This is a genomic window from Sphingobacterium sp. FBM7-1 (genome assembly GCF_020687765.1).
In the GTDB taxonomy this organism is placed as follows: Bacteria; Bacteroidota; Bacteroidia; order Sphingobacteriales; family Sphingobacteriaceae; genus Sphingobacterium.
Genome location: NZ_JAJEWJ010000005.1, coordinates 230685 through 280102, shown reverse-complemented (window position 1 = coordinate 280102; position 49418 = coordinate 230685). Strand labels below are relative to the sequence as shown.

The window sequence follows — 49418 nt, the reverse complement described above, 5'->3', positions numbered from 1 at the left end:
AAATAGACAGCATCACTGCACACTGTACACATTTACCGTTTTTCATACCGTTAATTTATTTAAGTTATTATAATATGTTACTATCCACAAAAGCAAAGAAATCGGGAAACGCCTGCCGGCTGCCCTTCGGCAAGGTCAGGTTCTCCTGCCCCCCTTCCTTCAGGGCCGTCAGCACGACTGCGCCCTCTACCACACCTTTGTAAAAATTGATATTGAATACCACACTCTTCGCACATTCCATAAACCACTTACTGGGGAGCAGCTCCATGATCCGGCCGAAAGTCGAGTTCGTCTCCAAACTTGTCCCGTCCTGCAAATGCAGATACAATTTACCGTTTTGCATATCCGCATACACCAGATCTTTAAACCACACCATCTGCCGCTGGAAACGCACCGGACCCTTGACCTGAAAAAAATCATAATATAGCTCCAGCGGATAGTCCGTCACGGGTAGTAAGGCCTTTAGGTCCTTGTCCAGCCGCCTGAGTGCACCCAATAGCCGGCTCCTACTCACCGGCTTTAACAACACATCCACAAAAGCACGGTCATAGCCTTCGTCTTCATACTTATCGTAGGCCGTGTACAGGATGGTCGGAATCTTTGGGTTCGATAGACTGGCCAGAAAACGGAACGCATTGGTATTCTCCAATTCCACGTCCAGGATCATGAAATCCACCGGGTTAATGTGTAAAAACTGTGCTCCGGCTTTAGGGTTTGTGAAGGTTCCGATGATTTCCACAAAAGGCAGGTCTTTGACTTCCTCCATAATGTGATCAATAGCCGACTGCTGGTCGTCTATGATAACGCCTCTCCATTTGTTCATAAGCTGATTGTTTAAAAGATTAGAAATTAATATTGATGGTTACTTTAAATACGGTTTCCTTTTCCTCGATCGCTAGGGCAGCCCGATCGCCGTACACGATTTCCAGACGCCGCCGCAAGTTTCGCAGCCCATACCCGTGCGATGCCAGGGCTGCCTCGCTGCGTTTCTGATTTTTTACCGTCACCGATAACTGGTTGTTCGTTACCTCCACGCATATTTCCAGGGGATATCGCTGATCCTGCAGATCACCATGTTTAAAGGCATTTTTAACCAGCGATAGCAAGCTGGTCGGCGGAATAGCGTACCCGAATAAATTACCCGCTTTGGTGATATTAATATAGACCGGTTGCGTCCGCGTTTCGCGCTGTATTTCGATGAAGCGCTCTACCGCCGTTATTTCATCCTGCAGCAGCACCGTCATGGGCCCGTCCGGCTCCTGTGCTTTTATATAGAATGTCATCAGTTGATAGGTCTCGGCCACCTGCCGGGCCATTTCAGGCATTTTCGCGCGCAACTTATGGCTCCAGCTATGGAAGATGTTGGCCAAAAGGTGCGGTGACACCTGGCTCGCCAAGGCACTGTACTCGTATTGCCGCCGTTCTTGCTCCACCTGGAGGCGGCGTTCCGCTTCCGCTAGCTTCTCCTCCACCGCCCGTACCTTGCCCACGTGCAGATAATACAACACCGCGCCGATCGTAAACAGCAAGTGTATTTCGCGCATCGAATTCAGAAATCCACTCCACTGAAAGGAACCCGTCAGCAGATAGCGTTCATACACACCATAGGGATCGAAACCGCCATGCAACACCACATACACCAAGGTTCCCGAAACCGTATAAAAGAGCAATAAAAGCAGGGTACCCAGCAGGTATCTTCCACGCCCGAAATACCTTTCCAGCAGATAATAGACGCTGTAAAAAACGAAAGCAAAGTAAGGGACTGTGAGCAAGACGAGCCAGAGACTCATCGCTACGTTCTGCCACCAATTGATTACGACATAATATACCGCGTAAAAAAGCCAATACAGGCTGTGCCGTTTCCACTTTTTATTCATCATGTTATTTATAATTAGGTTTATAATATTACCTACGCCATGTGCCGATGGTAGTATCGGACCGCTGTTAAACAAAGATTCAGGAAATTACGAACAAATCCAAATAGTCAGGGCTATCTTGGGGTTTAATTGGGCGAAGTTGGGGGATTGCGCCCAGAAAGGGAAGCAAAACGCATTTGAGCGGAGGCAAAGCAAGATCAGAAGAGAGGGTTCGAGAGATGCGAGAAAGGTTTTAAAACAATAAGGTATACATGAAACTTCGCAACAAAAACAATTATTTATACGGTATACATGAAACTTTGTGTATTTTTGAGCTAAATATACGGTACAAATGAAGTTAATAGAACGCCCTAGATATACCAACCGCATCATTCCCTTTATAGATAAACCAGTCATCAAAGTACTGACTGGACAACGGCGAGTCGGAAAAAGTTACGTTATGTTGCAGCTGATGGACCACATCCGAAACACGGTCACCGGAGCCAATATTATTTATATTAACATGGAGTTGGAGGATTTTATCCACATTAAAAGCAATATCGAACTAAACGCCTATTTAGAAGACAAGTGGATAAACGGACAGCCCAACTATCTTTTTATTGATGAGGTACAAGAAGTTTCCTCATTCGAACGCACACTCCGTAGCTTGTTGGCAAAGCGTACTTGCGATATATATTGTACCGGTAGCAATGCAAACATGTTATCCGGAGAACTGGCGACACATCTTTCAGGCCGATACCTCTCCTTTCATATCCATAGTTTAAACTATCAAGAATTCCTACAATTTCACCAGCTCAAAAATTCGACCGAAAGCATCCTAAAATATATGAAATATGGAGGGATGCCGTTCTTAGCTAATATCGGGTTACAAGATGATATTCCCTTCGAATACCTACGAAATGTATATTCAACCATTCTACTAAAAGATGTTGTTGCACGAGAAAACATCCGCAATGTTTCTTTTTTGGAAAACTTAGTTGCTTATCTATCCGATAATATAGGATCACTTTTTTCAGCCAGTAACATCAGTAGGTATCTCAAATCGCAGCGTGTAGATATTTCAACGCAATTAACCATCAATTATCTAAAAGCATTATCTAGTGCTTATTTCGTTCACAAAGTAGTCCGCTCCGAAGTAGGGGGACTCAAAATATTCGAGATTGGGGAAAAATACTATTTTGAAGATGTAGGTCTACGAAATGCCATTATTGGGTTCAATCAACGAGCCGATCTGCATAAATTATTAGAAAATGTCGTATATCTGCACCTCCTCCATCAAGGCTATAACGTATATGTAGGAAAATTAGGCCATAAAGAAATTGATTTCATGGGGGAGCGAAATGGAGCCAAAATCTATGTGCAGGTCTGTTTAACGCTATTGCAAGAAGACACTATAGCTCGTGAGTTCGGAGACCTCGAGCAGATCGACGATAATTATCCTAAATATGTAGTCACATTTAACGACCCGTTCGTAGGCGATAACTACAAGGGCATACTACAAAAAAACTTAATCGACTTTTTAACGCTGGATCTATAAATAAACGTTTAAGAAATATGCACTACTTGGCTGCACTGCTCCGTCAATAACGAGTCATGGGTTACAAAAACCAATATCCTATCTTTCCCGGCCGTCAGTAAACGATCGGTTAATTCCACCGCGGTTGAAGGATCAAGGGCAGAGGTCACTTCGTCAAACAGCCAAATGGCACAGTCCCGCAAGAGTGCCCTCGCCACGGCTATCCGTTGCGCCTGTCCTTCAGAAAGTCCATAACCGGATTCGCCCACCAAGGTATCCAAGCCGTCGGGCAGATCATGCACAAACGTAGCACAAGCTGTTACCAACACCTCCCGAATACGTTCGTCGGAAACCGGCTGATTATTCACTTGTAAATTTTCACGTATTGTCCCGCTAAAAAGTTTATCGCCCTGCGGCACGTAGGCAAAGTTTGTACGATGTGCGCTGCTTAATGGTATCTCGAGCCCATCTGTATGGAGGTGTAGAACACCACTATTGGGCTGGAGCAGGCAGAGCAACAAACGAATAAGGGTTGTCTTTCCCTTTCCACTTGCACCGACTACCGCTGTCGGTTTGCCGCGAACAAAATCTGCATCAAACTGGTGGAATACTCCCTTATCTTCGTAACGGAACCCCACACCGCGTAAGCGTACCTGTTGTATGTTGGGCAGATATTCTGCTTTCACTTCTTCCTCTTTCTCCGATTGCAGCATTTCATCCACGCGTTCCAATGCCGCGCGGAACCGGATAAACGTAGGAACAAATCCCATTAATGTCAGAACAGGCCCTTGGATACGCCCCACCAATTGTAAAAAGGCCGACATCGTACCAAACGTTATCTCTCCAACATGCAATCGCAAAATTCCCCAGATAAACGTGAGCAGAAAACCGGCATTGACGGTAAAGCGCAAAATGCCTTTTGAAACTGTAGAGAAATTCAAGACGCGCATTTTCATGGCATAAATCGTTTCCTGACTTCCCGTTACCTTATCCCAACGGATCCGTTGCAATCCTAAAGCACGAATTACCAAGCGAAACCGCATGTTTTCCTGGACGACATTTCCCAGGTTACTTTCTGCACGTTTCAGTTCCTGATTCATTTTTTTAAGCCGTTTAAAGTATAACTTGGAAAACACAACCAAAGGAGATATACAAAGTATCACTACCGCTAACATTGGATCCATGATCCACAAGAAACCAAAGGCCGAGAGTAATCGGAAGATCGTGACAATCGCGTCCACTGCTGTTGTGCCGATCATCTGTACTACCTCTTGGCAATCCGTATTGACACGCACCATAACATCTCCTGTATGCCAATTTTTCACCAATGCCCATGTTGTTCGCATTTGCGCATCCACCACATCCTGTTGCAAACCTACCAACATCCGGGAACGCATACGGTCGTTTACCCATGAAGCATATAAACTGGCTCCTTGACCGCCTACTACACTCCATACCGCCAACCACAACGATTGTTTCATGCTGGCTGTATCGCCGGCAATCGCATAATCAATCGCATGCTTCGAATAATAAACAAATAACAGGGATAAACTTAGGGCAATCAGCTCCGCCAAAAAATAAAGGAGCAAAGCACCCCGATAAGGCTTCGAAAAAGCCCATGCCCATTTTATTTGATACGTTAGTTTATGCTCCAATTTTCTACTTCCAAATCCTCCGTCTAATCGCCGCGACTACACGTCGAGGCCAACGCAAATAATACCATACTATAGCTAAGTTTTTGTTAAAGGTATTGCAAACCGCCACTGGCCGTTCCGCTCGACGCACTTCCACAACCGCCGCTATCAAATCTGCGGTAGGAATTTTTTCTATCTGTACGAGGTTATTGTCGCCCACAAGCCATAACTCATTTGCTTCCTTTCGTACTACACGGTGTAGCAAATGTCGTTGCGCCCATCTTGCCAACACCATATCGCCTATAGCGATATCCGCTATTTCTACCCTTTTTAAAAGCACCCGATCTCCTTCCCGCAGGAAAGGCTCCATACTTTTCCCCCGCACGGGAATCCATACTTGATCACCTTGTTCGAGCTGTTGCTCTACCCAGGTAAAAAATGTTTCGTTTTCTACCCTGACAGCCCGCGTATAATTCGTCTCCATTTTTTAACCGTTAATGCGAAACCACATTCACCAAATAACGTAAGGTCACATCCAGCGGTGCATCTTTCAATAACACTACGTTCGATTCATCTAATAAAAAGATGGTCGGATAGGCCCGTATATTATACAGACCATCGTTGATAACACGACCTTTTTCATCCCAGCCGTTGACCCAATTATCGGGTATACGTTTTTGATACGACGTCCAACGCGCTTTATCCGGATGCAAACTTACCGATACGATTTCTAAAAATCCATTTTCTATGCAATTGTATACGGCAGGTGTGTATCCGAGATCCTTCATTATCGCTTCACATTGCGCACAGGTTGGATCGTAAAACACGAGCATTTTATACGGTTTAGCCCCTTCGTGCATCCTTCGGTATTTCCCGTCTTTCGCTAAAAATTCAAAATCAGTCGCCAATGTTCCGACCTGATTCTTTCTTACAAGCTCCAACAGTAGGGCATGTTTAGTCCTTTCATCCTGCGGCAATTTTTCATCCGCGGCAAGATAAGTTAAAACCGGCTCATAATATTCATCATTTCGCATCGGCGAATTGGGATCGTACAAGTAATGGTTATATTTATCTAAAAAAAAAGTTAGGTTCTGCGGTTCTACGGATGCTTTTTTCAGCATGTCATGCACAGCGATCTGCATAACGGTATCCGGGACAGTGGGGAACAGCCCCATAAAATCCACCAATTTCTGCTCTACCGCATCGGGATTGCCTGCCTGTATCTTTGCCTTAAAGTTAAACCCATCCCAATACTTAAGCAGGCGCTTAGCAGGAAGCGAGTCGCTTTGCACAGATTGCCCTTCTCGCGGGCTGCCACAGGAAATAAAGATCAAGAAGATAGCTATTGCCCAATACAGCTTTCCCTTATGTAGCGATACAAAATCCATAATGTGGTAATTTTTCGATCAATTTAGGTTTTTCCGCGTAATTACGCAAGTTACGGTTGACATTGATAAGCAGTGAAAAAGGCTGTCCCTACGAACAGCCTTTCTATTATAAAATTATCGCTATAAATAAGTACTATTATTGTGATTTAGTTTGCACGTACACAACGTACGTTCTTCAGTGAAATGTCGGCTACATCAATGCCTAATAAATCCACATTACCCAAAAGCTCTGCAGTAGTTGTTGCTCTAGCAAACCGTCCACCCACCAACGCTGTACCTGTGTAAGCAAGGTAGCCTTGTGAACCTACACTTGTACCTAAATCAGTAAGTAAAGAACCTTCAAGAAGACGTGTATTTGTCCATAGACCTGCAGATAAACCAAAGCTATTCCCTAGAATTGGAATATTAGTCTCCAAAACCTGTAAATTAGCAAGTTCCAAAGATAGATCTGAAAGCCCCACACCTACCAAACCATCTTCGCCTAAAGCGGTAAGAACCGCAGCGTTAGTGATTTGTCCGTTATAATAGAAACGTATTTAATTAAACTAAGGTGAGTATTAATCATTTTCTTACTTGCTAACCAAACAGATATAAATGTAAACTAACGGCCGGAGTGTCTTCATAATCATAAAAATAGCCCGCTACTTCATGAAAAAGCATCGCCTTCGAGGCGGGTATTTTGGTATAGTTTTTCATACATCTGGTAGTTAATTAAAAATAAATTTTGTAGGTTTTAGGCTACAAAGTCCGTAGAATTACACAATAACACTTGTACAAACAAACAATTAAAGCGTTTTCTTTTCATCTCCAATTAAGTTTATGTACCTATCACTAGATTTATAGAAATACAACAAACAATATGTTTATATTGTTTTAAAAAAAATTCTTCTTCGTCACTAGATGTTACGATAGTCGAATAATAAGAAGTAAGAAGAGATAAAGGAAGGTGCGCCTGTTACCGGCGGGAGAAAAGAGCCGTCAAACGCGCGAAGGCACGTCGTATTGGGAAAAATATAACTTCTTGGGGAGCATATCTAAAATATAAACGCACATTTATCCATAATCGGCGAGCGCCATCCGGATGGACAGAGACAAACGAGACCTTCCCATCTAGGTAACGTTCATCATAAAAACCAAAATTACCTGAATTCCAAACTTCTTCCATCATCCAATCCGACGCTAGGTTGTCCGGATAAGGAAAAGGCAGATCTTCCTTGGGCAAACCTATGTATTTAACGAGTACCGCATGCAACACATGCACCCATTTCAAAATACCGGCATTTTTATACATCAGCCGAAGCTGCTCGGAATCGATTACCTTGCTATAAGCATGGTACAATATGGCGGCATCACAGATCTGGCGTAAACCAATACCAAAAGAGAGTAGATGCTTTAAAATATGGATATTCACTTGCAATATCTGCAATTCCGGAGCCAGCAAAGAAACGGCTTGACCTTCTATTAAAACCGACTGCTTTTTGTCACGATAAGTGTCCTCTAGTTTTTTCAGGTATGCCACCTTGAAAAGACTTCGGATGTCAAATAGACGCCGATGGTGCTCTATATGTATCCCTTGCCAATTATAACCCAGACTATGACCAAGCGGGGAATCAGCAAGAATATTCCGTTTTCGAAGGTATTCACGAGCCTTATCGTATCCATCGTCTTCGAAATACCAATCGATATCCCCGGATATGCGATGCAAGGGATTTGGATAACAACTAGCCACCCCCTGCCCCTTCAACAGAATAGGCTTGGTGCCTAGTTGCACAAAACCCTTAAATTGTTCTGCGGTAACTCTCCCCATCTGCATACTGTAGCGCTCAATCTGATCGACACGTACCGTCCATTTCATGCGCAATGCTCGAGGGGGTAACTGCTCTTCTGACAATAAAGAAAAACTATCGAAAATAATCCCTTCCACCGTATGGTTTAAAGCATATTGATAAAGGACAGCCCAGTCTTCGTCAGACAATGGTTCGGCAACAGAAAGTTTGCCCTTGCCCCAAAGCCCCATGCGCAGTAGCTCGAAAAAAGTCTCTTTTAGTTTATCCTTCATTGTGTTTTAAACATAGCTAAAAATACTATGTTTTTTATTACAATTATTCAAAAAAAGTGGATTGGTTACCAAAAACAGCGGCAGACGATAAATAGGCAGCTTCTGCATCAGGAAGACATTCCAACTTTCCGACCATCACGTTGTCAACGATACGCGAAAGCGTATCGGTCATTGCCTGGAACAATACCTTATTCCAACGGATAGCTGTGCAGCTAGGAAGCACCGCGATCAAGCTATGTATATTCTCTTGCTTCGTAAATTTATTGTATGGGGCCTGTTCCAGTCGCACAAATGCCTTCAATTCGACCTTCTTGTTTTTATAACAGGGCGTTTTTCCGCTCCATGGCGTACCGTATATAAACACTCTCCCATTATCTTCTATACGAATAGCCGGGTTATCATCATTGAGTAACTCCGTTTCAGGGACGTGTTGTAGCCAAAGTCGACTATGCGTACTTTTTCCAGTACCGCTTTTTCCCAAAAAAGCCACACCCTCCTTTTCACGGTGTGCAATGACCGAAGCATGGATCAATATGCGTTGATATTGTAACCCTACCTGCCCGAAGACCACCATTAATAGCCAACTGAGCAACTCCCCTGTGCGCGGATCGCTAGCATTACCATAAATAACAGATTCCTTAAAATCACGTGTACTCACCATCAACCATTCCCGCTCCCTGACATGATGTTTAATTTGGGTGGCAAAAGTATTTTCACGTTCGTAGAAGCGAAAATTATCGCCCCAAACAAGGGAAATGTCGCTCCTGAGGATACCCATTTCACCATCCTCACGAATTTCTCCTTCTGTTAAAGTCACGACCGCAACTGAGATCTCGCTGTCGGCATTCCTTTTACGAAAACCCGTGAATGAGGGTAAGAGCATATCCGTATCCAATTCTGGATCGCATCGCAATTCGAACTGCAATCCAGCGACTTCGTAAAAATGGCTCTTTACCGTACCCATATGCTAGGTTGCAAATAGGCCGGCAGCTTCAAATTCCTGAATCAGGGCAATCGCATCGGAAGTTGCCTTTTCCGGCATAACTTCATAATGTTCACACAAGAGGTCGGCGACCCGTTCCACAGTAACATCCTTTCCGGCCAGATTCTCCCAGAGCCACGCGGCAGTCTCGTTCAGCGTGTGAACTTTAGAAAGATCTACCATCCCTTGCCCAGGATCCACCATGATATAATCATCTCCGACCTTTCGAAGTACTAAATCTTGTCTTAACGTCCTCATAGCGTAAAAATAAAAAAGTTACGGATGCTTTCCATATATCAGGATTCTTAATTAGCCCCTAATCTTCGGCTTATTGCTTTTGCCTTTGATGGCGTTCCAAATGCGTTTGCGCAAAGAAACCTCCTGCATGTCGCCATAGCCGTAACCATAACCGTAGCCATAACCGTAACCGCGTTTAAAGTCCACATCGTTGACCACAACTGCCATATTCTTCAATTTGCCCTCTTCATAGAGTTCCTTCGGAATATTCAATAGACGTCTGTCTAGGTAATTTGCGCGTGTCACGTAGATCGTCATATCGGCATGCTCGGCAATTAGCAAGGTGTCCGTTACCATACTGACCGGTGCCGTATCCACGATCACATAATCGTACTGCATCCGTCCGTAAGCAATCAAATCCGCGAAGTGACCGTTCATCAGCAATTCCGCCGGGTTAGGCGCAATATACCCCGAATAGATAATATCGAAGTTATACGGTGCTGGCTTCTCAATAACAATATTCGATACCGACATCTCTGGATTTACCAGATACTGAGTGATACCAATACTGGTGTGCTGCAAATGAGAAAGCCCCAAATAATCCAATACCTTAGGCGAACGAATATCCGCACCCAATAATAATACCTTCTTACCCGACATGGATAAAATCCTCGCCAAGTTGGTGGCAATAAAAGACTTTCCTTCACCCGAGGTGGTAGACGTTACATACAGTACCGCAGATTCGTTCTTTTTCCCGGCCCCTAACATAAAGGTAATGTTTGTACGCAAGATCCGGATAGCCTCCGCCAAGGATGAACGATCGTTCTCCTCGATAATCGGATGCTCGGAGGCAGGAACTTCTCCTAAGATCGGCGCGCCGAGCGCTTCCTCGATGTCTTTCCGGGAATGTACTTTGTTGTCGAGTAAGAATCTAATATACAGGATACCAAATGGAATCAAGAAGCCCAAGATCAAGGCACCAAGCATAATGATCGCTTTTCGTGGTGCGACTGGCGCCCATGAACCGTAAGCTGCGTCCACCACTTTTAAATTTGCCGGCGTAGCGGCAGCCTTAATCTCTGTCTCTTCTCGCTTCTGCAACAAGAACAGATATAAGGTTTCCACAATCTGCTGTTGGCGGGAAATATCCTTAAAACCACGTTCTTGGTTTGGCAACTGATTCAACTTGCCTTCAAACTTACCCTTCTGGCCCTGTAACGCGTCTACATTCCCTTGCAATACTTTCCTGTAGTTGTCCAAGGAAATCTGCAAGTTCTTATTGATCTGCGCGATATTATTATTCAGCTGTTGTACCACGGGGTTATCCGGCGTAGCCGATTTCAATAAATCATCCCGCTCTAGCACCAACTCATTGTAACTGTTAATATTCGCTTGAATCGAAGGATCTGTGAGACCAATGTTGGACGGCAGTAGATTATATTCTGTCGTTGTGGTAGCTTCCCGCATCATGTCTGCCAAGCTCAATTGTGTCTGGTATTCCACCAGTTTTTGTTCATTGGCTGTTGCATTCTGCATATACAAACGTGCTTCCTCCTGCATATCCATTAAGCTATTCCGATCCTTAAAGTCGGCAACTTTAGAGTCCGCTTCTGCCAGATCCTGGGAGATCAATTCCAAACGGGAAGTAATAAACTTGGACGTTGCTCTTGTCACCTGCGCTTTATCATAAGTTACATCCTCATTGTATTGCTCAATAAGCGAGTTCAAAATCAATTCGGACTTCGCAATCAACGGATAGTCCATCGAGAAATTAACCAAGAATGATTGTGCTTCTTTATTCGGTGTAATCTGTACCGCATTTCGTAATATATCGACGGTGATATCCGACGGAATATAGCTAATCTGCAAATCCCCTTCCCAAAGCTTATTGTTTTCCTGCGGCACTAAACTGATCGGGCCGATGGGTGTCTCTAGTTTGCTTCCTAGTACATACTCCCTTGTTCCTTCCAGTTCATCCTTTATTTTATAACTGTTGCCTTTCTTGCTTACGGTGAAAGCATACCCTACGGAATCCAGACGTGCATGGTCTGGTTCGAGCAACATCATTTTCAGCGGCGATTGACTTTCCAACACCTCGGCAGACTTAATATTCCCCTTCATATGATAGGAAATATACAGCCGATTCGTATCGACCACTTTCCGCATGAGACGACGGGAGCGCAGAACCTCCATCTGATCGTTCACAAAGGCTGCAGACGAACTTCCCATGCCCGTCATCGTCGCTAACTCGGCCAGTCCGGCCATATCGCCCGATGCCTGTTTTTCATCCTGCAGGAGAATTTTGGCACTGGTGTTATAGATTTTTTGCGCGTACCGTAAATAGACGAACGCAGCAAAAAGGCAGACGGTCACAGAAACAACAAACCATTTCCAATAAAAGGCATATTGTTCAAAAATCTGCTTGAGATTTAGCTCCTGGTCGTCCGATTCTTTTATCTGGGGATAAGCGTTATTCTTCATAAATGCTCTCGATTCTTCTCTTCGATTAATATAGTTAGCGGGTCACAACAGATATTACAGTAACGATCAAACCTACAACAGAAACAAAAATAGATGTCGTGGCAGTATATTTTGAATTCTGAATACGTGCACCATTCGGCTCGACGTATACCACATCGTTCTGCGTTAAATAATAAGCCGGCGAATTCATTGCTTCCCGTTTTCTTAAATCCAACCTAAACTCTTCCTTCTTACCATCCTGTTCTCGGATAACCAATACATTATTACGTTCCCCATATATTGTCATATCACCCGCCAAACCCAACGCCTCCAATATCGTCAACCGGTCATTTTCGATCGTAAAAGTTCCTGGACGGGCCACTTCGCCCAATACGGTCACCCGGAAATTCCGAACCACCATCGAGATTCCTGGATCGACGATAAATTTTGCCACTTCTCCTCGTAAGAAATCCATAGCCTGCGTACGCGTTTTTCCAGCTAGTTTAATCTTGCCGACTTTGGGGAAATCAATCTCGCCATTCGCATCAATGGCATACGTTGGTAAAAATGGATTATTAGGTTGCAACATCCCCCCTTGACCCTGATATTGCGACACTTGGTTAAACGGAATAGTAGCTCTCGGATCATCTGCCGTCACCGATATGGCAAGGATATCTCCTGGTTGTAATCTTGGGGCATTTAATTCATACATGGTATTCAATTCCACAGAATCGGGTTGGAAATACACCATATTCTTTTTGGTCGCACAGGAAGTACAAAACAATACGATTATGGTGAACAATGAAAGGAGTACACCGAAGATACGTTTAGACATAGATTTTTTATTTCGTTGAACTTGCATAAGCAAAAATCTTTCCACAATATGTTCAAATTTGCACAAAAGTAGTATTTTTTTCGCTAACTCCTATGCTTAAAATAATCTATTGGCCATGTATAATCATCCTTTCTAGCATTCTCGATGCCGTAATCCGCGAATACCAATAATTCGCTTTCCGGTTCCAATGCCTGAAATGCCGTACCATATCCTACCGGTACATGTAGCACCTGTTGTTCTTCCGCAGTTAATATACGCTTTTCGACAGGCAATTCTGGTGACGCGTTTGCCCAATCATCTATCTGTATCAAGTCGACTGCAAACGAGCCAGATAGCACATAAAACCAACGTTGCTCTATACGGTGCGCCCTCCAGCCGCGAACTAACTCCGTATCTGTATTCTTGATAATATAAAAGCGTTTGACCTGTGCCATATCAAAATCGTTGACAAATCGAATCTGCCCCCGGTGGTCTTTGGCAATTCCTCCTATGATGGATTTGATGCTCGTTTCTTCCATGCTTATACTTTTGACACTTGTTTTTCGATTTGCAAATATTTACGGATCACCCACGTTTTGATAACCAGATACAATATACTCAACCCACCTAATAGCACCAGCGCAAATATCCATTGCGCGCTGATGTCCTGATCAGCGAAGTGTATCACCGCTAAACCAATCAGAAACTGGATAGCTCCATATAAAAACGAGATCAGTAGTTTATTGACTCCCGCTTCGTTACCCAAGAATTGATACAGGTGGGAGCGGTGTGCTTCAAAGATATTTTCTCGTAGGTATAAGCGACGGATGATAGTCCATACTGCATCGATACCGTATACGGTTAGGAAAAGAAAATAAAGTAGATTCCCGGTTTTGATAATGAGTGCCCCTAAAGCGAAAAGCAAGATGTAGGCGATGGCGACCGAGCCCACATCGCCGGCAAAGCATTTCGCTTTGGTTCGGAAATTGAAAAAGGTGAATACCAACACGCCCAACATTGTATAGGCCAATAAATCCTGCGCGACAAAGCCTACTTCGCTGTTCACCAGCATCAATAAACCTCCGACCGCCAGACTGTAGGAGGCCGTAATGCCGTTAATGCCATCCATAAAATTATAGGCATTGATTACACCCACGACGACGACAAAGGTGATCAACAGAAAATACCAAGGCATTTCAAAAACATCTAACTGATAAGCCATCAGTAATACGGAAGAGAAGTGTATCAACAAACGTATCTTGTTGGAGAGCGTGAAGATATCGTCCATAAAAGAAACAACGGTCATCAGCGTCAGACCAAGGAAGAACCAGGGATATTGAAACCCCGATAGAAAAAAGTAAACTAGGGCTCCCAAATAAAAAATTATACCGCCCCCACGCAAGGTGATCGTTGTATGGGATGAACGTTCGTTGGGTTTATCAATGATATTAAAGCGATCGGCCACTTTAAAATACAGCAGTTCCAGAATAAACAAGGCAAGGAGTACAAGTATATAGATCATGATTCGTTACTAACTTCTATCTTTTCGTTATCTAATGCTGCAAAAATAGAGTTTTGTGATTTAAATTCGGGTACAATTTCCTTCATTAAAGAGACCAATTGTTGTTTTTGTTCCTGTGGATGCACCTGTTTTACCAATACACAAAGCATTTCGATCTTTTTCCTCTTATCGATCACATCTGCGGTATTCACTTTTGCAATCATGATTTTCTCATGATGGGTTTTCGCTGTATTCTCATCGTTCGCCAGCAGTTCCTCAAATATTTTCTCTCCCGGCCGTAATCCCACAATCTTGATGTCTATATCGGTAGGGTATTCCAAACCCTTCAATCGGATCATCTGCTTAGCCAGATCCATAATCTTAACCGGTTTGCCCATATCGAATACGAATACCTCTCCGCCCGTACCCATAGCACCCGCCTCCTGCACCAATTGGCAAGCCTCCGGAATGGTCATAAAATAGCGTGTAATATCGGGGTGTGTCAACGTCAAGGGGCCTCCCGCCTTAATCTGTCTTTCAAACAACGGGATCACCGAACCATTCGAGCCCAACACATTTCCAAAACGGGTCACAATATAATTCGTTTTGGAAATCTTATTAAGCGCACTCACCGAAACCTCTGCTATACGTTTCGTAGCTCCCATCACATTGGTGGGATTGACAGCCTTATCAGTCGAAACCATCACAAACTTCTCTACGTTGTGTTTACTCGCCAACGACGCCACATTATAGGATCCCCACACGTTCGTAAGAATAGCCTCGTAGGGATTCGCCTCCATCAACGGAACGTGCTTGTAGGCCGCGGCATGAAAGACCAACTGTGGCTTATATTGTTGGAAAACGGATTCCATAAACGTCTCGTCACGCACATTGCCAACAATAAACTCGAAGCGCTCGAAGCCACCATAAGGCTTCAGCTCCTGTTGCACATCGTATAGTGCCGATTCGGCCTGGTCTAGTACCACCAACTGCTTACAAGCCGAACGGCCGATCTGACGGACCAACTCGGATCCTATCGATCCTGCACCACCGGTAACGAGGATAACCTTATTTTTCAATTCCTGTGCAACCGTAGCGTTATTTAATTCGATTGGTTTACGCCCCAGTAAATCTTCTACTTTTAGCGTCCGTATCTGCCGCGTAGCTACCTCGCCGGCAAGCATACGTGCGGAGTTTGGAATGATCTTCACCTTTAGGGGTAAAGATTCCGCTTGTTTAAAAACAGTTTGTAGACGCTCGGGACGATGGTCATCAATGGCGATGATCAGCTCACGCGGCATACCATGCTTCTCCATAAAGTCTACATCCAACGCGCTTATGTGCTGTACTTTGAGCCCTTGTATACGTTTGCCTATACGCGAAGGATCATCATCCATTAAAGCCACTACCCGGTATTTGTTACGCGTACTAGCACGCAGAAAATGAAACGTCGTATTCCCCATATTACCCGCTCCGAAAAGAATAACCGGAATAGCATTCCCCTTATTATTCCAAAAAAGCGCATGGTAAAGTGACCGGTAGATAATCCGCATAAAGCAGAGAAAAAAGCCGGTCATGAAAGCGTGTAGCAGCAATTGTGTATGGGAGAACGTTCCAAAAATGGGAGAAAGGGAATTACGTAACGGCGCTAGCTCAAACAACCAACCTATCATGGCCAAGATGACAAACGCACACGACACTGTACTGGCGATACGCTGCAGATCACGCAGCCCGGTACGGTGTATAACACTCTTGTAAGGTTGAAAAACTAAGAAGAAAACGAAATAGACAATGGTCGCGGTTATTAGTTGGGCCGACAATGGTTCCCAAACAATATCGCCTCGTTGCTTGAACACCAGATAGTAGCAAAATACGTAGGTACTCCACACCACCCACATATCAATCAATAGAATGAGCCATCGTGGCTTATCGGCTCTCAGTTTCTCTTTAAGCATTTATTTTTTTCAAAGGGTAGACAACTTTTGAAAGCTCCGAATTGTTTTTACCAAACCTTCTTTTGCTGTCAGTGGTAATTTATCAATTCCTAAAGCTTGTTTGATCTTAGCGTTGGAAACCACATACGATTCCGTTAACTTTTTTAGTCGTTCGGAATTTAAGGGTAAGGGTAACACATCCCCTACTTTCACCACACCTTTGATCAATCCTTCGGATATGAACCAGAGTTTGGCTTTCTTACCCAACGTTTCGGAAATCAACGCCACTAACTCATTCGTAGACAAGGCGTCGTCATCGGCAAAGTTGTACACCCCGGATTGTACTTCGGCCTGCACCAGCATTTGTTCCACAAGGTAGCTCAGGTTATCAATGCTCAAAAATGACCGACGATTTTCAAATGAGGCTAAAGGCCAAGGGACTCCTTTTTCTACGACCTTATACAGTAAGTTTAAGTTCCCCTTATTACCTGGACCGTGGATCATACATGGCCGAATAATAAAAAGACGTTTACCTTCCGGCAATGCTTGTGCAAGTAGATACTGCTCCGCTTCGAGTTTGGATTTACCGTAGGGGGTGTACGGTTTACCTTCAACATTTTCTGCCAAAACGCCTTTTACGGTATCGGCGACAGCCTTGACCGAGCTGAAATAAAAAAAATCTCGAATGTTGGACTTCAAAAACAGGTCAAACAATTCGATCGTTAGATCACGGTTAATTTTAAAATATTCCGCATCGGCAGATGTATTGGCAGTATCGTGTGCTTTGCCAGCGAGGTGGATAATAGCAGTTGAACCTGTATCAACGTGGTTTGGCCAATTTTCGTTACGAAGGGAGAGCTTTTTAATTTCAAATCGCTTCTCCTTTAGATATTGCTCCAAGTTTTGTCCTACAAAGCCAGAGGCACCGGTGATGGTAATTTTCATTCAATATTCGTTTATTGCGTAACCAGTATCCCCGCTTTAGTTCTTCCGCCTTTAATATCAATATTAAGAGCTTCTTTACCATGTCCTTTCGATACAAAATTCTTAATTTCAACATTCTGGAAAGTTGCATTTTCGACAGCACTTAATCCATAATCCATTCTCGATTGACGTCCGTTATTGATCGCTTCGCAATCGATAAATGTTGAGTTCCCTAAAACTTTCTTTTTTCTTTTATCGAAATTAGAAATCCGAAATGCTGCATACTGTCCTAGGCGATCTGTAGTCGTTTTTCCTACGTGACTGTTAGTTGCAATACATCGAATATATTCTTTAGCAGCGCCAGATGCTGCACAGGAGCCTTCCCAAAACCCCGCTTCTTCCGAGTTTTCGGATATACAGTCAATAAATCTAACAATCCCTTTTGATTCTTCACTAAAATATCGATTGGAAAAACCGACATTATTATCAATCGCTCTACAGTTTTCAAATGTAATGTCTACTGGATCGGTACTAGCATCATTTTTTATTAAAATTACGGAAAAACCTCTTCCTTTGTTGCCCTTCGCAACACAATCTTTAAATCGTATTTTACTCAATACAGCGGTCGGCAACCCTGGCTCTACGTCTACTCCAGCTTCTGGCAGGGTACCGCTAGTATATGAAAACTCACAATTTTCCGCATAAAAATTCACTGCCGAAGTAATACTTAACCCTTGCCGCCTGTTATATCGAGAAACACAATTTAATATTCTGATATCTTTAGAGAACAGTTGTTTAGTCCGCACCGCCCCTATATAAAAACCGTCCCCTCCGGAGTTTTCCGCTACAATATTTTTGAGAACTATATTGGTAGCCCCATTCACCATAAATAAATGATTAAATTCCTTATTATAAAATTTTTTGTTCATATAGAATTTTGCACCATTTCCATCAAAAGAAACATTACGAGAACCTTCAAACCTAAAAAGGACCTCGAACCGTCTAAAATCTTGATTTAAATCGTCAGTTGCTTTAAACACAACTCCCTTATCGCATATGATATTAATATTGCTTGGTACAATCAATTGACGAGAAAGATAATAGGAACCCGTTTGTTTGGGTATATATAATGTTTTACCTACAGCAGCATTTAACGCCCGTTGAATCTGTGTTGTTTCATCTTTTCCTGAACCAATCGCCCCGAAATCATTAATATTTACCCTATCTTTAGTCAGGCCAATTGAGACTCGGTTTTCTTGATTAACTTCAGGTTTATCATTTGAGGCCCTCAATTCTGCCTGCGTTGTTTTTTGTGTACCATCAAGTAAATCGTCATCATATTTTTCCGGTACTGTTACAATATTATTATTCGGAGACTTTATATATGAATTGCTCCTTTCATATGCTGATCTTCCCTGACATGACATATGTATACTCATACATGTACATAATAAAGCTAAATAACACAACCTTCTCATACGCAAATATTTTTATTTTTTCAATAAACTATTATATAGGCTTAGCTGAGCCTCCCATATTATATCATTTCTAAAAAACTCATTTGCATAAACAATTCCATTTTGACCATGCTCACGAGCCTCCTCAGGGTTATTTATGTAGAATTCAAATGCGTCTGCAAGTTCATCATCGTCAATAGGCGCAATTAGTTTGCCAGTTTTTCCGTCAATTACTGCGTCCTGACAACCCGCACCTTTCGTAACGATAATCGGAATTCCGCAAGCAGAAGCTTCCATAGCCACATTACCGAATCCCTCTCGAAAATTATGGGACGGGAGTGTAAATACATTCATTACATGATAACAATATTCTACATCGCTCCGCTTTCCTGCCATTATTATATCCTCGTCTGTATTCATTTTTTCTAACACACGTTCATCAACCGAATCACTCGTTAGCTCGACCGGTCCGACAAATAATAATTTGATTCTCTTATATTTTTTCTTAATTGTTTGGAAAGCACGAAAGATCTCCTCAACGCCTTTCGATTTCACAACTCTTCCAACATAACCTATTACAAAATCTTCTCTTCCAATACCTAATTCCTGCCTTAATAGCTGAACTTCAGGAGCATTTGACTTTGACGGAGTGAAACGAGACACATTAATACCATTACTACTCGCCTTAGCTAAAACAACTACTTTTTCTTTCGACAAAATTCTATTTTCTACCGCATATTTAGCCATGGATGGTGTGATACTAATAACTTTTGTCGCAAAATGGTGCGTTAATCTTTCCATGAATTCAACAACGCGTTTTTGTGTCCCTTCTGGTTCCGCTGTCGATCGTAGGCCGCGAAGGGTGAAAATGCGTACATTAACTCCAGCAAACCAACCTGCAGCTACCCCTAGAAGACCTGCTTTAGGTGTACCGACATTAATGATGTCTGGCTTTATCTTTCTAAAAGTCTTATATGTTAGCCATAAGTTCTTTATGTCGCTGAACAATGAAATTTCTCTTTTATAGGGCAATTTTATAATAGTGCATCCTTCATTCCGTCCGTAGTCATCCAATCCCGGACCGTCTGGACAGATTAAAAAAACGTCAAATCCGCTGTCTTTCATATATTTCGCTTGACCACGCAGAAAACCTAAGCAAAATGCATCCGTTATAGATAAAACTAGTTTTGGTCTATTGTTTCCCATTATTTAACAAATCTATCTTATTATATATACTTGCTTTTCCTTCTTCTACTTCCTTTATAAATTTTGCAGGCACGCCACCTACGATGGACCTATCTTCCACATCACGTACAACAGAAGCGTTTGCAGCGACCAAACAACTTTTGCCAATAGTTACTCCACATTTTACGGAACAATGGGAGGCTAGCCAACTGCCTTTTCCTATCACCACTTTCGCCGCCGTACTACCCCCAAACCGAAAAGAATCATTTTTATAAACATGTTGCATTGTACTGATGACCACGTAAGGCGCACATAATATTTCGTCTTCAAATACCAGCCCTCCCAAGGCATTGTACCATCCGCCTTTCGCCAAATAAACATTGTCGCCTATTTCTAAATTAAACGGATTAAGCAAAGTCACATCCTTTCCTAATTGTAAGTTTTTACCGCACTTTTTCATAAAAAAACCCGCTAGCCAACCTCTAAGTTTAAAAATCAATTTATTATCTGGCAACCATGATGTAATAAGCAATACAAACCACATTGGTAAATTATACCGCAATTGTAATTTCAATTCAAGCATTCGACACTCTTTTTAAATAGTTTACCCTTTTTTCTTGTAACACGTGTTCTAGGTACTCAGTAGAACGTTGTAAGTTAGTATCAGATATTCTCTCCCAATCTTCCTGTTTATCATAGATACCCTTAATGTCTTTTGCCAGTTTCTTCCAGTCACCGGGCTCGTGTAAAAACTCATCGTCAACCAATTCAGGTATTCCCGCCGCCGTAGAGCCAAGAGCTAATCGACCCCGACTCAGCGCCTCGATGACTACACGAGGTAATCCCTCTTGTTTTGACGGATGCACATACAGGTGCATCATATCTATAAAAGGTAGAACTCCTTCTTTGCCTGCCTTAAGTGTACCAACAATTTCTACAAATTCCGTAATCCCAAGGGTTTTTGCTATGTCGGTGACCCAAGTCGGATCCCCCGTACCTACAAAATATACCTTGAAGTGATTAAGATTATATGTTACCTTTAAATAATGAAGCGCCTTTAACACCTCTAAATGACCCTTATATTTGACATGAAACGACCCTATTAAAGCAATCTTAAACTCTTCCCCTTTAATGTATTGGGCATAAAAACCGTCTTTATCTACCTTAGATATAGTACCATCGATATTTACATTGGATATAGATTCAGATTCACAGTTCGTTGGGTATCGAGATTGTAGAAATGCTTTGGTCACATAAATACATCCATTTGCTTTGGCAACAGTGGATTTGAGCTTATAAAACTCCAGGGGAGCCATTAATTTACCCGAAATATTACCGTAATTCCAATACGCATCCCAAGAACAGGCGACGACTTCCAATGTATATTTTATATTATTTTCAATACAAATTTCTTGAGCAATATAACCCAATACACTTGGCACTCGTATAATTGCAAAATCTACTTTGGATAGAGTTACGGATAATGCTTTCTTTACCTGCTTCTTTTTTGTAAATCGACTTATTCCTGATTTTAATTCATCACGCAATTCAAATGTTACGTTCTCACAAGACGAATCAACTAATTTATTCGGCAGATTTTCTTTCTGCCTCCCAATTACAATTAAAGATTCAAAAACTGCTAAATAGCGGCGCCAAAGCTTCTCATCAAAAACACCTCCCGAGCCATCATAGTACTTCCGAGTATGAGGATCGTATACGAAATAGTGATCATGTACAAATGCTGCTTGCATTACAAATATAAATTTATCTGAGACTTGGTTAACTTGTTATGATATGGACGCATTATATTTAGAACTCTTTAACCAAAATAGGGAATAATAAGCAATTAACATTATGGAAAGAGACTGTCTCGCCAACAAATACATTACCTTTGCATCAATCGTCAATATAGTCAATAAAACCGCAGTAATTGCCATCCCCATAACCAAATCTTTTCGGGTCTGGAGAACTGAACTCAAAACCATAAAAATACAGTACGAATAAACAATTATTACAAATACTATTCCTAAATTATGAAGATTTAATGTTATTCCAGGATCTCCATCTATAATATAGTCACTACTGCGACCGCTCCCCCCTCTTCCAAATAATAATTTTTTATCACCCTCCGGAAGAAAATACATTTTAGAACCTATTTTGTCTATTGTTTCGTTTGCGGTTGGATTTCTTCTAGCCATGCTGTAATACTGTTCTTCTCCAGTAACCATATAAATAGTTCTGCCAATAGAGGTATTCGTGACCCAGCTTTTTTGAGCCCAGTTCACGTCGTTAAAGAAAGTCAATAAAATCCCACTAACGACGACGACAAATAAAAATAAAAAGGTTAGCGTACGAAATACATACTTTTTTAGTCTTTTAAAGTTTAAGATAACAATTAGTGTACCAACAACGAATAAATTTACTATACCGGTTACGCCGGACAAAAGTATTGCAAACAGACATAGTGGAATACTTAAATAAATCCAAATTTTTCTAATTTGGTAAGCGCCTCGATAATTAAAAATATACGGCAACAATAAAATTCCCAATGAAAGAACACCGGAAGCAGCATCCCAAGTACTCGTCAACCCTCCAATACGTGTTCCCTCTATCCTTCGTTCAAACGTCCGGTTTGCTTCATCCATCTGCACTAATTGCGTAATGACAAATTGGTTAACCGCCGGAACAAAAAACATCACCGCAATAAGTGCAGCATGGGCTACGACAGACAACCAGAGACTATAAAGTAACTCTCTCCCGTAATTGGAGCCGTAATAATGTATATACAACCTTACTAGACTAAAAATACCGACCACATTCACTACAACCCTTCCAAATCGCATAATCTGATAATTGTCTGCAAGCCCATACACCGCTTTTAATATTGTAACATAGCCGACCATGAATAGTCCAAAAAAGATATAGAGAAGAGTAGGTCTAATCGCCTCTCTCGAAAACACTAGCTTATTATCAATAGTAAAAGAAAGAACAAAAGTAAGTAAACAAAACATTGACATAGAGTCAATAGTTCCCCCTATTTTCGGAGAAAATATTAACAAAAACATAAGTATTGGCAAGAATTTTTTCATCCTTAATTACCTATATGACCATCAACAATGGAAACCAATTGTTTCGCGCGTGCATGATATGAATAAAGATTACATACATCCTCATATGCCTGTTTTTTTAATCGATTATATAACTCTCTATCAGTATTAAGTCGATGAATGGCCTCTATCCATGCGTCAGGGTTATCGTGCGGTACCAATAACGCATTATGTTCATGATCCAGTATCTCCCGAATAACAGGAAGGTCAGAGGCAATAATCACTTTACCTGATGCCATGTATTCAAACAATTTCATTGGCGAAGTATATTTGCCAATCTCAGATTGATTGGCGACCACCACGCTAGGTTGATTCGGAAGCAGCCCAATATCAAACGAATCTAAAGCGTCTGGCACCTTCGAAAATGGAACTTTACCGTAAAAAGTTATATTCGGATTGGGGTTACCGTCATTAGAAAAACCATAGATATGAAATTTCGTTTCCGTTTTTTGCGGCAACTTTTCGATTATTTCCCATCCTTTGCCGGCAAAATTACTCCCAATGTAACCTGCCATAAGACTCTCATTTTCGGGACTAGCCACATTATAATGAAATCGGTCAACATCAGCCGCATCTGGCAATACATGAATTGCATTACTATATTCTGTACCTACCACTTGAACAATATCTTTTTTCAAAGCCTCTGTAATAACAATCAACCCAACGAATCTAGGATTGACAAAGGTATCTTTCAGGAATTCAAAATCTTCTTCTGTCGGAAGAGAATGTACCTCTAACAAAACCGAAAAATTTCTCTTCAAGAAGAAATCAGCTACGACAACTTGTCTACAATAAATAACTCTATTTTTACTTCCCCCAATAGTTCTCAAGAAAAAGGTATCATTGGGATACAATTGTAACAATTTACGATGCCGTATGGCCGTTCCATCTACGTCATAAGTCGACAAATTCTTAGAAAAGGTTTGTTTACGCCATATTTTCGCCGGAGAAACCAGTTCAAAATCACAAATTTTTGCTAATTCCATAGCGGTCATAACCATATGTATGCTTTCCGCAGAATGATGTGGAATTGCTGTAAAAGTGACCAACGAAATCTTTGTCATTATCTTTTAAATTACTTTAATTATTAAATATGTTCGAACTGCGCTCTACAAAAATAGTTTATTGATCTTGCTACAGAAAACTTCTTGTCTACGCCCCTAACATTAGCTGGCTTTTCTCATCCCACCTCGGATTTTTAATAAAATCGATTTGATAAGTGGTTTATTCATAAAAACAAAAACAAGCGACGAACTAATCGAAAACATAATCAGCCCCCATAAGTTATCTAGAACAAACACCAAATACAAAGCAAAAGCGGTCAAAATCGTAATCCATATCATTTTCGACTTGTCAAAGGTAATTTTAAAAAACTTTTGCGTTTGCCATACCCTGAGAGACCACGTAACAACAAAACCAATTGCCAAGCCTATCGACGCACCCTGCAACCCAATTTTTGGAACAAGCAGCCAAGCAGCTACAATGTTAACAATCGCACCAATTATAGTCGTGGAAAATGCCCCCATTGTTTTTTTTGCACTCATATAACCCGTTGCAAAAAAAGTGGAGAATGTTGCAAACGCTACGCCTATAAACAAAATTGGAATATATTTCCAACTATCGATATAAGCTTCAGCTACGAAGTTTAACACATATATTTTAGAAAGGGGAATTAATAAAATTATTAATGTCATTTCCAATATAAAATATCGATTAAACGTCTCGGAATATAACTTATCGCGATGTTCTTTGTTAAATTCAGTAATAGCACTTTCTTGCCAGGCTAAATTGAAAATAGAATTTACAGCATAAAGCGCCATTGCCAATCTGCTGGATAAAGCATATATACCATTGCTACTTTGTCCCAAAAAGAAAAGAATAATATATCGGTTCGCAGAGTTAATAAACCACCAGCTAACAGCATTAGGTATAAGTGGAAGAGAATAGGAAATAAATTCTGAAAGCAACGGTTTGGAAAAATCTAACGCCGAAATATATCTCCACAAGCGAGTACCATATATTATCATAAGAATAGATACTATATTTGCTAGTATATTCGCAATGAATAAACTCTCAACACCAAAAGAATATACAGCCAATAGAACCCAATTGACTATTACAAGAACAGCAGAGTTGACTATACCCGATAAAGCGTAAAGCTTATTCTTCTTCATTCCTCTGGCAATCGCCAGACAAAATGGATATAGACACATGACAATAAAATAAAACCCAATAATACCACGATATTCTAAAGGAAAAAAATATGTTCCAATTAGATACAGAACAAGCACAACGAAAATAGCACAAGATAAACTAAGGAGAGAGGTTGATACGATTACTTTTAACTTTTCATCTTCAACATCTAACAGCCATCGATATATACTCTCCGCCAATTGTAAACTTGCAACAGGTACAATTAATCCCACAGTTACCACGACCATATCATAAAATCCCATTTCGGGTGTTGATAAGTAGAAGGAAAATAGTGGAACTAATAGAAATACCAAAAAACGAGAGCCAAAATTTCCAATGGAAAAAATCAATACGTTTTTCAGTAATCTATCTTTTGCACTCATATTTTTCTATTCTAAATTTATACTTAATCAAATTTTATTTCCTGCACATCTGATAGCCACGCATCATAAAAACCTTTATTCTTTCCATAAGAGTTATCAAAAAATGTAAACGGCTTATGTAAGAGAAACGACAAAATTGCACCATGCAAACGGGTCGTATAAATATATTCGTAATCTGACAAGAATTTGACTCCCTCTTTTATGAGGTACTTGCGGTAAACATGATAGGCATAAAAGTCTGCAAACCCTTTAAATGGACTTTTGGGATGGATTGGTCGATTAATTATTTTATGAATCCAATTCCCGCGATCTTTAGTTGGCCAATCTTTAATATCTAGAGCGATATTTTCATGATCAGAAAGTTTATAGTTATTGTGCTGGGAGGACAGTTCTTTATCATTCCTCTTCAAGAACAATACAGGTTTGGTGGGTGTATCGGCATATTTATTGAGCTTATTGAGATCTATGCAGAACGCCATATCAGGTAACAGCAATATTGTATTATCAAAATGCTTTTTTAATAAATCGTAAGATCTACGGTCACGTGTACAGATTGTAAGGTTCTTATGCTTTGAAAACGCATTTGCATCTTTTGCGATCTGGGATTCGTCCGAATAATAGACACTTACAGGAAAAATAACAATTGGGTGAGATAAATACTTTTTTATAATATCTTTTCGAAAGTTCTGATGCTTCGGGTATATATCTCCAAAATTGCCTCCTCCCTGCATCAAAATAGTAGTCCTAGCGGGTATAGGTTTAAACCTATAAGTATCTGCAGACGCACGATGTAGACATTTGTGAGGCAAGGTGCTTAGAAAAGCTTCTTCTCCTTCCCATATCAAGCTGTCACCAATATTAGAATAATAAGGCAAATCTAGGAGGAAATAATCACTGGTGATTAAAGGCGTTAATGTTTTTATAATTTTACCTTTTAAATCATCAATTTTTTGTTGAAATGTCATATAGTTTTCCTGAGTTTTGATAGATTAAATTGCAACAAAAGTCTTATACCATTCCACAAACCTTTTCACGCCCTCTTGAATCGGTGTTGTACTCTGATAGTTTAAAGCATTCAAATGGGCCGTATCCGCCCACGTTCGTGGTACATCGCCCGGTTGCATAGGTAGCATATTTTTTTCGGCTACCTTCCCTAAATTTTCCTCTAAGGTAGTAATAAACTCCATTAAGGAAACCGGAGAGCCGTTTCCGATATTAAATACCTGATACAACGGCTGTTCCTTTTCTTTAACCGGAGGATTGTTCAATGTAATGATAATGCCCTGCACAATATCGTCGATATACGTAAAATCACGGCTCATATCACCGTTATTGAACACCTTGATCGGACGGTCTTCGGTAATAGCAGAAGCAAATAAGATAGGTGCCATATCCGGCCGACCCCAGGGACCGTACACCGTGAAGAAACGCAATCCAGACGTTGGAATCTTGTACAGATGGCTGTACGTATGTGCCATCAGTTCATTCGCTTTCTTGGTCGCAGCATACAGGCTAACAGGATAATCTACACGGTCGTCTTCCGAGAAAGGCACTTTGCCATTCTCCCCATATACCGACGAACTTGAAGCATACACCAAATGCCCTATCTGATAATGGCGGCAACATTCCAGCATATTCACAAAGCCCACCACGTTGCTGTCCACATAGGCCATCGGGTTCTCTAAGCTGTATCGAACCCCTGCCTGTGCGGCAAGGTTGACAACCGCATCGAATTTCTCTTGTTCAAAAAGCGCGGGCAGGGCTTCGCGGTCTGCCAGATCCATACGGACAAAACGGAAACCGGGATGGGTAGCGGAACCCGCTGCCTGCTTCCAATTTTCGGCTTCTTCACGTTTCACCCCTAATTCCGCTAAACGGGCGTACTTGAGATTAACATCGTAGTAGTCGTTGATATTGTCTAAACCGACCACCTCGGCGCCCTGCTCCAACAGGACTTTGCTTAAATAGAAGCCGATAAAGCCGGCGGCTCCGGTGACGAGTATCTTTTTATATTGCATAGCTTTTAGCGTATCTTTTAATGATTAATCCTTTTTGAACACTCCCTGAGCATGCTCGTAAGCCGCCATATCGCCAATATCGTAGCGTTCGCCATTGATCGGCCAGGCGTATACTTCGGTCTTTTTGCACAGCCAGGCAGCGAGGTTGCCCGGTGCATCGTAGCCACAACCCTGATCCAGCGCGGTCTTAATAAGCGGAAGATCCGTGCGTTTATAATAATAGAACGGTGGAACGGCCCAGCTGGAAGGCGGATTCTCCGGCTTTTCGTGCATCGCGATGGCACGCATATTTTCATCGGCCTCCAAGACACCGGTTTTTTGCAAAGCAGCCAGCGATGACTCTTCATGGCAACTGATACAGCTGGTATGCTTCTCCTGCGCATAGCGCACAAAGTCTTCGAAAGAGAAGGTCACGACGTTGTCGCCCGCTAGTACTAACAGATCTTCGTTGATTTCGAGCTGCTCAATCGCAAAAAGGATATCTTTCACGGCACCTAGTCGGTTATCATTACTCGTAGTACCATCGTTGAGGATGATGATATCTTTCTGATAATTCGACTTTGCCTTCCAGTCTTCAAAATGCTGATAGAAGGTCGCATTAGTCACCACGATATGCTGATCCACGCTTTCTATACCATCTACGGCTTCTACGAGCCGGTCCAAGATCGTTTTCCCGCCGACTTCTAACAGGGGCTTTGGAAAATTTTTGGTTAGGGGATATAAACGAGTGGCATAACCTGCCGCTAATATTAATGTTTTCATGCTTGCTTCTTTTTTAACTTACTCTGCGTACGCCATCGGCTGTTTTACACACACGTACTTCATACTGCCCTTCCATTTCGGGATATTTCGACAGGTAGTTTTTGGTCACATAATCGATGGCCTCCTGCCGGTAAGCTGGATCGGACAAAGCCACACAGCAGCCTTTGAAACCGGCTCCGCTGAAACGGCCACCGTATACGCCCGGTGCTTCTTTGATCGCCTCGAACAGGCTGATCATCTCCGGACAACCGGATTCCCAAAAGCGGATCGAACTATCGCCTGATTCAAACATAATGGCGCCCAGCATCGTGATATCGCCTTTTTCAAAGGCGTCTACGGCCCGCTCTACCCGTTCGTATTCGGTCATGAAGTGGGTGGCCCGTTTGGCCAGTGGATCGGGCAGACGGTGTTTCCATTTGTTAAAGACACGGGTATCCACGTCTCGCAGGCGGGTGTCGGCAAAGGCGGTGTAAGGCACCCCTTCATAAGCCAGCAGCGAATAGGCGGCCACCTTGCATTCGTCGGTACGGGTATTGTAGCCGGTATTGACCAGTGTACGGGTCAATCCGCTGAAAAATATCAGGATATCAAAATCGGGCATTTCTGCCGGCTTAGGAACCAAACGGTAAGAATCATCTTTGGTATCCAAGTACAATAGGTGGTCTTTTTTGCTCAGCACCTCGCAGCTTTGGTCGAGTTTCCCGAGGCTCAGCCCGATGTACTCTTTCTCTGCACGGAAGGCCAGTTCAATCAGGTCATGCTCGTTGATCTCAATATGGTTGACATCGGCCAGCGCCATAATATAACAGAGCAGCACGGCCGAAGAGGAGGACAGCCCGCCCACCGGCAGTGAACCGCAGATCAGGCCCTGCACGCCAACCGTTACTTCGTGCTGCTTGGACAGCGTGTAGATAGCGGCCTGTATATAGCGCCCCCAGGTATTGTAACGCCCGGGCATGGTTTCGATAGCAAAGAGCACCTGCCCTTCAAAATCGGTACTGAACAGGTTGATAACGCCCGTTTCCGTTGGAACATAATAAAAGTCTACACCGTGATCTAAGGCAAAGCCGGTTACATGGCCATGCTGGTGGTCGATATGTGCACCCACCGGACAGACCCGGTAGGGGCTGTATACATGTCTGACCTCTGTTTCGGGTGTATCGGGGAAAAGGGTCTTGAAATCTTTATGCATGTCTGCTTTGCTGTATAGTATATTATTCGCCGATTGCGTAATACGCAAATCCGAGTCTGTTCAATTCTTTTTTGTCCAATAGCTTTCTGCCATCGAAAACAAACGATGGTCTTTTCATGCCTTCCTTGATCTTTGCCCAGTCGTAAGCCTTGAATTCATCCCACTCGGTCAGTACGGCTGCGGCATGTGCGCCGGCGAGCGCTTCGTAGGGATTATCCACGACTTTGAGCAGTCTCCGGTTGTCTTCCGGAGAACGGGAGCCCAGGTAATCCAGGTCCTTGTAGATCTGCTCGGCCGATACTTTCGGGTCGTAGACCACGATCTCGGCTTCTTCGTCCAGCAGGTGGTCGGCCACGTAGATCGCTGCGGATTCCCGAGTATCGTTCGTGTCTTTCTTGAATGCCCAGCCCAAAAAAGCAATGTGTTTGCCGTTTACCGTGTTATACATGGTCTGGATGATCTTTTCGGCAAAGCGTGTTTTCTGGTGGTCGTTCATGATGATCACCTGCTCCCAGTAGTCGGCTACGGCGGTCAGATTATACGAACGGGCGATGTACACCAGGTTCAGGATGTCCTTTTGGAAACAGGAACCGCCAAAACCTACCGATGCTTTCAAGAATTTCGGGCCGATACGCGAGTCCTGCCCGATGGCACGGGAAACCTCGTCCACGTTTGCCCCGGTCACCTCGCACAGTTCCGAAATCGCGTTGATAGACGATACCCGCTGGGCAAGGAAAGCATTGGCAACCAATTTCGACAATTCCGATGACCATAGGTTCGTCGTCAGGATGCGCTCCCGCGGAACCCAGGCAGCGTAGACATTCACCAGCGCTTCGATCGCCTCTTCGTCCTCGCCGCCGATCAGTACCCGGTCGGGATTATGCAGGTCGGTAACGGCCGTTCCTTCGGCCAAAAATTCGGGGTTGGAGAGGATGCGGAAGTTGACCCCGTTGCCGGTGTTCTCCAGTATATTTTTTAGGGCTTCGGCCGTGCGGACCGGAAGGGTGGATTTCTCGACCACAATTTTATCGTCTGTGGCCACCGCGGCGATCTGACGGGCACAAAGTTCCACGAATTTCAGGTCGGCTGCCTGCCCTTTGCCTTTGCCATACGTTTTGGTAGGGGTATTCACCGAGATGAATATCATGTCGGCTTCCCGGATGGCTTTATCTACATCGGTATCGAAGAACAGGTTGCGACCCCGCGCTTCGCCCACGACCGCATCTAGGCCGGGTTCGTAAACCGGCAGGTTGTTAAGATCCGCGTCATTCCAGGCGGCGATACGCGCTTGGTTAAGGTCGACGACGGTAACAGCGATATCTGGGTTCTTCTGCGCGATAACAGACATCGTCGGCCCTCCGACGTAGCCTGCTCCAATACAGGTGATTTTTTTTATTGCTTTCATTTTATTATACGGTTATGATTATAGTCTCGTGTCTACCCACTCTCGTGGCCATATGCCTTTCGTATCAAATACGACACTATTTTCTTTCTTTATCGCCCGAATATCGATATTCGAAAATTCGCGATGGGCGGTGGCTAGAATAATAGCATCATATTGTTCTTCGTTAAATGGAGCCTCTCCGACTATTTCTTCTTCTTTCATGAGGATGCCGTACTCGGCGTATACTTCTTCCCGACTGGCCCAGGGATCATACACATCGATGTCCATCCCATATTCTTTTAGCTCCCGATAGATTTCGACGACCTTCGTATTCCGGATATCGGGACAGTTTTCTTTAAAGGTGATGCCTAAAATCAGGACACTTGCTCTACGGACGGCGATATCTTTTGACAACATGAGCTTCACGACTTTAGATGCGATGAAGGCTGGAATGGAATTGTTTACCCGCCTCCCGGATGATATCACTTCGGGATGGTAGCCTAATTGCGTGGCTTTATGGGTAAGGTAATAGGGATCGATAGAGATGCAGTGTCCGCCTACCAATCCGGGTTTATATTTTAAAAAATTGAATTTCGTGCCGGCGGCTTCGAGTACGTCATGGGTATCGATACCCATCCGGTCGAAAATAAGGGCTAGCTCGTTCACAAAAGATATATTCACGTCGCGCTGGGCGTTCTCGATCGCTTTAGAAGCTTCTGCCACCTTGATACTCGGTGCTTTATGGGTACCGGCTGTAACAATGGTTTTATAGAGCTGATCCACTTCGTCGGCTACTTCGGGGGTTGATCCGGAAGTAACCTTAATGATGGTGGTTAAGGTATGTACCTTATCTCCAGGGTTGATTCTTTCGGGCGAATAGCCGACAAAAAAATCGCGGTTAAAGACCAAACCGGAAGCTTTTTCTAAAACGGGTACGCATTCTTCTTCGGTGCAACCGGGATAAACAGTGGATTCGTAGATCACGATATCCCCGGGCTTGATAATATGACCCAACATTTCCGATGCCTTTTTTAGGGGACTAAGATCAGGCGCGTTCAGCCGATCGATGGGAGTAGGAACCGTTACAATATAAATTTGTGCATCCTGAATAGCTTTTACGTTGCTGGAAAAAGATAGACCGGGTGCGTTCTGCAAAGGATTGAAAGATAGCTCGCCTTCGGTTCCATTTACCGTAGCCAATCGTAATCTTTGCGGCTCCTTATTGACACCTGCAGTTTCTAACAGCACGTTACGAAGTCTGTCGGTATCGGCCTCGTGAGTCCGGTCGATGCCCTGCGCTAACTCGCGCACGCGCTCTTCATTGATATCAAAACCCACAACTGGGAAATGACGGGCAAACTCGATTGCTAAGGGCAATCCAACATAACCTTGACCAATGACGGCGATTTTCTTCATTCTTTACTTCTTCCCGTTTCCGTTCTTTTCTGCTTCTTTCTCGGCTACAATCCGGCGCAGACCGGAGCTGGAAAACCGATGATCGCGGCTATTAAAATATAGGTCGATGCCTTTTTCTTCACAGTACTTGCGACCTGTGAAGTTCTTATCTTTATATTCATCACCCACGATGCGCACGTCCAATTTAAAAGACCGGAGGATGTCCTCCAGGTCTTGTTCGGTAGAGTAGGGCACTATCTCGTCAACATATTGGCAGCCGCGCAATTGGATGTAGCGCTCCACCACGGTTTGGGTGGGTTTGTTTTTTTCAGGTCGGTCTAATGTAGGGTCCATCTGCAGGCCACATATAAGGTAGTCGCATTGGCGTTTTGCCTCTGCAAGCATCATAATGTGGCCGGCATGTAATAAATCAAAAGTAGAGAAGGTAATTCCGACACGTGGTCCCGGATTATAATCGTCCTTCTTTTTCACTATTTTATTTTCCATAATGTTCTTCCATAATATTAAACAGCTCCAGTTGACTTCGCTCCGCTATATGCAATAAAAGTGCCAAGCGTTGTCTAATACAGCGGATCTTCACGCCATATTTCGATAAACGACAATATAAGCGCCACTGCTGGGCTTTTCGAAGTTTATTTTAATTTCTTTGTTGATCAATTTTCCGGTTTTTTCGGAAAGGTTCGCCAGATAGTCTTTGTCGAGGTTTTCGCCCGATATGACGACTTCTAGCTGATCGGACTCCTGCCCTTTGGCATAGGCACCGATTAGCATCACTTCCTGCACATCTCCGGCGCGCTCCATTACCTGATCGACGACCTTATCGACGCCCAGAAAAGAATGTACTAATCGCTGAACGGGGTTAAATAAGGGATGGGCTATATTCGCCTGATACAGCACTTTCTTCTGATCCTGCTTCCGCTCTAAAAATCCTGCTTCTGTTAACTGGTTTAGTTCTTTACGGATCGCATTGGTAGATTCATCAAATTCTTCGGCAATGCCACGCAGATAACCGGTGTTGCCGGCCGATACAAAAAATTTGATCAGTAGCTTTAATCTGGTTTTGGAAGTAATCAATGCACCTAACATGTACAACTTGCCTTTATTGAGCAACAAAGGTACTCGATGCTTTTTAAAAATGCAAGTTAATAAAATATTAAATGCGAAACCAATAAAGTTAGGCGTCGTTGAAAAAGATGAATACCGGAGCATTTTATGTAGCTTTGTAGAAACAAGTTACGCTCATGAAAAAGTATATCACCTTACTGTTATTTACGTTACCGGCTTTTCTTTTCGCTCAGCTAAAGGAAAGCAAAGAGGAGTTGATTGCGCAAGTTAAGGCCAACCCTTCGCGTGTAGAAACCTTGAAAACCATACAACGGGTGGGTGGCTATGACCCGGATTATAAAGAATTACGGGACTTATTCAAGGGATTGGACAAATCGGTACGCCGATCGCCGGAGGGAAAGCAATTTGGCTTTTACCTAAAGCGTTTGGAAAATTCGTCGGTAGGTAAAAAGGCTCCGGCCATTACGCAGCTGACGCCGGAGGGCGAGCCGTTTTCGCTGTCGGATCTGCGGGGCAAATATGTGCTGATTGAGTTTTGGGCGTCTTGGTGCCCGGATTGCCGTAAAGCAAACCCGAACTTGGTGAAGACGTATAACACCTTTAAGGATAAGAACTTTGAGATTTTAGGGGTTTCTTTTGATCGCAAATTTGAGGATTGGGTAGCGGCGATTGAAAAAGACAACCTGGATTGGAAACATATTTCTGACCTGCAATCTTGGCAAAACGCAGCGGGTACGCTATATGGGGTACGCGCCATTCCGCAGAATATCTTGGTGGATCCTGAAGGGGTGATCGTGGCGCGTAATCTACATGATGAAGCTTTGAATACAAAGCTACGGGAATTGCTTTAGGGGTGCAATGATTGCACCCCTTGATTTTTACCTCCGCACTTCTTGGATATGTATAGCATAACCTCCTCCCGGCGCACTTCTCAATTTCAGCTTCGACTTACGTGTGATCGATTTTTTTGAAATCGTATACGCTTGGGGGTTATCCTTATAATGCGCGTCTTTCGCATCGGCATATATTGTTGCGATGTATTTTTTTCCCGGATCTAAGAATTCCAATTTCAACTCGGAAGTATGTCCATTTTCTCCAGCTACATTTCCAACAAACCAAGTAGTTGTTCCTTTTGCCTTGCGTGCTACGGTCACGTACTCCCCTGGTTCAGCCTCTAAGTACTTGCTCTCATCCCAATCCAAGGCGACATCTTTGATGAATTGGAAAGCATCGATAAACCGCTCGTAGTTTTCAGGAAGGTCAGCTGCCATCTGCAAGGGGCTATACATGGTTACATAAAGTGCTAACTGGTTAGCCAATGTACTATTGACCCAAGAATCATTATTCGGATTTACCTTAGATATATCCATTTCAAAAATACCCGGCGTGTAGTCCATAGGGCCTCCTATCTGTCGGGTGAACGGCAAGATCGTGACATGGTTCGGGTGGTTTCTGTCTCCTCCAAACGCTTGATACTCGGTGCCACGGGCAGATTCATTTCCTATGAGGTTCGGCCAAGTCCGGCTTAATCCGGTTGGGCGTACCGCTTCGTGTGCATTGATCATAATCTGATATTCCGCTGCTTTTTCCAATGCATACTGATAATGGTTGTTGATCCATTGACTATAATGGTATTCCCCACGGGGGATGATATTGCCAACATAACCTGTTTTCGCCGCATCGTAACCATTATCCTTCATAAATTGATAGGCTTGATCTAAGTGACGCTCGTAATTTCGTATCGAGCCAGAAGTTTCATGGTGCATAATCATCTTCACCCCCTTGCTCTTCGCGTATGTTCGTATTTCATCCAGATCAAAATCCGGATAAGGCGTTACAAAATCAAAGACATAGTCTTTCGCATTTCCAAACCAATCTTCCCAACCAATATTCCATCCTTCTACGAGTACTCCATCAAAGCCATGTGCCGCCGCAAAGTCGATGTAGCGCTTTACGTTTGCCGTAGTCGCGCCATGCTTGCCGTGTGGTTTCACCTTGCTATAGTCGGTTTTTCCGATATGTACACTCGGCAAATCGTAAGTATATGACCATTCGCTTTTTCCGGTAATCATTTCCCACCACACCCCGACATACTTCGTTGGTTTAATCCAGGAAGTATCCTCGATTTTTGACGGTTCGTTCAGGTTCAACGTTAGGTTAGCAGTCAAGATATCACGGGCATCATCACTCACCATAATGGTTCTCCACGGGCTACGTGCCGGCGTCTGCAAATTACCTTTCGTACCGTTTGCATCTGGTGTCAGCCAAGATTTAAAGACGAAATTCTTATCGTCCAAGTTCAAGTGCATACAGGCAAAATCAATTAACGCCGCCTCGTGTATATTGATATACAAGCCGTCATCTGTTTTCATCATCAGGGCTGTTTGTACGCCTGTTGGCGAAAACGGGGTCTGCGAAGCATTAGGTGTAATGGCTTCCTGCATCAGGCCACGTATTTCGGACAATCGGGAAGTAGTATAATTATACTCTTGCGTGTCATAATCGCCGGGAATCCAAAAAGCCATATGATCGCCCGTCATGGCGAATTCGGTTTCTTCTTCTTTCACGACTAGGTATGCTAAATCCTGTTGTTCAGGAAATTCATAGCGGAAACCCACCCCCTCATCGTATAACCGAAACCGAATCAGCATTTTTCGTTCCGACTCCTCCTGTTGCAATGTTACCGCCAGCTCGTTGTAATGGTTGCGGATATCCTTAGATTCGCCCCACACCGGCTGCCAAGTTTCGTCGAAAGTTAACTCCTCCCAATCCACGACCTCAAATCCTGTCGCCAGTGAGTTTTCCACCTGCGTTTTACCTGCATCCGTTTCTCCGCCAAACTCCGATTTCCGTGTATTCCCTGTCAACGTAAAACCCAATCTACTGGGTTTAACAATCGCCTTATTTTTATAGTGCAGGGCATAGGTGGGCACACCTCCATCTTCCACAACAAACGACAACGACAGGTTACCGTTTGGCGATTTCAATTCCTGTGCCGCACTCCAAAAGCCCAGGCAACAAAATCCGACTACCCAAAACCATTTCTTCATCATGTTATATTCCATTTATCTGTATTGTTACTTTCTTTCTATTGTCTGGGAAACGCACCATGCATTCGCCTGTTTCTTCATTCCAAGACCAAACGGTTTCCGGACTATTTCCGTCCAGTGCTTCCGCGGTAGACAAATCCGGGTTATTGGAAATAGACTTACCATCTAATTTTACCGCTGCCGGTGTCTGCTCGATATGGAAGCGCAAGACGATATTCCGACCTTTTGCCGGCATATATCCGTTGTCCCGCGGCGTAACTTCCATCGTATATCCTGTATCTGTGGTGGTGCAGACAAAACCTGTTTGCGAAGAAACATCTTTTTGATAATCCAAGCTCTCCCCATCGTCTTCATAGACGGTAAAAGAAGCCTGTTCTCCCTCGTAATTTGGAAAAATGTGCACATGCAGTGGATAATCTAGTCTTTCGTGGATATATTGCATCACTGGCATCATCGGTACGATAGATCCCTTTTTCACAAACATCGGGATGACGTTTAGCGGCGCCCGGTAGGCAATTCTTTCGCCACCGAAATATACAGACTTCTTATCGTTGAAATCGATCCATTCGCCTTCGGGAAGATACAACCGTTTTACGCGCTCCCCTTTTTTTAGCACCGGCGCTACGAGCAATTCCTGTCCGAATATAAACTGGTCTTCCACTTTAATCGCCTGTTCGTCGTCCGGATATTCCATAAACAATCCTCGAAGAATCGGAAGACCGGTATCATAAGCTTGCCGACCGTAGGTATACAAATACGGGAAAAGCTGATACTTCAGTTCGATGGCCGCTTTGGCATTTTTTTCGGCTACTTCACCAAAGAGCCAAGGCTCTACCGCATTGTCGCCTTCGTGATGTGCACGGCTCAGCGGATTAAAGATTCCGAATTGCATCCAGCGGGTATACAGTTCTGCCATAGCTGGATAATCTGTAATGTCTCCACAATAGCCCGAAATATCGGTCGTCCAGAACGGTATTCCTCCAAGTCCGGCGGAAATGCCTACCGCAACCTGGTTGGCAAACTGCCCCCAACCCTGCAAGACATCCGCGCCGTTTCCGCTATCGCCCGACCAGCCAAATGTATAACGTTGCAACCCGGCATAAGCTGCCCTGGTCATCTGAAACACCCGCTTGTTGGGATTATGTTTCTCAAACTGTTCTTTCACCACCTTATCCCAAGTGAGGCCGTATACATTGTGGATCTCATCGTGCATACCGATATGGTGCTGCATATAAAGACGGTCGGCATCCTCTTCGTTACTCCAAGCCGGTTCACCCATATCCGTCCAAAACCCATGCGCTCCGTCGGCTAATGGTTTTTGCTGCTGCTCGCCCCACCAGTCGGCTACCTCCGGTATCGTAAAGTCTACGACACCGCAATTACCGCCCCATGGCCAGGGCATATCATACGATTTGCCTGTACGGCTGTCCTTAACAAGGAATCCCTTGGCATCGGCTTCCTGCCACTGCTTCTTGTTCGCCTGCGAAATAACAGGATCCTGCGACAGGATCATTTTAAAACCATTCCGCTTCAGTTCTTTTAACATAGCTTTGGGGTTTTCATAATTTCCTTTCCGCCATTCAAAATCCTGTAGCCATTGTGTCCAACCAATGTCCTGGTATATAATATCGATGGGTATCTGCCGCTTTCTAAATTCTGTAGCGATTTCTAGCGCCTGATCTTGCCGGGTATACAGCCCACGGCTCTGTGCAAAGCCAAAAGCCCACTTCGGCGGCATGATCGGCTTACCCGTTAGCGCAATATATTGGCTCTGAATATCCTTATAATCTTTACCATATATAAAATAGTAAATAAAAGCGCCGTCAGGGGCTTCAAAAGAATAGAACTCATCCGATTCGGTACCGAATTTAAACTCCGTTTTGTAAGTATTATCCAGAAAAACCCCGTAATTATAACTGCTCATAAAGAAAGGGATACTCTTATAGAGCGGATCCTCCTGAGCACTATAGCAAGGTCGGTCGCTATTCCACATTTTGTAGGCACGCCCGCGTCTGTTGAGCGGCCCTGTTTTCTCGCCAAGACCGAAAATGTTCTCATCGTTCCGCAAAACCTTATGCGCCACTATACGCGTACCCTCGGTCTCATGTCCACGATCCTTATAATCGCTGAAAATCAATTTTTGCCATTTGTCGTAGATGAGCAATTGCATATCTTTTTTATGCAGCCTCACCCGCAACTTAGCGGTGTAAATCTCATAACTCGACGGTTCGTCATTCACCGAAATCTTCCCCACATCTTCCAACTCTTCTTTTATCACGGCAAAGGAAGGGTTGCTTCGCTTTAGTTCACCCGTTGGATCAAACCAGATCCGTACCATCGAACTACTGTTGAATTTCAATTGCAGCTTCGCGCCGGCATCTCCATGAAAAGTAACGACATTTCCATCTATTGTATAACTTGAACAGCCTTGTGGTCTTGCTTCCTGCTGTGCCGTTGCTTCGAAAGCCGACAGAAACACCGTACACCAGACTACTATATATCTTATTAACTTCATATTATTAATATTCTATAACCAACATATCCCAATATTGAAGGCTTGGCAAGCTAACCGTCAACGTATTCCCTTGCTGTTCTACAAGCAACTCAATAGGTGCACCGGCAGCGATATCCGGCGACGCCATCCATACCTTACGCACCGTTTTGCTTACCGGAATCCGCAAGGACACATCGGTCACGGTATTCGGTTCGCGTTGCGTACCGTTGCTGTCCCGCCATTCCATGGTACTGGCATTGTTGAAGTTGACAAGATGAACAACATCAAGGTTACTGAACCGACGCCCGTAACTCGTTATATTTCCTTGGACAGCCGTACCATTCGTGACCGCTACACCCTCACCTTGCCCTTCGACAGCGGGTTCAAATACCTCTCCACCATCGCGCAGCAGGTTCTGGTAGCCCACCATAAAATCGTAGTAGGTAATCAGCTTATCTTTGGTCGTTCCGCGCAGCTGTAAGTTATTATTGGGGAAATATTCGTTCGTGAGATAATGTTCGCCGATTTCCAGATGTGCACCACCATTGGCAAAAATAACTGCATTGGTGAGCAGGATTCCCGGCTCGTTGACAAATCCGGGTTGATTAGAACGCCCGTAGTTCATGTATGCTGCCAAGACACTATTTTTCTCATAGCCACTATACCGATAGTTGTCGTGGATAATGCCCACGAGATCATTAAATGAATTGAACGGATCCCAAACTTCGGTGTACAGGAAGTCTACATCCGATGTTGCAATCGGACTCTCCTGCCCATATTGGGTGACGGAGTTCATCACATGGTATTTATCCGGAAATTTAGCAACAGTGGATTTGATAAACGGACCGTATGCTTGAGCGAGATCCACTTCCTGACCATCATAATCATAAACGGTTCCGCGACTGCCCAATTGGTCAATATGAAAGCCGTCAAAATCAAACACCTCATACACTTCCTGATGGCGCTTATTTAGGTAGTCCTGCCAGCCCGTATTCGCAGGGTTCGTCAGATAGATACTACTTCGAAACGGCGGATCAAGCGGATGTACGTCTTTTTCGATCCTTTCCGCATCCTTAAACAAATACCACTCTTCCCGCACGCCGTCACCCGCGGCATTCGATAATGCGCCGAACAACAGGTTATAAAACATCGCTTTCATTCCCTTGTCGTGCGCGGCTTGGATATAGCCATCTATTGTAGCCTTATAGTTAGTTCGTCCGATCAAATCCGGCCAACTTTCTGCGGGGTTTTCCGGGCTTCCGGCAAGGGGTTTCTGATGATCGTATTTCCAGTCGTAGAATTGTACACCATTGATATGAAAACGACTCAGGTTCTCGATATTGCGTTGGATCGTCTCTTGCGAGAAATGCCCGAAATTGGAAACAAAACCATATCTCGGAAATTTCGTCCATTCCGACGACACATCGACGGCCATACTATACAGCGCATTTTTCTGTGGATCATCACTTTTGTAGATATATACCAAATAACCTTTAAAGTCATCCGGTGGCGCTGTCCAAGTCCAAGAAGAGCCTGTAAGCTTCTCTTCTTTTAATACCTCTCCGAGGTGTGTATAACACACTGTTAATTCCTGTGGATCGATTTTGCCATCCAAAGAGAGTTTTACCTGATCGCCAGGACTATATACGGCCCGATCTTTATGCAGAGCTGCCTTAAAATAGGTTTCGCCATATGTAACTGGATCTACGTTGACATCATAATAATCTTTGCAGCTTCCCCATAACAGGGTGGTACAAATCAGTAAAGACCAAGGTATTTTCTTCATTTTCTTTCTCCTATTGTTTTTCAATGACTACGGTATGTTTTAATTGATCCAGGGTAATCGTATATGTTCCCGCAGACGCGATCTTCCACTTATTATCCGGATTAGAGCCGGGATTACTGAACAGTATCTGTTCCACATCACCGGTAGGCTCTATCCCATTGGCCAGAGCCAGGAACCAAGCTCCATTCCAGTCTGCCTGCTTATCACAGCTAAATTTTAACTCCCCGGCTTTTAACGCCCCCGTCCATGTAAATTGGTAAGCTGTACTCCCTTTTGCCATGGCTGTTGCATTTTCCACATCCCATCCATTGGGTGTCGCATCCCCCACCAGATACATATTAGTATAGGGGGTGAAGGGTACAATATCGATTTTATTTTCACGCAGATCCAACCTGACTTTGTACGTTCCATCCGATATTTTCCACTTATAGTCCGCTGCGTTTTCACCTTCCGACCAGCTCACCACCGGCAAATCCGCACCTACTCCTTGTCCGTTGGTTTCGGGACGTAGGAATACGACGCTCTGATCAAAATCCGGCCGAGTAGCGATCTTGAATTCATCCGATCCGGCATCTGAGCTCAGTGCAGCGTGGTAGTAAAAGATAAATGGATCATTGGCATCCTGCACCATCGGCTCAAACTGCCATCCCGTAAAGCCCCCGACAAACCAAAGTTCGCCATACGGTGGCCCTGCTGCTTCTACAATATCAATCGTCCGGGCAATCAAGTTAACCCTAATCTGATACGTTCCTGCTTCCGTGATATGGAACGGCTCATCATACGGATCGTCTTCTGACTCCCTAAAATACAGGGTATTGTCGTTGTCGCCACGGTTGTAGGAAGGCGCAAACTGACCTTCTGTCGTGATAAATTTAAACTCGCCCGGAACTAAATTGCCTTGCCACATAAAGACTCCCGGCGTACCCTGCGTGGCATTCATCGGTGTCGGGTCATCTGCACTCCATCCATTCGGTGTCGCACTGCCGATCAGGAATAACGTGGAACTAACCGGCTTATAGGTCTGCACGGTTATCACGACAACGTCAGAAACTTGAGGCGCTATACCTTCCGCCTGCACATGCGCCGTTACACGGGCCTCCAGTTCTACCGAACTCCCGGGTTCCACGCCAAAATCATCAAGCAATAAGCTGTTGAGGGCGGCTGTCCGATAGGCCAGTATCGTATTCCCCTGGTCGTGCGTACTACTGACCGCTTCGTCAAAATTTGTCCCCCTTACCGCCAGCTCAAAGGTATACTTTATCGCAGCATTGGATCCAAAATTCGATCCTGGAGTCCACTGAAAGGTAATTGCATCGCTTTCCGGTACGGCCACGTCCAAAACGACATCCGATTCATCTACGGATAAGGCCAACGGCCCATCGGGATAATCTATACCGCCAAAATCTTCTTTACAAGAGCTCCATAGCATGGGGATTACTAAACATAGGCTCAGGATATGATATATCTTCTTCATCGTAAACATATTAATAACCGGGATTCTGTTTCAATTTCGGGTTGGCATCTCTTTCCAGTTGTGGAATAGGAAGCAATAGATGCTTTCTGGCTGCGTTCAGCTTACCGATGCTGTGCAGAAAGTCTAACGCATACTGGCCGTTATCCCAACGGATCATATCAAACCAACGGTGCCCTTCAAAAGCCAGCTCTATACGCCGCTCTTGACGGATCTTTTCGCGCATCTCACTTTGCGACAAATTTTCGAGCTCCTGCTTATTGGTTAACCCAGCACGTTCGCGAACCCCATACAAGGGCTCTACAGCTTCTCCTGTTCGGCCAAGCTCGTTTAGTGCTTCGGCTTTCATCAGCAATACATCAGCATAACGTAGCACCACGATATTTGCCGCATTCGTGTTGTAATCCGGCGATACAGACAGGGGTACCAGAAATTTCCGGACGTTATATCCCGTGGAAGACATATTGGATTTGTATTGCTTGCCGTCAAACAAAGGCCCACCTTCATAGAGTACGGTTTTATCTTTGCGCAAATCGCCTTCTTCATATTGGCTGACGAATTCTTCCGTTGGTTGGTTCCAGCCGTAGCCACCACCTACCCAGCCGGAGTTACGCGGCCCCATGTAGGTGCTCAGCCAATTTGCCTGGTTTTCATCATCCCAAAAACCTGCATTTGTAAGTCCATAATATTGTACTTCAAAGAGTGATTCGGGTGTGTTTTTATGCCTTTTTTCCCCGCCGAAGCAATCACTATAATCCGGATTGAGTACATAGCCGTAATCAGCTACGAGGTTACACATCTCGACTGCCTGCTCATATTGTTTCAGCGTTAGGTATACCTTCGCCAACATCCCTGCGGCCGCTCCTTTTGTTGCACGCCCTTTATCTTCGTCTCCATATTCTTCCCGTCGGGGCAACAGATTGATGGCATCATTCAGATCGGGTATAATGACTTCATTGTAAATGCGGTTTTTGTCTATCCGTTCCTGGTTCAAATCATCACTTGGTTTCGGAGGGACCAAACTCATCGGCACATCGCCAAAAAGTTGTACCAACAGGAAATAATAATGCGCCCGTAGGAACTTTGCCTCACCGATAATCCGGTTTTTAAGGTTCTCGTCAATATCCATATCGGGCACATTCTCCAACACCGTGTTGCAATATAATATTCCCGGGTTCGGCCCCCGCCAGAGGTCAACTGCTGCAAAATTGTCTGGCCCGGTAGAAAAATTGGCCAACTGTATTGTTTCGATACCATCATCGCCACCACCAGCACCCACGGCACTGTTTCCCGCCATGATATCCAATGACCAGATACGCATATTGTATAATTTAGGACGCTGCAAAGGCTGATAGGCGGCATTTACCATCGCCACGGCTGAAGCAGCATCTTTTACCGACTCGGCACTCGGGTCTTCAAAGGGTTCTTTATCCAAGAAACCCGAGCAGGCACTGAATAGTAAAGGAAAAATTAAAAAAGCCGTATAAAATATCTTGTTCATAATCGTTATGCTGAATGCTTTAGAATCTAAAATCTACACCTAAACTCAGGTTTCGGGTGATCGGATAATTACTGTTGTCTACTCCACCGATTACTTCCGGATCAAAACCCGAGTAATTCGTCCAGGTCAGCAAATTCTGACCCGACAGATAAAAACGTAAACTGCTGATTTTCGCGCGCTCCGATATGGTATTCGGTAACGTATAACCGATTGTCACATTTTTCAGGCGCAAATATTTTCCTTCTTCGATAAAACGATCCGAATTACGGGTGTTTCGGTTGGGATCACTATAAATCGCACGGGGCATTTCGTTGCTCGTTCCTTCACCCGTCCAACGCTCTTGTACTTTCGTCGTCTGGTTACGAATCGTATACATACCTTCCAATGTCACCCGGTTGGCATTGTATATCTGATTGCCTGCTACACCTTGTAAAAACAATTCCATATCAAAATTTTTATAAGACAACCTGTTGCCTATGGCAAAACTCCAGCTTGGCGTTGGATTCCCCAGATAGGTACGATCGTAATCATTAACCACACCATCTTTATTTAAATCCAAAAATTTGATGTCCCCGGGCGCGGTACTATTCGCCGGGTCTGGACCCTGATATTGATGTGCGTAGTTATTCACCTCATCCCAATTTTGGAAAAGACCATTGGTACGCCAACCATAAAATGCCGATACTGGCTGTCCAACGGTATGGGACTGGTATCCGAAATAGATCGGCACATCACCATGCAGGTTTACAATCTTATTTCTGTTGTACGAAATATTAAAATCAGAATGCCATTTGAAATCTCCACGTAGGTTATCACTTCCGATGGTCAACTCCCACCCTTTATTTTCTACTTCACCCGCATTGATCATCGGCGTATAGATATCGGAATATCCCGTGGTGATCGGTACAACCATACTGACCAACATATCGGAGGTTTTCTTGATATAGGCATCAAATGTGACATTGATCCTGTTTTCAAAAAATGCGGCATCGACCCCGACATTCGTCTGTTTGATCGTTTCCCAGCGAATATTTGGGTTTGGCATGACCAATGGATACAACGTTGAGACCGGCGTGTCATTAAACACGTATCTAGAGGTATTGAGGCGTGCGGATGCTGCATAGATATCCAAAACGGCCTGATTACCGGTGACACCATATCCGGCGCGTACTTTTACATCTCCGAAAATATGGTTCTTGTTAAAGAAATCTTCTTCGGAGATCCGCCAAGCAGCCGCAAAAGAAGGAAACGTTCCCCAACGATTGCCTGGTGCAATACGGGAGGTTCCGTCATGACGTACCGTGGCTGTAAGTAAATACTTATTGTCGAAGGTATAATTGGCACGACCGAAAAAAGAAAGAAGTGCCCACTCATTCCGACTGCCGCCAACCGTCGGGTCGAGCAAGCCGTTGTTGAGCTGGTTGTTGTTATCGGATAGAAACTCTTTAATACTGCCCGTCATGTAGTTATACTCATTGTTCTGGGCACTGGAACCGACCATAATGTTAACGTCGTGAATGCCATCGAAGGTATTGGTATACGTCAATGTATTATCCCACAGATACGTCAGACTCTTGTTGGAACTCTCGCTCCGGAATGAATTCGGTACGGGAATGGGTTTCCAATCATATTTGGGAGCAAAGTTCACATTGTCCCATGCTTTATAGTCCAGGCCAACGATGGTTTTGAACGTAAAATGGTCTAAAAACTTTGCCTCCGCATACAAGTTGCCCAACAGATTATATCCATTGGTGGTATTTTGATCCAATAAAGCGGTACCGATGGGGTTCCTCAAATCTCCATAGAAAATCGCTTCATTTCCCGGTCCGGAGAAGCTACCGTCTTCATTGTATATGGGTTGCGTGGGCAATGAGGCCAATGTATTCAAAACGCTGTAAGAGCCATTCTTTTTAATATCATGGCTCAAGCTCAGGTTATTCCCCATTTTCAGCCAAGAAGTCTGTTGGGCCTCATTATTAAACTGAAAGGTATAACGCTTGTAGGATGTATTCAATACAATACCATCTTGGCTCAAGATACCCCCTGAAACGTAATAAGTATTTTTCTCTCCTCCCCCCGAATAGGATAGGGAATAGTTAGACAGGTGGTCCCTACGCAATAGCGCATCAGTCCAGTCAGTGCCTTCTCCCAAAAGCGTAGGATCGGCAAAGTCGGGCCGTTGCCGTTCATTGTTATTGGCCGTCATTTCATTGTGCAACGAGGCAAACTGTGCGGCATTCAACATTTTAGGAAGACTGGTTGCCTCCTGCGTTGCAAAATTGGCACTGGCAGCGAAGGTTCCCTTATTTTTATGTCCCTTTTTGGTAGTAATCAGCACCACACCATTTGCACCACGCGAACCGTAAATAGCCGTTGCTGACGCATCTTTGAGGATATCAATGGTTTCTACATCATTGGGATTCAAGGCGTTCAATGCAAGATCGGTAGGAACCCCGTCGATGACCAGCAGCGGAGCACTGTTATTGATTGACCCCAATCCACGTATCTGAATAGATACATTGCTTCCCGGCGATCCACTATTCACAATCTGTACACCGGATGCCCGCCCTTGCAGTGCTTCTCCAATATTAGCTACAGGCCGATCTTTCATTGCCTCTGAACCGACCGAGGCCATTGACCCCGTTAGATCCCGCTTACGGACCGTACCATAACCCACTACCACAATCTCCTCCAACTCTTCCTGGCTTTCAAGTAGCGTGATCCGATAAACAGATGAAGCATCTACAGCTTGCTCAATCAATGAATAGCCAATCGAGGTGACGTGTAATACATCTCCCGTTTCTGCTTGCAGCGAAAACTGTCCATTGGCGTCGGTACGCGTTGCCGCACTTTTCCCCAAAATAGCAACCGAGGCTCCTATAACAGGATTACCACCGTCATCTGATACAGTACCGGAGATGCTACGCTGCTGCGCATACACATTGACGTGTATTAGTACACTCACTACAACGAGTAGGAAATGCACTGCAGCGAAACGCATGTGACGATAAAAAATCTTCATAAATGACACTTACTTTAATGAATAACACAATTTATAATTGACCGCCAGCCTCTATCAGGTTTACTCTTGGAAGTCTTATACAAAGCTAGGAGAGAATTAGGTCTAAAAAAGGGCGTCAAGATAAAATATAGACCTGAAAACAAATCAACTTTCTGACAAACAGATGATTATACAAAAAACAGGATATGAAAAATATAGAAAGTATAATGCTAAATCTTGCTAATTCTTCCTATTTTCATGACCATATCGTCAAACTCTTCTCTAGGGACGCGTGCTTTATTTCTTATCCGAGTGCGATAACTATAAATCGTGTTGGTGGAATAATGGAGAAATCCTGCAATTTTTGAACTATCTGTAATACCCAGTCGGATTAAAGCAAATATGCGGAGTTCTGTATTTAAAAGCTCATTGTTTTTCAGCACAAAGCGCTCGTCTTCCATTAACAGCGCATTAAAATCATCGACAAAATTCGGATAGATATGAAGAAAAATATGGTCAAACGTAGAAAACAGCTCTTTTACTTCCCGTTCAATCATATCTCTTGATTTTAAACGCTTCAGGAGCTCATCCATTTTGCCACCCATGACCATCTTTTTCAGCATGGTCTGAAAGTGCTCCAGTTTATCGATATAAGTCGAGCACAGATCCAGGAATTGACCGATATAGGCTTCTTTAATGTGATTGGCCTCTGCCAAGTCTTTATTAATAGAGGATACTTCAAGGTTCGTCTTATGCAGGGCGTCGTTGGTCGTGTTCAACCGGGCATTCAACTCCTGCAAACGTTGATTCGCTTCAAACAGCTCGTCCCGTACTCGATTTATCCTTTTCATCTGTCGATACACATAAATAATCGCTAAAGCCAGAAAAATAGAAAGTACGGACACCAACAACAAAAAACCTGTTAGCATATCCTTTTTCTGCGCTTCCTTTTCTTGATATGCGGAATCGATGATCGGAAAAATCTGCGAGGCTTCATAGGCACGGAAACGAGCATTGCAAAAGATAGCATCCTCCATGGAGGACTGTATACATTTATAGGCTTCTTCAATATGTTCCGTTTCGTAGAGCAAAGATGCCAACGCTTTCATGGCTGCATTTTCCTTAATGGCGTTCTTGATGTCGTATATAGCAGACTGTATCAAATACCGACGCTGTAGGGAAATATTTCCTTCTTGCCTAAAGACCGTTGCCAGCGCATAACAAAGGATAGCGCGCTCGTGGTTCTCTTCGTCGGATTGACTCAAAAGTCGCATTAATATCATTTTGGCTTTCTCCAACTGCTGATGATCCAGTAGTTTCTCCGCATAAACAATCTGGTATTGTGTACTTTCAGGATCTAATTCATCGAGCAATGAATCCCGATAAAGATCACTGCGAGCTTCATATTTATCATCGTAGTGACTGGCGGAAGAGTAGAACTTATATAACCTTTTCCTCGCGTCATAATATTTCACACGAAAGGATGGAGGTAGCCGTTCAACCGATATATCTTGTAAGATATTATAAGAGTCGATATACATACCGGCCGTGAAATGTAAGGCTGCCAGATCAAGGTTGCTCGCTGTTATCCATTCGGTATTGCCGTAACGCCGGGCCAGTTGCAAACTATATTCTGCATATACAATGGCCGAATCCAATTTGTAGGGTGTATACTCCTGATAAAGCTGTTTGGCAATTAAATATCGGGTACTATCGTAGTCGGCAAGTTGGTTAAACGCTTGTACTAGACCTTGGATCTTCATTTCTTTCACGTCCATAAATTCCTGCTTTCGGTCAATGAAGCGCAACAAATTAGCTAAGGTATGATCATTTCCGACAACTTCACAGCGTATGGACAACCTAGGTAGTATCAAAGCACATAGTAAGAGAAGCAACAGCCTATCCATAGTCAATACTTATTTCTCCCGCTTAAAAACTCTTTTCATCAAGTTGACGACCACAACCACCAATACACCCACAACCAATCCTACCAAAAATTCCTGAACAATAGCCGGCAATGCCGGGAGAAGATTATGGACATAGTCAATATTATGGACGAAAATACCGCCAGATACCAGCAATAAAGCAATCGTTCCGATAACAGCCAACGACTTTATAACCACCGGCAAGGACTTCACCAATAATTTCCCTACGCCCGATAGAAAGCCTTTGCTATTGCTATATTTAATCATACGATAACCCGTATCATCCATCCGAACGATGAGCGCCACGACACCATATACACCTACCGTTGCCAAAAGCGCCACAACAGAGACCGTCAGAATTTGTATTGTCAGACTTCTATCCAGCACAGTTCCTAACGCGATGATCACAATCTCCACAGAAAGAATAAAATCTGTCGTTATCGCTGATCTGATTTTCGCTTTCTCGGCCTGTATACTTTCCTCTTCTTTTTTCTCTACAATGGGCACCTGATTCTTCGGACGATGAAAGAAATATTCGACAATCTTTTCCGCGCCTTCATAAGCTAGGTAAAAGCCCCCCAAAATCAAAGCAATCTTTATGGCAATCGGAAAAAAAGCGTTTAGCAATAACGCCACCGGGACAATAATAAGCTTATTGATAAAGGAGCCTTTCGTAATCGCCCAGAGAACCGGAATTTCCCG

The 49418-nt window shown here is 43.7% G+C and carries 40 protein-coding genes (1 of these 40 only partly in view); 2 read left to right on the top strand and 38 right to left on the bottom strand.

Translation table 11 applies throughout. The annotated features are described in order from the left end of the window. Positions 1 to 67: 67 nt before the first annotated feature. The gene (locus tag LKO28_RS11095) at positions 68 to 823 is read right to left on the bottom strand and encodes a LytR/AlgR family response regulator transcription factor (protein ID WP_227694924.1); all 756 of its coding nucleotides are present in this window, start codon (positions 821 to 823) and stop codon (positions 68 to 70) included. A 19-nt stretch (positions 824 to 842) separates the two neighbouring features. Continuing rightward, the gene (locus tag LKO28_RS11090; protein ID WP_227694923.1) at positions 843 to 1880 is read right to left on the bottom strand and encodes a sensor histidine kinase; all 1038 of its coding nucleotides are present in this window, start codon (positions 1878 to 1880) and stop codon (positions 843 to 845) included. Positions 1881 to 2208: 328 nt separating this feature from the next. On the opposite strand from LKO28_RS11090, the gene LKO28_RS11085 reads away from it, so the two are divergent. Continuing rightward, positions 2209 to 3414 carry an ATP-binding protein gene (locus LKO28_RS11085; protein ID WP_227694922.1) on the top strand — a complete coding sequence of 402 codons (1206 nt, stop codon included), beginning with the start codon at positions 2209 to 2211 and terminating at the stop codon, positions 3412 to 3414. 8 nt (positions 3415 to 3422) lie between these two features. Here LKO28_RS11085 and LKO28_RS11080 read toward each other — a convergent pair whose 3' ends face one another. The 28 genes from LKO28_RS11080 to LKO28_RS10945 form a co-directional block, all read right to left on the bottom strand. Further along, on the bottom strand, positions 3423 to 5048 hold the full coding sequence (locus tag LKO28_RS11080; protein ID WP_227694920.1) for an ABC transporter ATP-binding protein: 1626 nt from the start codon (positions 5046 to 5048) through the stop codon (positions 3423 to 3425). Between the two features lie 4 nt (positions 5049 to 5052). Further along, positions 5053 to 5511 carry a S24/S26 family peptidase gene (locus LKO28_RS11075; RefSeq protein ID WP_227694919.1) on the bottom strand — a complete coding sequence of 153 codons (459 nt, stop codon included), beginning with the start codon at positions 5509 to 5511 and terminating at the stop codon, positions 5053 to 5055. Positions 5512 to 5521: 10 nt separating this feature from the next. Continuing rightward, positions 5522 to 6415 (bottom strand): DUF5106 domain-containing protein, encoded by an 894-nt coding sequence (locus tag LKO28_RS11070; RefSeq protein ID WP_227694918.1) that lies wholly within the window; start codon positions 6413 to 6415, stop codon positions 5522 to 5524. Positions 6416 to 6561: 146 nt separating this feature from the next. Beyond that, the gene (locus tag LKO28_RS11065) at positions 6562 to 6855 is read right to left on the bottom strand and encodes a hypothetical protein (RefSeq protein WP_227694917.1); all 294 of its coding nucleotides are present in this window, start codon (positions 6853 to 6855) and stop codon (positions 6562 to 6564) included. Between the two features lie 515 nt (positions 6856 to 7370). Further along, complete coding sequence (locus LKO28_RS11060; RefSeq protein ID WP_227694916.1) at positions 7371 to 8474, bottom strand: nucleotidyltransferase family protein; 1104 nt, start codon at positions 8472 to 8474, stop codon at positions 7371 to 7373. 43 nt (positions 8475 to 8517) lie between these two features. After that, positions 8518 to 9438 carry a hypothetical protein gene (locus tag LKO28_RS11055; protein WP_227694915.1) on the bottom strand — a complete coding sequence of 307 codons (921 nt, stop codon included), beginning with the start codon at positions 9436 to 9438 and terminating at the stop codon, positions 8518 to 8520. A 3-nt stretch (positions 9439 to 9441) separates the two neighbouring features. Further along, positions 9442 to 9714 (bottom strand): PqqD family protein, encoded by a 273-nt coding sequence (locus LKO28_RS11050; RefSeq protein ID WP_227694914.1) that lies wholly within the window; start codon positions 9712 to 9714, stop codon positions 9442 to 9444. Between the two features lie 51 nt (positions 9715 to 9765). Then, positions 9766 to 12174: a GumC family protein gene (locus tag LKO28_RS11045; protein WP_227694913.1), complete on the bottom strand. Its 2409-nt coding sequence runs from the start codon at positions 12172 to 12174 to the stop codon at positions 9766 to 9768. A gap of 34 nt (positions 12175 to 12208) precedes the next feature. Next, complete coding sequence (locus LKO28_RS11040) at positions 12209 to 12988, bottom strand: polysaccharide biosynthesis/export family protein (RefSeq protein ID WP_227694912.1); 780 nt, start codon at positions 12986 to 12988, stop codon at positions 12209 to 12211. 83 nt (positions 12989 to 13071) lie between these two features. Then, positions 13072 to 13506, bottom strand: coding sequence for a WxcM-like domain-containing protein (locus tag LKO28_RS11035; protein WP_227694911.1), 435 nt, complete (start codon positions 13504 to 13506; stop codon positions 13072 to 13074). Between the two features lie 2 nt (positions 13507 to 13508). Continuing rightward, entirely contained in the window at positions 13509 to 14489 is a 981-nt protein-coding gene (locus LKO28_RS11030; RefSeq protein ID WP_227694909.1) for an MraY family glycosyltransferase, read from the bottom strand. Further along, entirely contained in the window at positions 14486 to 16423 is a 1938-nt protein-coding gene (locus tag LKO28_RS11025) for a polysaccharide biosynthesis protein (protein ID WP_227694908.1), read from the bottom strand. Before LKO28_RS11025 ends, LKO28_RS11030 begins: the two co-directional genes overlap by 4 nt. A 9-nt stretch (positions 16424 to 16432) precedes the next feature. Beyond that, the gene (locus LKO28_RS11020; protein ID WP_227694907.1) at positions 16433 to 17347 is read right to left on the bottom strand and encodes an NAD-dependent epimerase/dehydratase family protein; all 915 of its coding nucleotides are present in this window, start codon (positions 17345 to 17347) and stop codon (positions 16433 to 16435) included. An 11-nt stretch (positions 17348 to 17358) separates the two neighbouring features. Continuing rightward, on the bottom strand, positions 17359 to 18765 hold the full coding sequence (locus LKO28_RS11015; RefSeq protein ID WP_227694906.1) for a hypothetical protein: 1407 nt from the start codon (positions 18763 to 18765) through the stop codon (positions 17359 to 17361). Positions 18766 to 18816: 51 nt separating this feature from the next. Continuing rightward, positions 18817 to 19989 (bottom strand): glycosyltransferase family 4 protein, encoded by a 1173-nt coding sequence (locus LKO28_RS11010; protein ID WP_227694905.1) that lies wholly within the window; start codon positions 19987 to 19989, stop codon positions 18817 to 18819. Beyond that, positions 19976 to 20551 (bottom strand): acyltransferase, encoded by a 576-nt coding sequence (locus LKO28_RS11005; protein WP_227694904.1) that lies wholly within the window; start codon positions 20549 to 20551, stop codon positions 19976 to 19978. The genes LKO28_RS11010 and LKO28_RS11005 overlap by 14 nt, the downstream gene beginning before the upstream one ends. After that, on the bottom strand, positions 20544 to 21719 hold the full coding sequence (locus tag LKO28_RS11000) for a glycosyltransferase (protein WP_227694903.1): 1176 nt from the start codon (positions 21717 to 21719) through the stop codon (positions 20544 to 20546). Before LKO28_RS11000 ends, LKO28_RS11005 begins: the two co-directional genes overlap by 8 nt. Positions 21720 to 21755: 36 nt before the next feature. Continuing rightward, the gene (locus LKO28_RS10995) at positions 21756 to 23057 is read right to left on the bottom strand and encodes a hypothetical protein (protein ID WP_227694901.1); all 1302 of its coding nucleotides are present in this window, start codon (positions 23055 to 23057) and stop codon (positions 21756 to 21758) included. A gap of 2 nt (positions 23058 to 23059) precedes the next feature. After that, positions 23060 to 24139 (bottom strand): glycosyltransferase family 4 protein, encoded by a 1080-nt coding sequence (locus LKO28_RS10990; RefSeq protein ID WP_227694900.1) that lies wholly within the window; start codon positions 24137 to 24139, stop codon positions 23060 to 23062. A gap of 102 nt (positions 24140 to 24241) precedes the next feature. Continuing rightward, a complete protein-coding gene (locus tag LKO28_RS10985) occupies positions 24242 to 25651 on the bottom strand; it encodes a lipopolysaccharide biosynthesis protein (RefSeq protein WP_227694899.1) in 1410 nt (469 codons plus the stop codon). Between the two features lie 23 nt (positions 25652 to 25674). After that, positions 25675 to 26616, bottom strand: coding sequence for a polysaccharide pyruvyl transferase family protein (locus tag LKO28_RS10980; protein WP_227694897.1), 942 nt, complete (start codon positions 26614 to 26616; stop codon positions 25675 to 25677). 24 nt (positions 26617 to 26640) lie between these two features. After that, complete coding sequence (locus LKO28_RS10975; RefSeq protein WP_227694895.1) at positions 26641 to 27669, bottom strand: NAD-dependent epimerase; 1029 nt, start codon at positions 27667 to 27669, stop codon at positions 26641 to 26643. 24 nt (positions 27670 to 27693) lie between these two features. Beyond that, positions 27694 to 28431 carry a nucleotidyltransferase family protein gene (locus LKO28_RS10970; protein WP_227694893.1) on the bottom strand — a complete coding sequence of 246 codons (738 nt, stop codon included), beginning with the start codon at positions 28429 to 28431 and terminating at the stop codon, positions 27694 to 27696. A 13-nt stretch (positions 28432 to 28444) separates the two neighbouring features. Further along, entirely contained in the window at positions 28445 to 29623 is a 1179-nt protein-coding gene (locus LKO28_RS10965) for a galactokinase family protein (RefSeq protein ID WP_227694891.1), read from the bottom strand. A 22-nt stretch (positions 29624 to 29645) separates the two neighbouring features. Then, positions 29646 to 31028 (bottom strand): nucleotide sugar dehydrogenase, encoded by a 1383-nt coding sequence (locus tag LKO28_RS10960; protein ID WP_227694890.1) that lies wholly within the window; start codon positions 31026 to 31028, stop codon positions 29646 to 29648. A gap of 18 nt (positions 31029 to 31046) precedes the next feature. After that, positions 31047 to 32423, bottom strand: a complete 1377-nt coding sequence (locus tag LKO28_RS10955) for a nucleotide sugar dehydrogenase (protein ID WP_227694889.1) — start codon at positions 32421 to 32423, stop codon at positions 31047 to 31049. Positions 32424 to 32426: 3 nt separating this feature from the next. Further along, on the bottom strand, positions 32427 to 32909 hold the full coding sequence (locus LKO28_RS10950) for an adenylyltransferase/cytidyltransferase family protein (RefSeq protein ID WP_227694888.1): 483 nt from the start codon (positions 32907 to 32909) through the stop codon (positions 32427 to 32429). A 90-nt stretch (positions 32910 to 32999) separates the two neighbouring features. Beyond that, a complete protein-coding gene (locus tag LKO28_RS10945; protein ID WP_227694887.1) occupies positions 33000 to 33509 on the bottom strand; it encodes a winged helix-turn-helix domain-containing protein in 510 nt (169 codons plus the stop codon). A 155-nt stretch (positions 33510 to 33664) separates the two neighbouring features. Here LKO28_RS10945 and LKO28_RS10940 point away from each other — a divergent pair, with 155 nt between their 5' ends. Continuing rightward, complete coding sequence (locus LKO28_RS10940; protein ID WP_227694885.1) at positions 33665 to 34339, top strand: peroxiredoxin family protein; 675 nt, start codon at positions 33665 to 33667, stop codon at positions 34337 to 34339. 27 nt (positions 34340 to 34366) lie between these two features. Here the strand turns inward: LKO28_RS10940 and LKO28_RS10935 are convergent, their stop codons facing one another. The 8 genes from LKO28_RS10935 to LKO28_RS10900 form a co-directional block, all read right to left on the bottom strand. Next, positions 34367 to 36541 (bottom strand): glycoside hydrolase family 97 protein, encoded by a 2175-nt coding sequence (locus tag LKO28_RS10935; protein WP_227694884.1) that lies wholly within the window; start codon positions 36539 to 36541, stop codon positions 34367 to 34369. A gap of 1 nt (position 36542) precedes the next feature. After that, the gene (locus LKO28_RS10930; protein ID WP_227694883.1) at positions 36543 to 39053 is read right to left on the bottom strand and encodes a glycoside hydrolase family 31 protein; all 2511 of its coding nucleotides are present in this window, start codon (positions 39051 to 39053) and stop codon (positions 36543 to 36545) included. Positions 39054 to 39057: 4 nt separating this feature from the next. Beyond that, entirely contained in the window at positions 39058 to 40818 is a 1761-nt protein-coding gene (locus LKO28_RS10925; protein WP_227694882.1) for a glycoside hydrolase family 66 protein, read from the bottom strand. Between the two features lie 10 nt (positions 40819 to 40828). Beyond that, the gene (locus LKO28_RS10920) at positions 40829 to 42292 is read right to left on the bottom strand and encodes a SusF/SusE family outer membrane protein (protein WP_227694881.1); all 1464 of its coding nucleotides are present in this window, start codon (positions 42290 to 42292) and stop codon (positions 40829 to 40831) included. A 10-nt stretch (positions 42293 to 42302) separates the two neighbouring features. Continuing rightward, positions 42303 to 43790, bottom strand: coding sequence for a RagB/SusD family nutrient uptake outer membrane protein (locus tag LKO28_RS10915; protein WP_227694879.1), 1488 nt, complete (start codon positions 43788 to 43790; stop codon positions 42303 to 42305). 19 nt (positions 43791 to 43809) lie between these two features. Further along, positions 43810 to 46812 carry a SusC/RagA family TonB-linked outer membrane protein gene (locus tag LKO28_RS10910; protein ID WP_227694877.1) on the bottom strand — a complete coding sequence of 1001 codons (3003 nt, stop codon included), beginning with the start codon at positions 46810 to 46812 and terminating at the stop codon, positions 43810 to 43812. Between the two features lie 209 nt (positions 46813 to 47021). Then, positions 47022 to 48698 (bottom strand): DUF6377 domain-containing protein, encoded by a 1677-nt coding sequence (locus LKO28_RS10905; protein WP_227694876.1) that lies wholly within the window; start codon positions 48696 to 48698, stop codon positions 47022 to 47024. Between the two features lie 9 nt (positions 48699 to 48707). Then, positions 48708 to 49418: the 3' portion of a DUF808 domain-containing protein gene (locus LKO28_RS10900; RefSeq protein WP_227694875.1), read on the bottom strand. The gene runs 153 nt beyond the window's last position; the window shows 711 of its 864 coding nt (coding positions 154-864); its start codon lies beyond the right edge, outside the window; the stop codon is at positions 48708 to 48710.

What these genes read in the sequence shown, in the direction of transcription:
- LKO28_RS11095 (WP_227694924.1), bottom strand. Translation starts at nt 823, where the DNA reads ATGAACAAATGGAGAGGCGTTATCATAGACGACCAGCAGTCGGCTATT.
- LKO28_RS11090 (WP_227694923.1), bottom strand. Translation starts at nt 1,880, where the DNA reads ATGATGAATAAAAAGTGGAAACGGCACAGCCTGTATTGGCTTTTTTAC.
- LKO28_RS11085 (WP_227694922.1), top strand. Translation starts at nt 2,209, where the DNA reads ATGAAGTTAATAGAACGCCCTAGATATACCAACCGCATCATTCCCTTT.
- LKO28_RS11075 (WP_227694919.1), bottom strand. Translation starts at nt 5,511, where the DNA reads ATGGAGACGAATTATACGCGGGCTGTCAGGGTAGAAAACGAAACATTT.
- LKO28_RS11070 (WP_227694918.1), bottom strand. Translation starts at nt 6,415, where the DNA reads ATGGATTTTGTATCGCTACATAAGGGAAAGCTGTATTGGGCAATAGCT.
- LKO28_RS11060 (WP_227694916.1), bottom strand. Translation starts at nt 8,474, where the DNA reads ATGAAGGATAAACTAAAAGAGACTTTTTTCGAGCTACTGCGCATGGGG.
- LKO28_RS11055 (WP_227694915.1), bottom strand. Translation starts at nt 9,438, where the DNA reads ATGGGTACGGTAAAGAGCCATTTTTACGAAGTCGCTGGATTGCAGTTC.
- LKO28_RS11050 (WP_227694914.1), bottom strand. Translation starts at nt 9,714, where the DNA reads ATGAGGACGTTAAGACAAGATTTAGTACTTCGAAAGGTCGGAGATGAT.
- LKO28_RS11045 (WP_227694913.1), bottom strand. Translation starts at nt 12,174, where the DNA reads ATGAAGAATAACGCTTATCCCCAGATAAAAGAATCGGACGACCAGGAG.
- LKO28_RS11040 (WP_227694912.1), bottom strand. Translation starts at nt 12,988, where the DNA reads ATGTCTAAACGTATCTTCGGTGTACTCCTTTCATTGTTCACCATAATC.
- LKO28_RS11035 (WP_227694911.1), bottom strand. Translation starts at nt 13,506, where the DNA reads ATGGAAGAAACGAGCATCAAATCCATCATAGGAGGAATTGCCAAAGAC.
- LKO28_RS11030 (WP_227694909.1), bottom strand. Translation starts at nt 14,489, where the DNA reads ATGATCTATATACTTGTACTCCTTGCCTTGTTTATTCTGGAACTGCTG.
- LKO28_RS11025 (WP_227694908.1), bottom strand. Translation starts at nt 16,423, where the DNA reads ATGCTTAAAGAGAAACTGAGAGCCGATAAGCCACGATGGCTCATTCTA.
- LKO28_RS11020 (WP_227694907.1), bottom strand. Translation starts at nt 17,347, where the DNA reads ATGAAAATTACCATCACCGGTGCCTCTGGCTTTGTAGGACAAAACTTG.
- LKO28_RS11015 (WP_227694906.1), bottom strand. Translation starts at nt 18,765, where the DNA reads ATGAGTATACATATGTCATGTCAGGGAAGATCAGCATATGAAAGGAGC.
- LKO28_RS11010 (WP_227694905.1), bottom strand. Translation starts at nt 19,989, where the DNA reads ATGGGAAACAATAGACCAAAACTAGTTTTATCTATAACGGATGCATTT.
- LKO28_RS11005 (WP_227694904.1), bottom strand. Translation starts at nt 20,551, where the DNA reads ATGCTTGAATTGAAATTACAATTGCGGTATAATTTACCAATGTGGTTT.
- LKO28_RS11000 (WP_227694903.1), bottom strand. Translation starts at nt 21,719, where the DNA reads ATGCAAGCAGCATTTGTACATGATCACTATTTCGTATACGATCCTCAT.
- LKO28_RS10995 (WP_227694901.1), bottom strand. Translation starts at nt 23,057, where the DNA reads ATGAAAAAATTCTTGCCAATACTTATGTTTTTGTTAATATTTTCTCCG.
- LKO28_RS10990 (WP_227694900.1), bottom strand. Translation starts at nt 24,139, where the DNA reads ATGACAAAGATTTCGTTGGTCACTTTTACAGCAATTCCACATCATTCT.
- LKO28_RS10985 (WP_227694899.1), bottom strand. Translation starts at nt 25,651, where the DNA reads ATGAGTGCAAAAGATAGATTACTGAAAAACGTATTGATTTTTTCCATT.
- LKO28_RS10980 (WP_227694897.1), bottom strand. Translation starts at nt 26,616, where the DNA reads ATGACATTTCAACAAAAAATTGATGATTTAAAAGGTAAAATTATAAAA.
- LKO28_RS10975 (WP_227694895.1), bottom strand. Translation starts at nt 27,669, where the DNA reads ATGCAATATAAAAAGATACTCGTCACCGGAGCCGCCGGCTTTATCGGC.
- LKO28_RS10970 (WP_227694893.1), bottom strand. Translation starts at nt 28,431, where the DNA reads ATGAAAACATTAATATTAGCGGCAGGTTATGCCACTCGTTTATATCCC.
- LKO28_RS10965 (WP_227694891.1), bottom strand. Translation starts at nt 29,623, where the DNA reads ATGCATAAAGATTTCAAGACCCTTTTCCCCGATACACCCGAAACAGAG.
- LKO28_RS10960 (WP_227694890.1), bottom strand. Translation starts at nt 31,028, where the DNA reads ATGAAAGCAATAAAAAAAATCACCTGTATTGGAGCAGGCTACGTCGGA.
- LKO28_RS10955 (WP_227694889.1), bottom strand. Translation starts at nt 32,423, where the DNA reads ATGAAGAAAATCGCCGTCATTGGTCAAGGTTATGTTGGATTGCCCTTA.
- LKO28_RS10950 (WP_227694888.1), bottom strand. Translation starts at nt 32,909, where the DNA reads ATGGAAAATAAAATAGTGAAAAAGAAGGACGATTATAATCCGGGACCA.
- LKO28_RS10945 (WP_227694887.1), bottom strand. Translation starts at nt 33,509, where the DNA reads ATGTTAGGTGCATTGATTACTTCCAAAACCAGATTAAAGCTACTGATC.
- LKO28_RS10940 (WP_227694885.1), top strand. Translation starts at nt 33,665, where the DNA reads ATGAAAAAGTATATCACCTTACTGTTATTTACGTTACCGGCTTTTCTT.
- LKO28_RS10935 (WP_227694884.1), bottom strand. Translation starts at nt 36,541, where the DNA reads ATGATGAAGAAATGGTTTTGGGTAGTCGGATTTTGTTGCCTGGGCTTT.
- LKO28_RS10930 (WP_227694883.1), bottom strand. Translation starts at nt 39,053, where the DNA reads ATGAAGTTAATAAGATATATAGTAGTCTGGTGTACGGTGTTTCTGTCG.
- LKO28_RS10925 (WP_227694882.1), bottom strand. Translation starts at nt 40,818, where the DNA reads ATGAAGAAAATACCTTGGTCTTTACTGATTTGTACCACCCTGTTATGG.
- LKO28_RS10920 (WP_227694881.1), bottom strand. Translation starts at nt 42,292, where the DNA reads ATGAAGAAGATATATCATATCCTGAGCCTATGTTTAGTAATCCCCATG.
- LKO28_RS10915 (WP_227694879.1), bottom strand. Translation starts at nt 43,790, where the DNA reads ATGAACAAGATATTTTATACGGCTTTTTTAATTTTTCCTTTACTATTC.
- LKO28_RS10910 (WP_227694877.1), bottom strand. Translation starts at nt 46,812, where the DNA reads ATGAAGATTTTTTATCGTCACATGCGTTTCGCTGCAGTGCATTTCCTA.
- LKO28_RS10905 (WP_227694876.1), bottom strand. Translation starts at nt 48,698, where the DNA reads ATGGATAGGCTGTTGCTTCTCTTACTATGTGCTTTGATACTACCTAGG.